Origin of the sequence: Chitinophaga sp. RAB17 (assembly GCF_052114225.1) — a bacterium.
Taxonomy (GTDB): domain Bacteria; phylum Bacteroidota; class Bacteroidia; order Chitinophagales; family Chitinophagaceae; genus Chitinophaga.
The window spans coordinates 1-57,671 of sequence record NZ_JBFREI010000017.1; the positions used below are offsets into that span (position 1 = coordinate 1).

Annotated in this window: 37 protein-coding genes (1 of these 37 running past the window's edge); 24 read left to right on the forward strand and 13 right to left on the reverse strand. The window is 46.5% G+C overall.

What is annotated here, in order from left to right; genetic code table 11:
- The 3 genes from AB4Z08_RS32815 to AB4Z08_RS32825 all read right to left on the reverse strand — a co-directional run.
- On the reverse strand, positions 1 to 6,608 hold a 6,608-nt coding region (locus AB4Z08_RS32815), incomplete at its 3' end, for an Ig-like domain-containing protein (RefSeq protein WP_441578019.1).
- A gap of 8 nt (positions 6,609 to 6,616) precedes the next feature.
- Positions 6,617 to 7,786, reverse strand: a complete 1,170-nt coding sequence (locus AB4Z08_RS32820; RefSeq protein ID WP_441578020.1) for an ABC transporter substrate-binding protein — start codon at positions 7,784 to 7,786, stop codon at positions 6,617 to 6,619.
- Positions 7,787 to 7,817: 31 nt separating this feature from the next.
- Positions 7,818 to 8,405: a phage tail protein gene (locus tag AB4Z08_RS32825; protein ID WP_441578021.1), complete on the reverse strand. Its 588-nt coding sequence runs from the start codon at positions 8,403 to 8,405 to the stop codon at positions 7,818 to 7,820.
- A gap of 351 nt (positions 8,406 to 8,756) precedes the next feature.
- On the opposite strand from AB4Z08_RS32825, the gene AB4Z08_RS32830 reads away from it, so the two are divergent.
- From AB4Z08_RS32830 to AB4Z08_RS32895, 14 genes are all read left to right on the forward strand, one after another.
- The gene (locus tag AB4Z08_RS32830; protein ID WP_441578022.1) at positions 8,757 to 10,019 is read left to right on the forward strand and encodes an amidohydrolase family protein; all 1,263 of its coding nucleotides are present in this window, start codon (positions 8,757 to 8,759) and stop codon (positions 10,017 to 10,019) included.
- Positions 10,020 to 10,175: 156 nt separating this feature from the next.
- Entirely contained in the window at positions 10,176 to 10,748 is a 573-nt protein-coding gene (locus AB4Z08_RS32835) for a hypothetical protein (protein ID WP_441578023.1), read from the forward strand.
- Positions 10,749 to 10,899: 151 nt separating this feature from the next.
- Positions 10,900 to 12,969 (forward strand): carboxy terminal-processing peptidase, encoded by a 2,070-nt coding sequence (locus tag AB4Z08_RS32840; protein WP_441578024.1) that lies wholly within the window; start codon positions 10,900 to 10,902, stop codon positions 12,967 to 12,969.
- Positions 12,970 to 13,012: 43 nt separating this feature from the next.
- A complete protein-coding gene (locus AB4Z08_RS32845; RefSeq protein WP_441578025.1) occupies positions 13,013 to 13,633 on the forward strand; it encodes an RNA polymerase sigma-70 factor in 621 nt (206 codons plus the stop codon).
- 11 nt (positions 13,634 to 13,644) lie between these two features.
- The gene (locus AB4Z08_RS32850; protein WP_441578026.1) at positions 13,645 to 14,766 is read left to right on the forward strand and encodes a FecR family protein; all 1,122 of its coding nucleotides are present in this window, start codon (positions 13,645 to 13,647) and stop codon (positions 14,764 to 14,766) included.
- 105 nt (positions 14,767 to 14,871) lie between these two features.
- Positions 14,872 to 18,435 (forward strand): SusC/RagA family TonB-linked outer membrane protein, encoded by a 3,564-nt coding sequence (locus AB4Z08_RS32855; RefSeq protein WP_441578027.1) that lies wholly within the window; start codon positions 14,872 to 14,874, stop codon positions 18,433 to 18,435.
- Between the two features lie 23 nt (positions 18,436 to 18,458).
- Positions 18,459 to 19,955 carry a RagB/SusD family nutrient uptake outer membrane protein gene (locus tag AB4Z08_RS32860; protein ID WP_441578028.1) on the forward strand — a complete coding sequence of 499 codons (1,497 nt, stop codon included), beginning with the start codon at positions 18,459 to 18,461 and terminating at the stop codon, positions 19,953 to 19,955.
- A 31-nt stretch (positions 19,956 to 19,986) separates the two neighbouring features.
- On the forward strand, positions 19,987 to 20,865 hold the full coding sequence (locus AB4Z08_RS32865; RefSeq protein WP_441578029.1) for a hypothetical protein: 879 nt from the start codon (positions 19,987 to 19,989) through the stop codon (positions 20,863 to 20,865).
- An 11-nt stretch (positions 20,866 to 20,876) separates the two neighbouring features.
- Positions 20,877 to 21,494 carry a TlpA family protein disulfide reductase gene (locus AB4Z08_RS32870; RefSeq protein ID WP_441578030.1) on the forward strand — a complete coding sequence of 206 codons (618 nt, stop codon included), beginning with the start codon at positions 20,877 to 20,879 and terminating at the stop codon, positions 21,492 to 21,494.
- A gap of 16 nt (positions 21,495 to 21,510) precedes the next feature.
- The gene (locus tag AB4Z08_RS32875) at positions 21,511 to 21,945 is read left to right on the forward strand and encodes a TlpA disulfide reductase family protein (protein WP_441578031.1); all 435 of its coding nucleotides are present in this window, start codon (positions 21,511 to 21,513) and stop codon (positions 21,943 to 21,945) included.
- Positions 21,946 to 22,013: 68 nt separating this feature from the next.
- Entirely contained in the window at positions 22,014 to 23,426 is a 1,413-nt protein-coding gene (locus AB4Z08_RS32880; RefSeq protein ID WP_441578032.1) for a peroxiredoxin family protein, read from the forward strand.
- 36 nt (positions 23,427 to 23,462) lie between these two features.
- Positions 23,463 to 26,024: a M1 family aminopeptidase gene (locus tag AB4Z08_RS32885; protein ID WP_441578033.1), complete on the forward strand. Its 2,562-nt coding sequence runs from the start codon at positions 23,463 to 23,465 to the stop codon at positions 26,022 to 26,024.
- Positions 26,025 to 26,049: 25 nt separating this feature from the next.
- The gene (locus AB4Z08_RS32890; RefSeq protein WP_441578034.1) at positions 26,050 to 27,156 is read left to right on the forward strand and encodes a redoxin domain-containing protein; all 1,107 of its coding nucleotides are present in this window, start codon (positions 26,050 to 26,052) and stop codon (positions 27,154 to 27,156) included.
- Positions 27,157 to 27,278: 122 nt separating this feature from the next.
- Complete coding sequence (locus AB4Z08_RS32895) at positions 27,279 to 28,115, forward strand: universal stress protein (protein WP_441578035.1); 837 nt, start codon at positions 27,279 to 27,281, stop codon at positions 28,113 to 28,115.
- Here the strand turns inward: AB4Z08_RS32895 and AB4Z08_RS32900 are convergent.
- Both AB4Z08_RS32900 and AB4Z08_RS32905 read right to left on the reverse strand, forming a co-directional pair.
- Positions 28,102 to 28,773, reverse strand: a complete 672-nt coding sequence (locus AB4Z08_RS32900; RefSeq protein ID WP_441578036.1) for a hypothetical protein — start codon at positions 28,771 to 28,773, stop codon at positions 28,102 to 28,104. The two genes, AB4Z08_RS32895 and AB4Z08_RS32900, sit on opposite strands and share 14 nt — an antisense overlap.
- 9 nt (positions 28,774 to 28,782) lie before the next feature.
- Entirely contained in the window at positions 28,783 to 30,249 is a 1,467-nt protein-coding gene (locus tag AB4Z08_RS32905; RefSeq protein WP_441578037.1) for a patatin-like phospholipase family protein, read from the reverse strand.
- Between the two features lie 135 nt (positions 30,250 to 30,384).
- Here AB4Z08_RS32905 and AB4Z08_RS32910 point away from each other — a divergent pair, with 135 nt between their 5' ends.
- The gene (locus AB4Z08_RS32910) at positions 30,385 to 31,401 is read left to right on the forward strand and encodes a DUF3500 domain-containing protein (protein WP_441578038.1); all 1,017 of its coding nucleotides are present in this window, start codon (positions 30,385 to 30,387) and stop codon (positions 31,399 to 31,401) included.
- An 86-nt stretch (positions 31,402 to 31,487) separates the two neighbouring features.
- On the opposite strand, the gene AB4Z08_RS32915 is transcribed toward AB4Z08_RS32910, so the two are convergent.
- The 5 genes from AB4Z08_RS32915 to AB4Z08_RS32935 form a co-directional block, all read right to left on the reverse strand.
- Positions 31,488 to 33,020: a sulfatase family protein gene (locus AB4Z08_RS32915; RefSeq protein WP_441578039.1), complete on the reverse strand. Its 1,533-nt coding sequence runs from the start codon at positions 33,018 to 33,020 to the stop codon at positions 31,488 to 31,490.
- Positions 33,021 to 33,056: 36 nt separating this feature from the next.
- A complete protein-coding gene (locus tag AB4Z08_RS32920; RefSeq protein WP_441578040.1) occupies positions 33,057 to 34,712 on the reverse strand; it encodes a RagB/SusD family nutrient uptake outer membrane protein in 1,656 nt (551 codons plus the stop codon).
- A 20-nt stretch (positions 34,713 to 34,732) separates the two neighbouring features.
- The gene (locus AB4Z08_RS32925; protein ID WP_441578041.1) at positions 34,733 to 38,128 is read right to left on the reverse strand and encodes a TonB-dependent receptor; all 3,396 of its coding nucleotides are present in this window, start codon (positions 38,126 to 38,128) and stop codon (positions 34,733 to 34,735) included.
- 113 nt (positions 38,129 to 38,241) lie between these two features.
- Positions 38,242 to 39,390, reverse strand: a complete 1,149-nt coding sequence (locus tag AB4Z08_RS32930) for a FecR family protein (RefSeq protein ID WP_441578042.1) — start codon at positions 39,388 to 39,390, stop codon at positions 38,242 to 38,244.
- Between the two features lie 72 nt (positions 39,391 to 39,462).
- Entirely contained in the window at positions 39,463 to 40,041 is a 579-nt protein-coding gene (locus tag AB4Z08_RS32935; RefSeq protein ID WP_441578043.1) for an RNA polymerase sigma factor, read from the reverse strand.
- Between the two features lie 323 nt (positions 40,042 to 40,364).
- On the opposite strand from AB4Z08_RS32935, the gene AB4Z08_RS32940 reads away from it, so the two are divergent.
- Complete coding sequence (locus AB4Z08_RS32940) at positions 40,365 to 42,683, forward strand: tail fiber domain-containing protein (RefSeq protein WP_441578044.1); 2,319 nt, start codon at positions 40,365 to 40,367, stop codon at positions 42,681 to 42,683.
- Positions 42,684 to 42,931: 248 nt separating this feature from the next.
- Entirely contained in the window at positions 42,932 to 45,064 is a 2,133-nt protein-coding gene (locus AB4Z08_RS32945) for a family 20 glycosylhydrolase (protein ID WP_441578045.1), read from the forward strand.
- Between the two features lie 44 nt (positions 45,065 to 45,108).
- On the opposite strand, the gene AB4Z08_RS32950 is transcribed toward AB4Z08_RS32945, so the two are convergent.
- On the reverse strand, positions 45,109 to 47,490 hold the full coding sequence (locus AB4Z08_RS32950) for an ABC transporter permease (protein ID WP_441578046.1): 2,382 nt from the start codon (positions 47,488 to 47,490) through the stop codon (positions 45,109 to 45,111).
- A 181-nt stretch (positions 47,491 to 47,671) separates the two neighbouring features.
- Positions 47,672 to 48,223: an AAA family ATPase gene (locus tag AB4Z08_RS32955; protein WP_441578047.1), complete on the reverse strand. Its 552-nt coding sequence runs from the start codon at positions 48,221 to 48,223 to the stop codon at positions 47,672 to 47,674.
- 89 nt (positions 48,224 to 48,312) lie between these two features.
- Here AB4Z08_RS32955 and AB4Z08_RS32960 point away from each other — a divergent pair, with 89 nt between their 5' ends.
- The 3 genes from AB4Z08_RS32960 to AB4Z08_RS32970 all read left to right on the forward strand — a co-directional run bounded on the left by AB4Z08_RS32960 (position 48,313) and on the right by AB4Z08_RS32970 (position 51,429).
- On the forward strand, positions 48,313 to 49,671 hold the full coding sequence (locus AB4Z08_RS32960; protein ID WP_441578048.1) for a sensor histidine kinase: 1,359 nt from the start codon (positions 48,313 to 48,315) through the stop codon (positions 49,669 to 49,671).
- A 253-nt stretch (positions 49,672 to 49,924) separates the two neighbouring features.
- Positions 49,925 to 50,917, forward strand: a complete 993-nt coding sequence (locus tag AB4Z08_RS32965; protein WP_441578049.1) for a hypothetical protein — start codon at positions 49,925 to 49,927, stop codon at positions 50,915 to 50,917.
- 59 nt (positions 50,918 to 50,976) lie between these two features.
- Positions 50,977 to 51,429, forward strand: coding sequence for a DUF7832 domain-containing protein (locus AB4Z08_RS32970; protein ID WP_441578050.1), 453 nt, complete (start codon positions 50,977 to 50,979; stop codon positions 51,427 to 51,429).
- Positions 51,430 to 51,443: 14 nt separating this feature from the next.
- On the opposite strand, the gene AB4Z08_RS32975 is transcribed toward AB4Z08_RS32970, so the two are convergent.
- Complete coding sequence (locus AB4Z08_RS32975; RefSeq protein WP_441578051.1) at positions 51,444 to 51,797, reverse strand: winged helix-turn-helix transcriptional regulator; 354 nt, start codon at positions 51,795 to 51,797, stop codon at positions 51,444 to 51,446.
- A 132-nt stretch (positions 51,798 to 51,929) separates the two neighbouring features.
- On the opposite strand from AB4Z08_RS32975, the gene AB4Z08_RS32980 reads away from it, so the two are divergent.
- The 4 genes from AB4Z08_RS32980 to mgtA form a co-directional block, all read left to right on the forward strand.
- Positions 51,930 to 52,814 (forward strand): NAD(P)-dependent oxidoreductase, encoded by an 885-nt coding sequence (locus tag AB4Z08_RS32980; protein WP_441578052.1) that lies wholly within the window; start codon positions 51,930 to 51,932, stop codon positions 52,812 to 52,814.
- Between the two features lie 40 nt (positions 52,815 to 52,854).
- Positions 52,855 to 53,538 carry a response regulator transcription factor gene (locus AB4Z08_RS32985; RefSeq protein ID WP_441578053.1) on the forward strand — a complete coding sequence of 228 codons (684 nt, stop codon included), beginning with the start codon at positions 52,855 to 52,857 and terminating at the stop codon, positions 53,536 to 53,538.
- Entirely contained in the window at positions 53,535 to 54,902 is a 1,368-nt protein-coding gene (locus AB4Z08_RS32990) for an ATP-binding protein (RefSeq protein WP_441578054.1), read from the forward strand. The genes AB4Z08_RS32985 and AB4Z08_RS32990 overlap by 4 nt, the downstream gene beginning before the upstream one ends.
- Before the next feature lie 212 nt (positions 54,903 to 55,114).
- On the forward strand, positions 55,115 to 57,671 hold the 5' portion of the coding sequence (mgtA, locus tag AB4Z08_RS32995; protein WP_441578055.1) for a magnesium-translocating P-type ATPase. It continues 194 nt past the right edge of the window; the window shows 2,557 of its 2,751 coding nt (coding positions 1-2,557); its start codon is at positions 55,115 to 55,117; its stop codon lies beyond the right edge, outside the window.

A 57,671-nucleotide genomic window follows, 5' to 3' on the forward strand; every position in this document is an offset into this window, starting at 1 on the left:
GTGCCGGTTACGTTAACTATCTCGCTAAAATGAACAGTGAAGGAGAGTACCTGCCCTTCGTTATACACGGCATTGGCTGGTACATCTACTGCTGTCACTACAGGTGCGGTACCATCGAAAACAAGGCTTAAAATATTAGAAGCGGTATTTGGGTTATTGCCCACGTTTACGGCTACACTGGCGGGTACCTGAATTGTTACGGTGCCATCCGCCGTTGGTGTGACGAGTACGGTATACGTAATGTTGTCTGCTGTCTGGAATGCACTTAGCGTAGCGTTGGCAGCGGTAATATCTCCGACTACAAATCCGGTCACTGCTTCTGTGAAAGTAATCGTAGCTGTGAATGGTTGATTCAAGGGAGAGGTAGCGCTGGCTGTCACCGCTACACCAGGTATGTTTGTATTTACGAGCACACCGGTGGTGTTTACCGCAGGAAGCGTAAGTACCGCATTGTTACCGGCGGCATCTTTAACGGTTCCCGTGAGTGCAGCGGCCAGCGTAATGCCGTCCATATCCAGATCTCCGGCCTGCACTACGTATAGGAAGCCCAATGTATCTGTACCGGTACCACCCTGGTAGGTGGCCTGACGGGTAGTGCCTCCAATAGTGATATCGAGTGTAGGCGTTCCCGTTATGGCTATTGACTCGCTGAAATGTGCTTTGAAACGGAGTCCTTCACCGAGGTGATAAATGCCATTGGCCGGTACATCTATGGATGTAATAGTAGGTGCCGTGCCATCATAAACGCGGCTTAAAATATTAGAGGCAGTATTATTATTGTTACCTACGTTCACGGCTACACTGGCTGGTACCTGGATGGTCACAGTACCATTAGCCGTAGGTGTGACGAGTACGGTATACGTCATGTTGTCTGCTGTCTGGAATGCACTTAACGTAGCGTTGGTAGTGGTAATATCTCCTACTACAAATCCGGCCACTGCTTCGGTGAAAGTAATCGTAGCTGTGAATGGTTGATTCAATGGAGAGGTGGCGCCGGTAGTCACCGCCACACCCGGTATGTTTGTATTTACAAGTACGCCGGTGGTGTTCACCGCAGGAAGTGTGAGTACTGCATTGTTACCCGCAGCATCCTTAACAGTACCGGTAAGTGCAGCGGCCAGGGTAATGCCATCCATGTCAACATCTCCGGCCTGCACTATGTATAGGAAGCCCAATGTATCTGTACCGTTACCACCCTGGTAGGTGGCTTGGCGGGTAGTGCCGCCAATAGTGATATCAAGTGTAGGCGTACCTGTTACTGTAATGGACTCACTGAAATGTGCTTTGAAACGGAGTCCTTCACCGAGGTGATAAATGCCATTGGCAGGTACATCTATGGATGTAATAGTAGGCGCTGTGCCATCATAAACACGGCTTAAAATATTGGAGGCAGTATTGTTGTTATTACCCACGTTCACGGCTACACTGGATGGTACCTGTATAGTCACAGTACCATCAGTCGTTGGTGTGACGAGTACGGTATACGTCATGTTGTCTGCTGTCTGGAATGCACTTAACGTAGCGTTGGTAGTGGTAATATCTCCTACTACAAATCCGGTCACTGCTTCGGTGAAAGTAATCGTAGCTGTGAATGGTTGATTCAATGGAGAGGTGGCGCCGGTAGTCACCGCCACACCAGGTATGTTTGTATTTACGAGCACACCGGTGGTGTTTACCGCAGGAAGTGTGAGTACGGCGTTGTTACCTGCAGCATCCTTAACAATACCGGTGAGCGCAGCGCCCAGGGTAATGCCGTCCATATCTACATCTCCGGCCTGTACTATATAGAGGAAGCCCAATGTATCTGTACCAGTACCACCCTGGTAGGTGGCCTGGCGGGTAGTGCCGCCAATGGTGATATCGAGTGTAGGCGTACCTGTTACTGTAATGGACTCACTGAAATGTGCTTTGAAGCGGAGTCCTTCACCGAGGTAATAAATGCCATTGGCTGGTACATCTATGGATGTAATAGTAGGTGCCGTGCCATCATAAACGCGGCTTAAAATATTGGAGGCAGTATTGTTATTATTACCCACGTTCACAGCTACACTGGCTGGTACCTGTATAGTCACAGTACCATCAGTCGTTGGTGTGACGAGTACGGTATACGTCATGTTGTCTGCTGTCTGGAATGCACTTAACGTAGCGTTGGTAGTGGTAATATCTCCTACTACAAATCCGGTCACAGCTTCGGTGAAAGTAATGGTAGCGGTGAATGGCTGATTCAGTGGAGAGGTAGCGCCGGTAGTCACGGCCACACCAGGTATGTTTGTATTGACGAGCACACCGGTGGTGTTCACCGCAGGCAGCGTAAGTACCGCATTGTTCCCGGCGGCATCTTTAACGGTCCCCGTGAGTGCAGCGGCCAACGTAATGCCGTCCATATCCAGATCTCCGGCCTGCACTATATAGAGGAAGCCCAATGTATCTGTGCCAGTACCACCCTGGTAGGTGGCTTGGTGGGTAGTGCCGCCAATGGTGATATCGAGTGTAGGCGTACCTGTTACTGTAATGGACTCACTGAAATGTGCTTTGAAACGGAGTCCTTCACCGAGGTGATAAATGCCATTGGCCGGTACATCTATGGATGTAATAGTAGGTGCCGTGCCATCATAAACGCGGCTTAAAATATTGGAGGCAGTATTGTTATTATTACCCACGTTCACAGCTACACTGGCTGGTACCTGTATAGTCACAGTACCATCCGCCGTAGGTGTGACGAGTACGGTGTACGTAATGTTGTCTGCCGTCTGGAATGCACTTAACATAGCGTTGGTAGCGGTAATATCTCCGACTACAAATCCGGTCACAGCTTCGGTGAAAGTAATCGTAGCTGTGAATGGTTGATTCAATGGAGAGGTGGCGCCGGTAGTCACCGCCACACCAGGTATGTTTGTATTCACAAGCACGCCAGTGGTGTTCACTGCAGGGAGCGTAAGTACTGCGGTGTTACCGGCTGCATCTTTAACAGTACCGGTGAGTGCGGCGGCCAGGGTAATGCCGTCCATGTCAACATCTCCGGCCTGTACTATATAGAGGAAGCCCAATGTATCTGTGCCTGTGCCGCCCTGGTAGGTGGCCTGGCGGGTAGTGCCGCCAATGGTGATATCGAGTGTAGGCGATCCCGTTATGGCTATTGACTCGCTGAAATGTGCTTTGAAACGGAGTCCTTCACCGAGGTGATAAATGCCATTGGCAGGTACATCTATGGATGTAATAGTAGGTGCCGTGCCATCATAAACGCGGCTTAAAATATTGGAGGCAGTATTGTTATTATTACCCACGTTCACAGCTACACTGGCTGGTACCTGGATAGTCACAGTACCATCAGCTGTTGGTGTGACGAGTACAGTATACGTAATGTTGTCTGCTGTCTGGAATGCACTTAACGTAGCGTTGGTAGTGGTAATATCTCCGACTACAAATCCGGTCACTGCTTCGGTGAAAGTAATCGTAGCTGTGAAAGGTTGATTCAATGGAGAGGTGGCGCCGGTAGTCACGGCCACACCTGGTATGTTTGTATTCACGAGCACACCGGTAGTGTTCACCGCAGGCAGCGTGAGTACTGCATTGTTACCGGCGGCATCTTTAACGGTCCCCGTGAGTGCAGCGGCCAACGTAATGCCGTCCATGTCAACATCTCCGGCCTGCACTACATAGAGGAAGCCCAATGTATCTGTACCGGAACCGCCCTGGTAGGTGGCCTGGCGGGTAGTACCGCCAATGGTGATATCGAGTGTAGGCGATCCCGTTAGGGCTATTGACTCGCTGAAATGTGCTTTGAAGCGGAGTCCTTCACTGAGGTGATAAATGCCATTGGCCGGTACATCTATGGATGTAATAGTAGGCGCCGTGCCATCATAAACGCGGCTTAAAATATTGGAGGCCGTATTGTTATTATTACCCACGTTCACGGCTACACTGGCTGGTACCTGGATAGTCACAGTACCATCCGCCGTAGGTGTGACGAGTACGGTATACGTAATGTTGTCTGCTGTCTGGAATGCACTTAATGTAGCATTCGTAACGGTAATATCTCCGACTACAAATCCGGTCACAGCTTCGGTGAAAGTAATGGTAGCTGTGAATGGCTGATTCAGTGGAGAGGTAGCGCCGGTAGTCACGGCCACACCAGGTATGTTTGTATTTACGAGCACACCGGTGGTGTTCACCGCAGGCAGCGTAAGTACCGCATTGTTACCCGCGGCATCTTTAACGGTCCCTGTGAGTGCAGCGGCCAACGTAATGCCATCCATATCCAGATCTCCGGCCTGCACTATATACAGAAAGCCTAATGTATCTGTACCAGTACCACCCTGGTAGGTGGCCTGACGGGTAGTGCCGCCAATGGTGATATCGAGTGTAGGCGATCCCGTTATGGCTATTGATTCGCTGAAATGTGCTTTGAAACGGAGTCCTTCACCGAGGTGATAAATGCCATTGGCAGGTACATCTATGGATGTAATTGTAGGTGCCGTGCCATCATAAACGCGGCTTAAAATATTAGAGGCCGTATTGTTGTTGTTACCTACGTTCACGGCTACACTGGCTGGTACCTGGATGGTCACAGTACCATTAGCCGTAGGTGTGACGAGTACGGTGTACGTAATGTTGTCTGCCGTCTGGAATGCACTTAACGTAGCGTTGGCAGCGGTAATATCTCCGACTACAAATCCGGTCACTGCTTCGGTGAAAGTAATGGTAGCTGTGAATGGCTGATTCAGTGGAGAGGTTGCACCGGTAGTCACGGCCACACCAGGTATGTTTGTATTCACGAGCACACCGGTGGTGTTCACCGCAGGCAGCGTGAGTACCGCATTGTTACCGGCGGCATCTTTAACAGTACCGGTGAGCGCAGCGGCCAGCGTAATGCCGTCCATGTCAACATCTCCGGCCTGCACTATGTATAGGAAGCCCAATGTATCTGTACCAGTACCGCCCTGGTAGGTGGCCTGGCGGGTAGTACCGCCAATGGTGATATCGAGTGTAGGTGTACCTGTTACAATGATAGACCCACTGAAATGTGCTTTGAAGCGGAGCCCTTCACCAAGATGATAAATGCCGTTGGCCGGTACATCTATGGATGTAATTGTAGGTGCGGTTTGGTCCAGGGTAATTTGTGCCTGGACAGTTTGCGTATTTCCTGCCGCATCGGTCAGCTGCATGAATACTGTTTTGAGTCCATCTCCTGCAGGAAGTGTAAATGCTTTTGTAGCGGCCACTGCTTCATAGGCGGAAAAACTTACATTGTCCGTCGAAAAGCGCATCTGTGTAGCACCAGTCGTTGTAATACCTAAGGTGACTGCGGTTGCATTGGTAAGGGTGGCGCCACTATTGATCGTAAGCGTTCCTGTAGGGGCGGTTTTGTCAATGGTATAAACCTCTCCGGTAGTAAAAGGAACATTACTTACGGTATTCCCCATGTCGGTGCCGGTTACATTCAGACGCAGCGTACCGTCTCCGGTGCCTGTATTGACAGTAACGGTATAGGTAGTACCACTGCCGGTAACCCCTGAAATAGATGCGCCGGTAACACTACCGCTGGTGGTTAATGAAAAAGCGGTAGTGGTGACGCCGGTAGCCGTTCCGCTGAAGGTCACCGTGTACTGTACACTGGTTGAGTTGGTAGGACTACTACCTACTTTAGTGACGCTGCTTACGGAAATAGAAGGAGGAGTTAGTTTTATTACCCGGCCACTTCCGGTAGAAGCCCCATCGTCTACAAAAACATCGCCATGACTGTTGACCGCTATTCCCCAGGGATAAAAAGAGAGACTGCCGATCGTCAACCCATTAAAAATTTCAGTACCTGCGGCTCCGGTGGCAACAGGAGCCGTATACTTCATAACATGAGCTGCAGTACCACTGGTACTTTCTGTTGTATAAAGATTATCCTGATCATCTATGGCAAGAGAGGAATAGCCTTTTCCGCTGCCCAAAGTGGTGGCGGCATAGCCGGGGTATGTTAATTTAATGAGCCGGCCATTAAAGCTATTGTTGGGAAAGTCAGTGATGTAAATATTATTCGAATGGTCGGTGACAATGCCCCAGGGATAGGTGCCAGAGCCTACGGCCAGTGGCAGTCCGTTGTAGATGGTGGTTCCTGCACCGGTTAAGTTGGCTGCAGCATATTTTACCACGCGATAGTTAGTCGTAGCCGCATCATATTCCAGCGTCAGCAGGTTATTGCTGTTATCAACGGTCAACCCGGTGAAGAAACGTCCTGTTTGTATGACAGAGGAGGTGTAAGTACCTGCTGCCAGTTTAATGATCCGCCAGTTACTGCCTGCATCGGGGTCCATAACAAATACATCGCCGGCACTGTTTACCGCAATGCTCCAGGGGTACTCAGAGGCGTAGGACAATCCCTGGTAAATAGCGGTAGGAGTGCCGGTACCATTGGTATACTTGAGCACCTGGTATTTGTCGGTCGCCGAATTATAGGCGGCTATGTAAATATTATCCAGATTGTCTTTCGCGATGGCAGTATAAAACTTACCTGTTTCCAGCACACTGCTGGTATACTGTGCGGTCGCTTTATCGGACACAATTATGCTACCCAATACCCATAAGAGTATCTGTAGAAACCTGATGTAAAATTTTTTCATAGCATCTGTTAAATGCAGAGGAAAGGATTTTGCCATCCCGACACGGTGCCTTCATGGATCACCTCAAATTCTTTCGCATCAAAGCGCATCCCTTTTCCCTGATCAAGAATAATTTTATGAATCTGATTATTGGAAGTGTTAATTTTTATAATGTTGGAGGAAGGCAGTGCAAAGCCAGATAAAGGATAGAAGTTCTTTTCTCCACGGGGGCCTTGTATCACTTCTGTACGTAGTTGCTGCTTTACTTTTTCCCAATCTTTTTTTCGGGCATGTGGTAACAATTCTTTCCATATCAATCCTGCTTCATAGCCCATCAGGGCGTAGATATTGGCTGGTTGCTTTGCCAGGTTTTCAAATTGTTTTACAAACAATTGATTGGTCCTGTTTTCATCTTCCCGCATCCAGGAGCGGGAGGTATACAGTTCAAGGTCTGCATGTTTTATATCTTCGAGAATATCGTCATACACCATGGCTTCGTGCACAAGTAATGGTATTTCTTTGTGCAAGCCACTCTGTATCCATTGTTCAAGGAATTTCAGGCCCAGGCTTCCGCAGAAAATAGCATGTACATAGGCGGGTCTTTCTTTTTTCCATTTATTAAAAATAGCGGTGGTATCCAGTTTATGAGGATGCTGTGGGTCAAATGGAAGTATATTTAACTGGAGGGAAGTGCCTCCTGCAGCTGCAGTGCCCTGCTGAAAAGTACTGTTCAGATGATAGCCGGCTTCATACACGGGCATGATCATATGCCCTCCGTCACCAAAGGTGCTCTGCGCCCAATGGCCCAATGCATATTGTGATTGCCAGAGTTGGTGGGAGGCGTAAAATATATCGGGGCTCAGATAGGGGAAGTGAGGAACATATTCTCCCATATCAAAAAAGAAGGCGGGCTTTTTTTCCATCTCTATCAGGGGAACCAGGTCTGGTATTGATTTATAACTGATAAGACCGGAAAGGATATCTACTCTGTTGAAAAAAAGCAGCTTACGGGCAGCTTCTTCACTGGCTTTTATTCCTCCCATGTGTGTAAATTCCGGTATGAACTGAACGGTACGTTGCCGCACGGGGTCCAGGCCCATACCGATTAACCATCCGGTAATCAGATGATGGGAGAAAAAAGGGTATATACCCGAATAGGGAGTCAGGAACCCTACAGTGAGGGGCGGGTTTTGAGACATGTTATTGCTCGTAAATATTTAATAGTGACCCTTAACTTCTTGAAGGGAAAATACCTTCGAGTGCAATCAGATAAGTCATTGCCAGATAAGGATTCAAAATGGAAATGGGCTGACTGCCACCGCTAATTCCAATGGTGATAGTGCCCGCAACTGCACCGGGTGCAAGTGTGGTGGTGTTGTCCTGAACTGCATAACCTTTAATCTGGGTGGCGGATGGACCACTTCCAATAGAAGGCAGCGTAGCTGGTACCAGCGTTGCGCCAGGTGTGGTGGTCGTACCGACAGCTGTACTGGCCGATGGGGCTGCCGTCAGGCTGAAGGTGGCCTGGTGATTGTGTGCCGGCATGTTGTTCAGGAGAATACTGGTATTTTCGTTACCCCCTGTTTGACCGATAACATAAGAAGAAAGACCAGGGCCTTGTCCCCAACCAATAGGGGCTCTGCCTCTCAGGTCCGGTAAAGCAAAAGTCGTCACACCATCACCACCGTAAGTGGTGCCGAGCAGGGAAAATAGTGCACTGTTTTGTGCGATAGATAATAGTTGTCCCCAGCAGAGGGCCCAGCCTCTGATGGCAAAGTTACTGCCGAATAAAATGACCATTGCGAGGTACGGTTCCATAACGAATAGTATAAAGGTTAGAGAATAATGACAGAGGAATTATTTTGAAGCTAACTATCACATTATTTCCCTGGGAGGAAATAGTCTGGCTCTCTTGAGGATTTCAATGACTAAGGATAAATTTTTATTAATTATTAATTGGACTAAAGTGTGTACTTGATAAAGATAGGACATTCCATTTAATAATATACCGGGAATTCTCCCGTGGTTAGGATTCCTGTACTGCGGTCCTATTTCAGTAGGATAGCCATTGTGCGGAAAGATAAATCCTTAAGGTTGCAATAGTAACACTATCTGTTTTTTATAAAATGTTTTTTATACATATATTTAAAATTGAACAAGGAGAAAAATATGAAATTTAACACACGGCTCATTCACCGGTTAACCTTTCTTACCTGCCTGCTACTTGCCGGCATAGTAAATGCCCAAACCGCCATCATCAAAGCAGGACATGTTTTTGATGCCCGAACCGGTAAAATGCTGCCCCCACAGATCATCGTGGTGAAGGATGGTAAAATTCAACAAATGGGTGCCCATATACCTTATACTGCAACAGATAAGATAATAGACCTGTCAGATTCATGGGTGCTTCCGGGGTTGATGGACTGCCATGTTCATATGACGGTAGCATTTCCTTATAAGAAAGTAGCTATTGAACATATGTATGTAACTGAGAGCACTGCCTTACGTGCACTGCGTGGTGCACATAATGCGGAGATACTGCTGTCGAACGGATTTACTACTATAAAAGAAATTGGTAATGATGGCAACTACGCTTCCGCAGATGTCATCAAGGCGATTAAGAAAGGATGGATACAGGGTCCTACCATTTTTTACGCAGGAAAAATCATTAGTCCTTATGGTGGACAAACTGCTACTGATATTGAACATGAACATTTATGGGAGTATGAATATTTAGATGCCAACAGCCCGGACGAAATCCGGAAAGCCGTCAGGAAAAATATCTACTACGGGGCAAATGTGATTAAGCTGGTGACAGATTCCTACGCTTATCATTATAGCCAGGCAGAAATTGAGGCCGCAGTCAGCGAAGCAAAAAGTGCAGGCATGAAGGTAACCGTTCATGTGCAGGGAGGAGAAGCCGCTAAAAATGTGATTCTTGGTGGAGCAGCAGCAATTGAACATGGTGTGGAACTGGATGATGAGTTGCTGCGTTTAATGAAATCCAAAGGCACCTTTTTAGTCGGAACAGATCTTTCCGTCAATAATAGTTTAACCTATGGCATAGATACGGTTACAGCGCTGAAATATTATCAGCTAAATATCGACCGGCTGAAACGTGCCTATAAAATCGGCACTCCGATGGCATTTGGATCCGATATTATTATTGATATTCCGGGAAAAGACAGGGCACAGACGATACTGGAAGTGCTGCAGACGTGGAAAGATGCACAAATTCCAAATGACTATATCCTGCAGTGTATGACCATTCATGCAGCAACATTGTTGGGCATAGAAAAAGAAAGAGGCATCATAGCACCCACATTTTTTGCCGATATAATTGCTGTGAAAACAAATCCCCTCGACACTATTGATGCAATAAAGCATACCAGTTTTGTGATGAAAGAAGGAAAAGTAATCCGTCGGGATTAACGGGAGAAGGACAGGATATTGATGGGAGCTGTTGCCGGAACAGCCGGTCGCTAGTACTATATTGCAGCAGAAATACCGTACTTTTAAGATGAATCTGTAGCAATCACCTTCGCTACGTATGTCTGGCACCATTATCTGTCAATAAAAAACAAGATCATGTACCTTATAAAAATAGGTTGCCTGCTGGCCGCTTTTTTTTCACTTCCTCCTTCCTTGTTTTCACAGGATACTACTGCGCTGATCCTGAGAGATATCCGGAATAAATGCCGGGAGATCAATGCCGGCAAACACACTTACAGGAAAGTAGGAGTCGACCCGTCAGGAGAAACTTCGGAAGGGGGAGAGGCAACAGGCTATTTTTATAAGGATGGTATCGTGCTGATAGAGGAGCGTATGTATTGGGAGAGCGGGAAGTCTCAGAGGTCTATTTATTATAATAACGGAGCACCTGTTTTTATCTTTCTAAAGGAAAGCACCTATAATGTTCCATTTTATGTCGCTACGTTTAATAGTAAACTTACTAAAGTAACGGAAGACAGATCCTATTTCTATAAAGGTAAAATGATCCGTTGGATAGATGCCGGAAAGAAAGTCTTTTCTGCCAGAGATAACATGTATACCGAGAAAGAAGCCCGCGCTTTAAGTCTTGCGAAAGAATTATATGATAAGGTACTGGCAGCAGACACCTCTAAAAAGGCGTCACCGCCGGACAAGCACCGGACTAAATAATTATTGCAGTCAAGATCTTCCTGTTATCTTGCTGGTCTATGCCAGTATAGTATAATTTTTTATTCCTCTTCACCCTTTTTTACACCTGCATTGCCTTAATAAGGGAACGTTACCAGCTGGGTAATATTTTACAAACCATAATTATTCTGATATGAGCATTGCCAAATATGGGCTTTTCCTGCTGCTGCCCGCAGTGGGCTTCACTTCTTTTGCCACCTCCCGAACAGACGGCGATGTGGAGGTTAACCGGAAGAACGTAATACGCCTGGTGATGAAGCGTATCAAAAACCAACACTATGCACCGAAGCCGGTAGATGATAATTTTTCAAGGACGATCTGGCAGAACTACCTCAAAGCATTGGATGGAAACAAAAATACGCTCTTGAAGAGTGATGTGGAAAGTCTGCGTAAATATGAAACGCTGATTGATGATGAACTGGAAACCCCTTCCCTGGAGTATTTCAATGCGATCTATACCGTGTCTATGCAACGTTTGAATGAATTGACGGTGATATACAGGGACCTGCTTTCAAAGCCGATGGATTTCAGCAAAAAGGAAACCATACAACCTGATCGCAGCAAGGCGGACTTTCCCGCTGATGAAGCGGCTCGCCGGGAAGTATGGCGTAAGAGCCTGAAATATTCCGTGCTGAAAAAAATGCTGGAGCTACAGCAGGCTGATAAAACGAAAAGCGATGTGGTGGCGGAAAAAGAAGCCAGGGCCGCAGTGCTGTTATCAACGGATGGGTTATTTAAAAACCTCCTCGGCAGCAGTGCACCTGACGACCGTTTCAGCGCCTATATGAATACGGTCACGCTGGAAATGGATCCGCATACCTCTTATTTAGCCCCTGTGGATGCAGGGATCCGCGATGCACAGATGGCGCACCGCTACTATGGCCTTGGCCTGGAGCTCATCTCCAAAGACGGTACTATCCTGATAAAAAGAGTGTTGTCTGGTGGAACGGCGGATGCCAGTGGTCTATTGCAAGCGGAAGATTGTATTCTTCGGTTGAGCGATGCTGCCGGCAAAATGGTAGACATCAGCGGCATGAGCGTCCTCGATGTATCCAGGATGATCCGTGGTGAAAAGGGTACTACCCTGAAACTGTTGGTGCGCAAGTCTTCCGGCAGTGAAAAAGAAATGACCCTCACCCGTGGCGAAATTGTAGAAACAGAAAACGCCGCTAAAAGTGCGGTGATAGAAAAGAATGGTCAAAAGATCGGCTACCTGTTGCTGCGTGAGTTTTACCGGGATTTCAAAAGGGCGGATGGTGCGCAATGTGCGGTGGATATGGCCAAAGAAATCATGAAATTAAAAGCGGAAAAAGTCGATGGCATTGTGGTGGATCTCCGCGGCAACCCTGGCGGGTCGCTGGATGAAGTAGTAAAAATCACCGGTTTTTTTGTAAAAACAGGCCCAGTGGTATTAGGCAGGGATAAAGACCATATACAAAGCTATGCTATCGAAAATGGAGATCAAACGCTTTATGATGGCCCTCTCGCAGTGATGGTAGATGAAAGCAGCGCATCTGCATCTGAAATATTTGCGGCCGCTATCCAGGATTACAAACGCGGCATCGTAGTGGGAAGTCCTTCTTCCTATGGTAAAGGCACGATGCAGGAAAGTTTGCCGATGGGTAAACTGGGAGATGCCGCTAAAGGCATTCCTGACATCAGCTACGGTACGCTGGCCCTGACCATCAAAAAATTTTATCGTATCAATGGTACCACCACGCAGCTGAACGGTGTTATACCTGATGTGATTTTCCCCAGCAGAAGAATCTATCAGAAGATCCGGGAAAGGGATAATGCCAGCGCATTGGTATGTGATACCATTGAAAGTGCCTGGTTTATAAAATCGCCTGTAGCAGCTGTTTTGCCGGGTGTAATTGAAAAGGCCAATCTGCAGATCAGCCACGATAGCACGTTAAATGAAGTAAAGCGGGAAGTGGAGTGGCTCAAAATAAATGAAGCGCCGGTATTCAGTTTGCAGAAAAATGCCTTTAAAAAACAACTGAGCGATATCCAGGCACATAATAATGCGATCGATTCGGCTTTGAAATTAACCGCCGGCAAACAATTAAAAATGAGTGCCACGCCAATAGATAAGCCATCACCGGATAAAATTGCCCGCAACCAGGAGTGGCTCAATACCTGCAGTACAGATGTATATCTCAGTAGAACAGTAGATATCCTGACTGATTTTTCAGGTAAATAGCGGGATGAAATGAATAAATGCAGATTTTAGTCTATTTTGTGCGTTGATTAATTATGGGGGGCGCCAACGGGCTATGTATCAACCAAATTCAATAGAGCCGGCTTCATTTGAAGAGTTATTCCGACTACATTATTCTTTTTTATGCGCAACAGCTTATTATGTAGTAGAGGATGAAGATGCTGCGAAGGACATTGTGCAGGACTTTTTCCTTTATTGTTGGGATAAGCGGTTTATGATTCAGATTACGCAAAATTTTAAAAGTTATGCCACCCGCGCCGTACGCAATGCATGTTTAAACTATCTGAAAAAGAACGGTAAAATTGTTTTTGGTGATCCGCTTACATTAGCGGAAGAAACACCTCAATTGCCGGAAGACGATAAAGAACAGGAAGAGATTCGAAATGCCGCCCTATGGGCGGCTATCGGTCGTTTACCAATACAGCGGCAGCGCATTTTTTTACTCAGCAACCGTGATGGACTGAAGTACAAGGAAATAGGGGAGCAGTTGGATATCTCGGTAAATACCGTTAAAACACAAATCAAATTAGCTTATCAATATCTCCGGAAAGAGTGTGAATGGATGGTCATTTATATGGCAGTTTTATTTTTTTTAAAACAAATAATGATTTGCCTTCACCCTTTTTTTAAATACGGTTGCCTTTAATACAGATCGTTATGGATACACCAGATAAGGACATCAATTGGGATAAACTGCTATCGGCATTGGAGGATGGCAATACAACGCCTTTGAATGAAGAAGAGGCGGCTATGTTGCGTGCTGCCAAAGAAATGAAGGACAGGGTAAAGGTAGCTGCTAAATTCCCGGCAGAAGAAGGATGGCAGCATTTTGTAATAGCAAAGGATGCGCGGAAGATGAAAATGATCTGGCGCAGGAGAATAGCTGTAGCAGCAGCTGCTGCTGCACTGCTGATCACCGCCGGCGTGTGGAGCTGGCAGCAACGTACACCAAAGCCGCAGATAGCTGCTATCAGCAAAGCTGATCAGCCGGCTGTAACTCAGGTACAATTAGTCATGTCTAACGGTAAAACCATTACACTGGGGAATAACGTGCCCGTTACGCAGGATAATAATGGTACACAGGTACAGGTAGATAGTACGGGTATCGTATATCAGGCAGGCCGCAATAAGCATGCGGTGAACGTGATGGATACCTTGCATGTACCGAGGGGAAACCAGATCCGCATAGAGCTGTCTGATGAAACCGGGGTGTGGGTAAATGCAGATTCCAAACTGGTTTATCCGGCTACTTTTAACGGGGATACGCGGGAGGTATGGGTACAGGGAGAAGCTTACTTTGACGTGGCCCCCAATGCACAGCAACCTTTTGTGGTGCATGCCGGAAGTACAAGCGTACAGGTGCTTGGTACATCGTTTAATATCAGCACTTATGTGACAATACAAACTACGCTGACCAGTGGCAAAGTGAGTGTCAGCGCAGGTACGGGGAAAGCTGTACTGTCGCCGGGACAGCAGTCTTCTTACAATGTAGCTACCGGCAAATTACAACTGCAATCTGTTGAAACCAGGGTCTTCACCGCCTGGAAAGACGGAGATATTTATTTCGAAGAAACCAATTTATCAGACATACTGAACGGCCTTGGCCGTAGCTTTGACTACGATTTTAAGTTCGAGGATACTACCTTGGAAAAGTTGAATATTACTTTGGATATGCATAAACCAGCAACATTACAACCGGTACTGGATCATATCAGGCTAACTATTGGGAATATAAAATTTCGCGTACAGGGTAGAACGGTATTTGTGAGCCGGCCCTGAGTATAGCGAAACAGGAACATGAAAGAAGTATGTAGAAACACTGCATTACGCCACACTTATGCGTAGCTGCGGGCAGGCAGTTTAAATCTTTAATATCAAACCAAAATGAAAAAAATGTTGGGCTTACCTTCATTCAGGAAGGGTATGCAGGGCCATGCCATGTGCTTATTGCTGCTGTCCTTTTTGCTGGTTATTTCGAATATAGCAAAAGGACAGAATTCCGGCATCCTGAACAAACCGGTCGTGTATCATGCCAGTAAACAACCGTTGTCGAAGGTATTAAAGGAAATACGTACACTCACGAATGTACGTTTCACCTACAACAATGATGCGATCCGAAAGCAAGGGCTGGTAACAGTGGACCAGAAAACAGGTACGCTGGAACAGCTATTGAAACAGATCCTCCTGAATACAGGACTGGACTTTGCAGAGGATCTGGGAGGAATCGTTATTTATCCGCAGAATCCTATAGAATCTGTGAGTATAAGCGTTTCTTTCCTGGTCACCGGGCAGGTCACCAATTCGAACAATGAACCCTTGCAAGGCGCCACCGTACAGGCGCTGGGTTCAAAGGACGGAACGGTGACCACCCGCGACGGCGTTTTTTCTATGATGGTGACGGACAAGGAGCAATTACGTGTGTCCTTACTGGGTATGAAGCCAGTCGTATATACGTCTAAGGCAAATGCCGGGTTTGTGAAAATTGTCCTGGATACCGCCGCTCAGGCAATCCAGGAAGTGGTGGTAAATGGTTATCAGAAAATAGATGCCCGCATGTCTACCGCCTCGGTATTTAAGCTGACAGCGGCGGAATTGATACAGCCGGGACAGCCCAGCATCGATAAAATGTTGCAGGGCAAAGTGCCCGGACTAATGCTCATCAACAATTCAGGTGGCGTAAACGCCCGGCCCACTATCCGTGTGCGGGGTACCTCCACCTTTGTGGGTAACGCCAGCCCTTTATGGGTAATAGATGATGTGATAAGACCTGATCCGGTAGATATATCAGCAACCCAGTTAAATAACGTGGTCTCAGATGCGCAGGGAGGCAACTTTTCACTGATAGGAAATGCTATCAGCGGATTAAATCCTTACGATGTGGAAAGCATCACCTTTCTGAAAGATGCTGCCGCAACTGCTATTTATGGGGTCCGTGCTGCTAATGGCGTGATTGTGGTTACCACAAAAAGAGGTAAGGCAGGACCTATGCAGGTGAGCTATAATAATAGTTTTTCTTTTCAGCAACGTCCTTCTTACAACAATTTACAGCTGATGAATTCCAAACAAAGAGTAGCGCTTTCACAGCAATTGCTGGACGACGGAATTTTGTTTAATAGTGCTGCAAACGGATTCAGGGAAGATGTTAGTTATGAAGGATTGTTGCAGGCCTTCTTTGCCCATAAACTTACGAATGCGGAATTTAAAAAGGCGGTGAACAACCTGGAAACCAGGAATACAGACTGGTTCAAAGTATTATTCCGGAATTCATTCAACATGACACACGCCATTAATATGAGTGGTGGAAATGGAAAAACAACCTATTATGCTTCGTTAAATTATACGGATAGTAAAGGTGCGGCTCAACTGGATACCCGGAAGATGTATACAGCGAACATAGCACTTCATACTGAAATGGGTAAACGGCTGGCGGTGGACTTCAGGTTAACCGGCGGTTACAATAAATCCGGAGGCTATTTTAATGGCATCAATCCATTAACCTATGCGTTGCAAACTAATCGCGCTACCAGTGAAAATGATGTGTATCCGTTACTCGCTGGTACCTACACAACACAGCCGTTTCCCGGGCCCATTACTTTTAATATGCTGAGGGAAATCTCCCAGACGGAAAATAACGCCAGTACCCGGTCTTTGATAGCCAATCTGGGATTGGGCTATAAAATTGCGGATGGGTTGTTTCTCAGAAATACGACCAGCGCTACATTGGATGCATCAGAATCCATGACGGCTGCTTATGAAGGGAGCAGCTATGTAGGCGCAAAACGTGGCTGGGATTGGGATTTCAAACCTACGGATTTACAGTTGGCTGGTTCCTATCTGCCTTACGGTGGCCTCGCCAGCCTGGCCAATCAAAATTCAATGACGGTGTCTGTACGCAATATACTGGAGTATAACCGATCCTTTTTTAAAGAACGTGATCAGTTTATTGTCACACTGGGAAATGAGATTACTTCTACGCAAGCGAAAGGCGTGGCTTCCACAGAACCCGGATATTTTCCGGATCGGGGTCAGAGCTTTTTTGCTACTGATTTAAGCAGGCGGCAATTGAGCAGGTATAGTATTACCAATGGCGTCACCAATACGCTGTCTATGTTTAGTACAGCAGTTTACAGTATTAACAACAAATATGTAGTAAGCGGCATCCTCAGAACAGATGGGTCTAACAGATTTGGTCAATACTCCAACGCCAAATTTTTACCCAACTTCGGGCTCTCCGCCAGATGGAATGTAACAAATGAGCATTGGCTTCAAACCAGCAGATTGATCAGTGGCCTGGATCTGCGGGCATCTTTCGGTACACAGGGCAATGTGGTAAGTTCAGTGGGACCGGAGTTAATCGCTATGTATCCTACGACCGGACAGGTTGATCCGCTTACCGGCATCCCTTTTCTGGGCATCAAAAGTTTACCCTACCCCGATTTGCGCTGGGAAAAAACATATCAATGGAATTTCGGAGCAGATCTTTCTTTGTTTAATAGCCGCGTAAATCTTACAGTGGATTATTATGCCAAGAAAAGTAAAGACCTCCTCGTGAAAAAGGACATTGCTGAGGAGTATGGGATGGAAAGTATGTACAAAAACGGAGGCACGCTCTTAAACCAGGGGATCGAGATGCAGGTACGGGTGGAGGTGATCCGCCGGAAATTTACCAACCTCTCCTTCAATTTTGTGAACAGCCGGAACATTAATACCATACAGGAGCATGATTTCACCAATAGCTATGTCGCTTACCTGGATGGAACTGCTTTTGTCCCCGGCAGGCCGGTGAGTGCCTTTTATTCCTATGCTTATAAAGGATTGAGTCCAACAACCGGGTTACCATTATTTAATCAACAGGATCTTAAAGACCGGGTAGATTCGTTAGCTTCTTACCTGGTTTATTCCGGTCAGTTACACCCCGTATTTAGTGGAAGTTTTTCGACAGCGTTCAGGTATAAAAGTTTTTCTGTAAATGCCGATTTCTATTATGCCCTGGGGAGTAAAAAAAGGCTGGACCCTTTGTTTATGGAAGACCGGACAGGAGATGGTGTACCAACTCCTTTTACGAATGTAAAGGAAGAACTTTCTCAACGCTGGCGCAAACCAGGGGATGAGAAATATACAAATGTACCGGCCATCAGGGATGTTTCTGCTGGTTTAACTACCAGTGGACTTGGAATGAATGTATATCAGGCATATAACCGTTCAGACTTACGCGTAGTGAATAATAGTTTTCTCCGTTGCCGGGGTATTCAGTTTAACTATATGGTGCCAGCCGCTTTTTACAAACGGGCGGGCATAAAAGGGCTTACTACGGGGCTTTTTGTCAGTAATCTGTTTACCATCGCCAGCAAAAAGCTGAATGGACAGGACCCCGAAATTGATGGTGTGGGATCCACTGCGTTGCCCGTTACGAGGCAATACGGGTTTAACATGAACCTGAATTTTTAGTACTGACATTTAAAAAAAGAAGTATGAAGAAAATTATAGTGATCACTTTATTGGCACTGAGCACCATTTCATGCAAGAAGTTTCTGGAAGAGCGCTCACAAACGGATGTGATTCCAAAAACAACGAAAAATTTCGGAGAGATCTTATATACAAATGGTTATCCTACCACATCCACTTACCTGCAGCCCTATATAAACCTGATGGATGATGATATCCAGTGCTATAACGGACCTATGCTGGCCGATGCACAGGGGACCATTATTGGGAATGCAGGCGCTTTTCAATGGCAGCCGGACTTTATTGATGTATGTACGGCCGCCGGAAGTCCGGATGCTAAAATTTTCAATTCATGGAAATCATATTATCAGCTGCTTTTGGGAGTTAATGTGGCATTGCAATACATGGATAATTCCGTTGGCAATGCTACAGAAAAAGCCATGTATAAAGGAGAAGCTTTTGCACTCAGGGCTTTCTATCATTTTATGCTGGTGAACCTGTATGCGAAACCATATAACGACTCTACCACTACTCCGGACAAAAGCCCCGGTATTCCATTGCGATTATCAGCAAATCTGTCGGAAGATTTACCTGCCAGGAGCTCTGTAAAAGAGGTATATGCGCAGGTGACAGCAGACCTGGACAGTGCCATTAATTTGCTGGAACAGGGAAGGGTAGATCAGCCATTATATCGTATCAATCACGTGGCGGCACACCTGCTGGCAAGCCGTGTGTATTTATACATGGAGAATTGGGAGAAGGCGATTGCTCATGCGGATTATGTACTGGCGTATCATCCGCAGTTAGTAGACCTGAATAATTGGGGAGCCGTGATCGATCCAAACGAAAAACCGGTGTTGGGGCTACAGAGTCCGGAAAGCATCTGGTGCTATGGACAGCAGCGGGAAACATTTCCGGACGGAACGGAAACAGCATATGATATTTCCACTGATCTGGCCAGTTGCTTTGAGGCCAATGACCTCAGAGGTAGTATCTATTACGTACCTACGTCAGACTTTTTAAAGGATTATGTGGCGTCTTCATTTATATATTTCAAGAGCTATCCAAGCCCGGTAGTGTATGCAAATCTGGGTTCTTCGTGGCGCAGCTCAGAAGCTTATCTGAATCGCGCAGAGGCCTATATCCAGGTCTATAAAACCAAAGGAGACGCTGCTGCCGCCGCAGAAGCGCTGAAAAGTCTGAATACACTCCGGGCAAAAAGGATCGATAAAAACAGTTTTACCAACTGGACCCAGCAACCGGCGGATGTGCTATTGACAAAGTGCCGTACAGAGCGCAGACGTGAATTATTCAGGGAATGTGGTCATCGTTGGTTTGACCTGAGAAGATACGGGATGCCGGCTATAAAACACATTTTTACGCCCGGTATTTACACTACTGCCGAATACGAGTTGGGTAGACGGGATCCACAATATGTGCTTCCCATTCCCAATGAAACACTATTGAAAAATATGTCGCTCAAACAAAATCCGCAATTAGGTAGCCACCGGTTGCCGCGCTGATTTTTTTCTGCCAAATCATAAATTATATTTTATGTATACTGCCTTTTCGCGTAATGTCATTGTCGCCTGTCTGCCGCTGCTATTATGCATATTTATATCCTGTCATAAAGAAGCGCCACTGGTGGCCGGTGAACCCACCGATTTTTATAAGTTGCCTCAGGGGAATCAACCCTACGACGATTCCATTGTGGCGTTCTATCAAAAATATGGTTCCTATATATTGTACCGGTTTACCGAAAAAGATCTAACCTATGATTATTCCCGCTACCTGACAGTAAGAGGAACGGAAGCGAATCCTGCTTACATCAAAAATACGCTCGACTATTTTAAGTCCCAATGCCTGGATTTTTACCCGGAAAGTTTTCTAAAGAAGACAATTCCGTTTAAGGTTATACTGGCGGCTGCCATTGATACTTTCAGCCTGGTGGATGATACAAGGCCTACCCCTCTTATCAGATCTTTAACAGGCTTTTGTGCCTCCGGGAACATGCTGGCCATTGGATGGGCAGACAGTACATTGCTGCAGCAATCTCCCGCGCGACTGAAGGAGCTCCGTGGGTTTATGCATAGGTCTTATATGGAGCAGGCCATACAAAGTGGTGCTATGGATGTTCCCGCAGCATTTATGAAATATATGCCGCCGACATATAATGAGGTCGTTGGCAGGGAACGTGCAAATGGCATTATAGAAAGTGTAGGCGACCTGGCTCCGTCAAGAAGGAATGTAAAGTGGGATTTTACCTGTTATGTTTGTGCGATTACCGGCCATACCAAAGCCGAACTTGATGCTACTATTTTAAGTCCCGCATACGATGTGAAGGGGTTGATAAAGCTTAAATATGATGTGGTCATCCGTTTCTTCCAAAATACCTATGGCGTAGACTTACAGGCAATCGGTAATCATCCTTAAAAATCAGATGTATGAATTATTTCAATAAACAACTCCTCACCGTCATCACATTTTTAGGGTGTACGCTGATAGCTGCGGAATCGGCTGTAGCGCAAACATCGAAGGCTGATTTTATTCCCAGCTCACCGCTGTTGCAGTTGGCAGAAGAACCGGATGAGCTGGCGTTCGGCAGCACTGCACCCACTTTTACGCTCCATGATGTAAATGGAAAGAAAGTAACACTGGAAGATTTCAAAGGGAAAATGGTGGTAATACACTGCTGGAATGGCGGCAATGAGAAAAGTGTAGCCCAGCTTCATGAGTTATACAAAGCCGCAGGTGACAACCAACAGGATGCCAGTATCGTTTTTTTAGTGATCTCCGGCAGCAGAGAGCCGAAAGTAAAACAACCTTCAATGCCAAACTGCGTGGAAATAACATTGCCCTCCAACACAACAGATGCCGCAGGTGCAGCCTTTCTGAAAGACTATAAAATTACCAGTCTTCCCCGTACAGTGATCATAGGCAGAAAGGGAGATGTTTTATCTTCCTCTATTCCTGACACCGCTTTTGCCAGCTTTTTTAACATGTGGCGACTGCAACAGGGAACGCATAGACGTAGCCAGCCACGAACCATACTGGGATTATAAAGTAAGGGAAGGTGACTTGCTGCCTGCTGATGTGACGCTGTCTGTAATAGATGGAAAGAAAGTGACTACCGGTGAGCTTCGGGGAAAAGTAACCCTGCTGGAATTCACTGCCACCTGGTGTTCCTATTGTCGCAAACTCATGCCGCACCTGGAAAATGATATCTGGAAAGTATATCAGCCACAAGGTATGCAGGTATTTGGTATCGATTTCGATGAGCCGGCAGCTACGGTGCGTAAGTTTGCAAAAGACATGAATATTACCTACCCACTGGTATTGGACCCTGGTGGAAAAATATTTAAACGTTTTGTAAAAGAGAATGGCAGTTTAACGAAAGTGATGCTGATAGACCGCAACGGCCGTATTGTCCATCTAAGCCAGACATTGGATGCTGCCGAACTGGAGGTTATCAAAAATAAAATAGCCACTCTGCTGCAAACAAATAAGTCATAAAAAAATAACACAGGGCTTCACCCTTTCTGTCTTTCCAGTTGCCTTTATTTAAACTATCATACTTGACCATGAGATCATTCCCACTTTTAACAGCGATGCTGTTCGGCAGCATCGGCGTATTTGCCGGCAACCCGGTTGCCACTACTTCCCTGAATGTAAAGGTGGGGATTACCCCGGAGTATCTGGGCCTGATGCAATTCAACCGTTTAGGAAATAAGGGACTGACAGCATATAAGACAGAAACTTTTTTTGTAGCGAAAGATAAACCGGTAGCAGCTTTTACCCGGTCGGTAGAAGCAGGCAAGCAAATTGTTTATGTCGGTAATTACCCTATACTGGTAAATACCGGTGACAATGTACAAATGGCTTTATCGCCTAAATATAAAGATGGTAAAGCCCTGCCAAATCAGTTTTCCGCTTCCTGGACCGGAAAAGATGCTGCCAGACAAGGACTGCCGTACCTGATAGATAGTTTGTATACTATAGGTGCTGACATCAATACCGTAGAACAGGTAGATGCTTTTATTACAGCCCGCTCACAACAGGTAAAAGAAGGAATCTCCCGTGCTAAAATAGCCGATAATGAAAACATTGCACTTATTAACGCATACGAGCAAACGAAGTTATTACTCCTGAAGTTTACCTTCCAGTATTCCCATAAAAATTTATTGCCACTAAAAGCTTATGGTGACTGGTGCTTGCAGGGTTTTGATATTGCCACACCGGCATTTTCCGGATTTGGTGATAACGGACTTGCACAACAGGCGGTAAACCTCTGGTGGTTTGCCAGGAAAATGCAGGACTCCACACTCACGGACGACTTTAAACTACCGGAAGTGATGATGCGGGCAAAAAGTGAACTGGTAAAAGGATCATTGGCCACCATATTGATCCTCGGAGAAGCCAGAACAAATTGCTTCACGCAAAAGTTGAAAAGTTTATTCAACGCAGCCAGTGGACTGAGTAAAGATGCGCCCGCCAAACACACCATAGATTCGCTGTACAAAGCTTATCACCAGCTGGAAGTGGGTGAACCCGCTTTTAACTTTGCATTGAAAAATGATCAGGGAGATATTGTACGCCTGTCTGATTTTAAAGGTAAAGTAGTGATCATCGACATCTGGGCTACCTGGTGCAGCGGCTGTGTAGCTTCACTGCCTACCTACAATAAGATCAAAGATTCCTATAAAGATAAAAACGACATCGTGTTCTTAACCATTGGCTGGGAAAGCCCCGATGCAGTGGACTATTGGAAGGAGTTCTCCGTAACGAAACAAATCGCGGGAGAACATAACTTATTCCTTTCCAGCGACAGAACAGAGGAACAATGCAAACAATTTGTAGAACGCTACTGCCTCACAGGAGTTACCCGCTGGATTGCCATTGATGAAAATGGAAAAATAAGAAACGGTAACCTCGGGTATCCAACAGATCCCGCATTTCCACAAAGGATTGCGAATTGTTATAAAATGAAAAACTAAGGTTTCTTCTTTTTCTATTCTAATAAATTAATACGCTTGTTCAGTAAAATTTCAACGCTGTTGATAGTGGGATGCTGTTGCTTTTATAACGGTATTGCACAAACGAAAAATGAAGGGGTAAACATAGACGAAGTCTTTGCGCCATTGGTCCGTCCGTCCGGCAATAACAGCCGCACGGCGGATGGGAAACCAGGTACGCAATACTGGCAGAATCGCGCTGACTACAACGTAACGGCTTCTTTCGATACCCTTACACGGAAAATAGAAGGAAAAGCCACGATTACTTATACGAACAACAGCCCGGTTACGCTAACCTACGTATGGCTGACGGTGACACAAAACCGCTTCCGTAAAGATTCGCGTACCGCGCTTTTAACGCCTCCTGCCGGCAGTCGTTTCGGCGTGCAGGAATATACAGACGGATGCCGTATCCATCAGCTACAGGCAGGAGTAGCAGGACAGCCATTGAAAAAAGCAGTCTATGATATTACAGACACTTATGTAAAAGTAGTGCTGCCGGCGCCATTAAAGCCCGGTGATAAAGCCGTAGTGGAAGTAGCCTATGATTTTACATTGCCTTTCAACGGATCGGATTACTTCGGTATCCTGGATGCTGCACACGGAAAAGTATTTCAGTTTGCAGGGTTGTTTCCAAGAGTGGCGGTGTATGATGATATACAAGGCTGGAATGTATTTGTTGGCGGCTATTATGTAGAACCGGGTACCCTGGATATAAACATCACCCTGCCAGCGGGATTAACGGTACAAGGCACCGGTCAACTGATGAATCCGGAAGCGGTACTGCCGCCAACGGTATTAAAGCGGTATCAGCAGGCATGGAAAAGTGATACGGTAGTACATATCATCACTGAAGCAGAAGCGAAGAAAGTGACAGCATTGCCCGGACAAAAAACATGGCGTTTTCATATCGACAATGCCGGAGACGGTATGTGGGCAGCATCTGCGGCCTTTGCATGGGATGCAGTGAAAGTAAACCTGCCTGCAGGAAAACAAATGCTGGCGATGGCACTATACCCACCGGAAAGCAATCCCGAATGGAAGCCCATCGTGGGTCAAATGAAACGCATGGTGGAAACGTATTCCGGCTTATGGGCGCCTTATCCTTACAACACCTGGGTTAATATTGGCGGTTCCGTTACAGGTATTGCCTCCCCGGCAGTATCCATATTACATTACAAAAACACTGGCTTCGGTAACAATGTGTGGACTAAATCCAATCATGAGCTCGGCCACACCTGGTTTAACATGTTGATTGCTGCTGATAGCCGGCATGGCTGGATGTGTGAAGGGTTGAACACTTTCATCAATCTCATTAACTGTGATTCTCTGAAAGGAGAGGCAGCCTTTCAAATGGAGAGTGCTATTGAATGGCTGTCGGCCAAAAAAAGTATACAACCGTTGAATACGCCTGCGGCATCTGTAACAACGCAGAGTATGGCCATGGTCATGTATGTGAAGCCTTCAGTAGCGCTGTCGCTGTTACGTAATGACGTAATAGGTCCCGCACGTTTTGATCCTGCTTTCCGCGCATTCATAAAGGACTGGTCTTTTAAACATCCTACTCCTGATGATTTTTTCCGTGCCATAGAAAACGGCACAGGAGAGGATCTCAGCTGGTTCTGGCGCAGCTGGTTCCTGACGGACTGGAAATCAGATCAGGCGGTAAAGCAAGTGATATATGTAAACAATGATCCGTCAAAGGGCGTGGATATTACAGTAGAGAATAAAGGAGATATGGTGATGCCGGTAAACGTACTGATTCGCGAGTTTAACGGTACCGCACATACGCTGCACTTTCCTGCACAGATCTGGCAATTGGGTCGTACACATACTTTTCATTATGCATCGGTTTCTCCTGTCACTGCGGTGATCATTGATCCGCTAAAAGTGATTCCGGATACTGACCGCAGTAATAATGAATGGAAAGGTAGTGGTGCAAAATTATCTATCGGAAAGGACATAAATGCTTCAAATGTCATTGCCCGTTATTTGCTGGCTATTGGTGGTGAAGAGCGCCTGCGGCAGATGAATATTGCCGCGTTGACGTACGCATCACCGGTTGGTGGTCAGTATGTATTTGCAAAGAATAATACTGCCGCTGGTCAGAATCTTATGACGATTACCCTGAGTAATCTGAACCTGCAGCTACGCGGCGTGGTGGTGACGGACAGCAGCATTAGCAGCGAGCGGCTGGGAGCCGCTGCAGGACTGAATGCACAGCAGGAAGAGGAGTTACGTATGTCCGTTGCTGTTATTCCTGAGCTGCATTTTTTTGAAAAAAGATATCATACGGTATTAAGCGACTCGACCATTCACATCAATGGCATGAACGCCTATGTAGTGAGCGTTACTGCACCTGCAGGGGCAAAGTGGAACTACTATTACGATGTGGTGACTGGTTATAAAATACAGGAAGAATGTGGCAATAAGCCAGCGGAAACTCCTTTCTGCACAAAGCTGGAGTTTTCCGGTTATCAGCCACAGGAGGGGATGACTTTACCCCGTCAGCTGATCATCAAATTTTATGAAGAAGCAGAAGAAAGCCTGGTGCTGAATAAATTGGAATTACGTCATTAACCATAAATCATTTAAAACAAGCTATATGAAAAAAATAATGTTAGGGCTTAGCCTGTGTGTAGCTTTTGGGGCCAATGCCCAAAAGCGCCTGGATCTTAACGTAAAAATTCCGGGATTGCCAAATGGCGATACGGTAGTTTTATGGGGTCCGTTGACCAATACGGTGGATAAAGCAGTAGTCGCCAACGGAGCTTTCCATTTTGACGTAGATATGAAAGATGGTGGCTCTACCTACATTATGCAGGTAGGTAATGATGGGAATGACCAACATGGTACTGTACTTTACCTGGAAGCAGGTAAAATGAACATCACAGGTAAAGGGCCTTATTTTAAGGATGCAGTATTGACCGGCAGCCCCTTTGTAGCAGATTGGGTAGATATCTCTAAAAATATCCTCGATGGCGATACGTTGGGTGCACAGAAGGATGCCCTTGCTAATAAAATGGCCGCTGCGAGCCAGATTGGAGATGCTGAAGCCGCACAGGAAGCAAATGTAGCGCTGATGGCCTTGAACCAAAGAGAAGTAGATGCCAGCCTGAAATGGATCAACAGTCATCCTAACTCCGGTGTATGTTCCTACCTGGTAAACTCTTACCTGTCTGCTCTTCCAAAGAGAGATGTAATGAATATCATTGATAAATTAGGGCCGGATGCTAAAAATACGTTTACGATCAGGAAAATGATGGCCGACTTTACCGGCGGAATTATAAATTTAAAAGGCAAAGATGCACCTGCTTTTACGATGCCGGATGCCGGTGGCAAAGCCGTATCGCTGGCTGATTTTAAAGGTAAATATGTATTGCTCGATTTCTGGGCCAGCTGGTGCAAACCATGCAGAGCGGCTACACCAGGATTAGCTGCTGTCTACGAAAAATATAAGAACAAAAATTTTACAGTTGTTTCCGTATCCCTGGACAAAGACAAAACGAAATGGTTGCAGGCTGTTGCAGAAGATAAAATGGTGTGGCCACAGATCAGCGACTTACAGGCAGAAGATAGCCCGGTGACAAAAGCCTATGGTGTGAAGGCCATCCCCGCTGCTGTGTTGATTGATCCCAGTGGTAAAGTGATCAGGGTAGGTGTTGCGGCAGGTGATGAACTGGACCAGTTACTGACCGATTTGTTGAAGTAGCAATATATCCTCCAATTGATATCCTGTTATAAAAGAGACCGTTGTAAAACGGTCTCTTTTGATGTGTAATCCTCCTGAAAATGATATATTTGTTTGTAGGATCACGACTAAAAAAAACAGTTATGAAAACATTACTCGTACCGGTTGATTTTAGCACTACTTCAGAGGAAACCATCCACTTCGCTGCGGCCTGGAGTCAGCGCTATGAGTATAAGCGGGTGATTCTGCTCAAAACTTTCTACCAAAATGTTTTCAGTGATATTGTGATGGCGGCGGAATATGGTGCGGTGAGCCATGATTTTATGGAAAGTCATCGGGAAGAAGCCATGGATCACCTGGGAGCGCTGTCGCGAAAAATAAAGGATGCAGCAGATGTTAGGGTAGAAATAGCGATCAGTGAACTGCCTTTATTAAGGGCGGTAATAGAAATCATCCATGAAGAAACACCGGATATGGTGATGCTGGGCAGTGATCGTGGCAATGCAGACAGCCTTATTTCCCGCAATATTATCCCGATCGCTAAAGCCAGTCCCATCAGGGTGATGGTGGTCCCTGCAGGATTTACCTATCAACCGGTAAAAAATGCGTTGGTGCCTGCAGATTTCAATGCCCTGCATACCCTTGACAAACTGAATGAATTAAAGGCTTCCCCGGTGTGGGCAGCTACCCGTTTAATGGTGCTGAATGTAGACCCGGAGGAACATTATATTCGTCCGGATGACCAGTTCAGGGAAGATGAGCTTCACCTGCACGAATACCTGAAAAATTTTAAACACGAATTGTACTACCGGAACGATAAGGATATTCTCAGCAGCATCATCAATTTCACCGCTACCAATGATGTGCAGCTCATTATCGCCTTACCGGGTAAACGCAGTTTTCTGTATTCCCTCACACATAAAAGTATTTCTGACGCCATTTGCCGCGCCGCGAAAGTGCCGGTCATCATCCTGAAATAGGGGAGGGCGCCTTAACCGGTTTGGCCACAAACAGTAATCCAATGAACACGCCAGCTTCGGCAGCCATTATCAGCAGGTAATGTAGAGAGGCGGGGTCAAAATCTCCGGTTACCCAGAAAAACAACAAGGCGGATAATCCGCATACCATGCCAATCGATGAAATTCCCCACTTTGTTATTTCCAGCCACTGATAAGCTTTATGTACTATTTCCGTTGAGGCGGGAACGTTAGGGCCCGTTTTGCGGAGCAGGTAAATATTTTCTATGATGTCGCATAGCCAGGGCAACAACTGCAGCCATGCCAGCCATTCGAACAGGGTGGTCCCGGCAGGATTCATTTTCTCTGCTACTTTTATACATACCAGGAATATACTGCCATATGCGGCGGGCATAAACAGGAAATCTGTCCATAATTGCCCGCGTAAAGCTGATAAGGTTTTAGATCGTTGCTCTACCGGCAACGCGTATACGCCTTTGACAAGCGCCGGTATTTCATATCGCGAACCGGGGAACTCCAGGTCGAGGATACTAAATCTGCGGATCACCACATCCATGGTATAAAACTCCCGGCTCTGCTGCATCATGACAAAAGTAGTGAGCAGCAACAGTCCCATTGAAATGCATAACCAGCACCAGGCATCGTTGATGAGTGTTTCCATGTTTGGTTGTTATTTGGTGAGTTGCTTTTGTAATGCTTCCCGTTTGTCTTTGTAAGTACTCCAGTCAAATTTTTGGAGGAAGTCGCAGGCGGCATGAGCGCCCATGGCAAACATGTCTATTTTATCCTGGTCAGACAGGAAAAAGTTGAGCCAGTTGTATTTATCATCCGAGAGATCCACTTTACCGACCCCTTTCTGATATACCTCATTTTTCAAGAGGAAGTCTTTATCGTAATAATTGCGGATGGTATTGAACATGCGCCCGAGGTAGCCGGTAAGCGACCAGTTGAAGGCGTTTTCTCCTTTATCTCCCGGCTTACTGTCGTCCAGGTCTATACCGAAAGAAGGGAGGCGGGGAACGGGGATATTGGCATTATAAAAAATGCTGATCGGGAAATTGGACAGAATACCGCCGTCTACAAATCTTGCATTGGCAGGAGGGCAGCTATTATGAAAAAAGCTTTGCCAGGCCGCTTTGATCCGGTCATCGTTGTACGGGATGTTATTGATCATGTATGACTCAAAAAAGACAGGGATGGACATTGATGCGCGGATAAATCCTGCTGGCTGCATCGTATCTATATCTGTAGCAAAAAGGCTGCACATGGCAGGGAACTGGATCTTGTTCTGCGTCACGAGTTCAGAGGTGATGAAGGTCACGTCGCCTTTTAAATCATCAACGCCACTCTCGTTATATACTCTCAGAGATAGCTTGGGGCAGATAGCCGCTTTTTGATTCAGATCGCTGACCGTAACCACACCGTTCTGGAATAGCAGTTTTTTGATCCAGTCGTAAAAAACATCGCCGGGATTAACCCCAAATCCGGAATTCTTCAGTCGCTTGAACAGGTTGATGATATAGGATCCACCAATAGCGATCAGCAGCGACCAGAAGCCGCTCAGGATAAAGATGGCACCCGCCCAGGCAGAGAGAACCGGGAATTTGCTGCGTAGCCCTATCAGCACCACATCTGCTATTATCAGCAATCCGAAAAATCCCAGTACGAATAGCAGCCAGTTTTTGGCTTTACCAACAAAATCTTTTTTGGTAATAAATTTTCGGATCAGCCAGCGGGCAGCAGGGTGCCCGTCTACCAGCGAAAAGAAATCGAGTTCACAGATGGCCTGCAGCACTTCTTTTGACTTTTTATCCTGCTTGTTTTTAATGACAGTAAGCAGAGCTGTGTTGATAGCGCCTGCACTGGTACCGGCCAGCCGCAGAAAACGGATCCCCATTTCTTCCAGTATGTAAGTGTATCCTACGAGGGCAATCCCGAATACACCACCACCTTTTTGTACCAGGTTTACATACTGATTCCCGGCTGCATCTACTACATCCGATACCACAAAGGGCCTGCCGCCACTGGCGGGGTCAAAGCTTTTCTTTAAATTTTCCAGGTCCGCTTTTACCCTGTTGTCATTGATAAAATCATCAGTAGTAAGTTTGGCTTTGGCGCCGGCATTTTTAGGGGACATAAGATGATGTTAAGGGGTAGACTTCTAAATTAGTCATTTTTTTAATTCCCGGGTAGGGTGGTGGTTGCATATTCCCGGTTTAACGAGTATATTGAGGGATATTCCGTATTTCCACGTTATCCAAACCGTCCGCATATGTACCGGTCTTTCCTGTTAGTTGCCATTGGCCTGCTTTTCCTGACGCCCATTCACGCGCAGGAGATGGTTAGTAAAGCCAATGCGTTCATTCATCTGCTCAGCAAGGAGCAACAGGCACAAACGCTTTATCCTTTTGATACAGGAGAACGATATCATTTCAGCTATGTACCACGGGACGATCGTAAAGGTATTTCTGTAAATGAATTGAATGCGGCCCAGCGTAAGGCCCTCTTTGCGTTATTGAGCACTACGCTGAGCGGGGAAACGGTGAAAAAAGTAAACGATATTATGCAGCTGGACCTGGTGCTGAAAGAGCTGGAGCACCGGCAGGAAAGTGATCATTACCGGGATCCGGGCAAATATTTCCTTACCATTTTTGGTGTGCCGGCTGCCCATACTGTGTGGGGTTGGCGATTTGAAGGCCATCATGTTGCTTTTAATTTTTCTGCAGATAAAAATGAACTGGTAGCCGGAACACCCGGTTTTCTTGGCGCCAATCCCGCCATTGTGCTGGAAGGACCTCAGAAAGATAAGCAGGTATTGAAAGCAGAAACGGAGCAGGGGTTTGCCTTGCTGCGGTCCTTATCTCCCGAAGAAATACAAAAAACGGTGATAGCCACTACCGCACCGGCGGAAATTATTACTGGCGCCAGCAGACAAGCTATGATTGCACATCCTAACGGTATCCGCTATGGGGAGTTAAGCCCGGCCCATCAGCAGTTGTTGCTGGGTTTGATCAGCCTTTACGTACACCGGTTCACGAAGTTGTTTGCAGATAATATGCTGAAAGATATTCAGCAGGCCGGCCTGGACAGTTTATATTTTACGTGGGCGGGCAGCCAGGAACATGCGTTGGGCAAACCTTACTACTACCGGATTCAGGGACCTACACTGATTATTGAATATGATAACACACAGAATAATGCCAATCATATTCATACAGTGGTACGGGATCTTAAAAATGATTTTGGAGGCGATCTGTTGCTGGAACATTATAAAGCGGCGCATGAGTGAGGCAGAAGGCGGAAAGCGGAAAGCAAAAAGCTATTGTGGCGAGTGATTATTCGCGACAATAGCTTTTTGCTTTCCGCTTCGATTTATCAGCGACGCTGTGGTTTACTTTTTATTTCTTCCAGTTGAGCCGCCAGTGCTTTTACTTTGTCGGGATACTGCTCCGCCACGTTTTTTTGTTCATGAACATCTGCACTCAAGTGATAGAGTTGTGGTGCGGGATCATTACCTAATTCAATATTTACGGCGCGGTCTAACTTTGCTCCTTTAGAAGGGGCCATGTATTTCCAGTCTCCGGAAATAAGTGATAAGGTGCCGGCATGTGTTACCAGGTAAGGGCGGTTGTTGCGTGACTTACCCAGCAGTTGATCCAGCATATCAAAACTATCGGGTGCCTCATCAGGTTGCAGTGATTGTCCGGTTAAGCGGGCAAAAGAGGCAAACAGGTCCAGTTGACTGATGAGCGTATTGGAAGTGTTGTTTCCTTTCACACCTTCGGGCCATTTTACAATAAAGGGTACCCTGGCACCCGCTTCAAAAGCGCTGTATTTACCACCACGCAAAGGGCCTGCAGGTTGATGTGTACCCACCAGTTCCACTGCCTGATCTATATAGCCATCGTTGAGTACGGGGCCATTATCACTGGAAAAGATGATCATGGTGTTTTTGGTGAGCCCCAGGCTGTCCAGTGCTTTTACGATTTGTCCTACCGTCCAATCCAGCTGCAGAATAGCATCGCCGCGGAGGCCCATACCGCTTTTACCACGGAACTGGCTATGCGGATAACGGGGCACATGGATATCGCCGCTGGCGAAATACAGGAAGAAAGGTGTTTGTTTATTCTTGCTGATGAAGCCAATGGCTTTCTGCGTAATGGTGCCGGCAATGTCGGCATCTTTCCAGCGGGCGCTGTTGCCGCCACTCATCCAGCCGATGCGGCTGATGCTGTCGACGATTGTTTGGTTATGTCCCTGATGAGGATCCGGATGCATGCGCAGCTTTTCCGGATTTTCCAGACCGGTAGGATCTGTACCTATTTTATGCTGATAGTTAACGGTAATAGGATCGTTCGGATCAGCATTCACTACATTGTGATTTTCTACAAATACACAGGGCACCCGATCCAGGGTGGCCGGCATAATAAAAGAATAGGTAAAGCCTACTTCCAGTGGACCCGGCTGAATGGATTTGTTCCAGTCGATCCCTTCCCGGGTGCCCAGTCCCAGGTGCCATTTACCTATGGCAGCGGTCTGGTAGCCGGCATCTTTCAGCATGCCTGGCAATGTCCGGTGATCGGTAGGAATGATGAGAGAAGCATCTCCCGGTGCTATACCGGTATTTTTTTGCCGCCATGGATATTTACCGGTCAGGATACCAAAACGGGAAGGCGTACACGTAGCCGAAGTAGCATATGCATTGCTGAAACGTACACCCTGTTTGGCCAGTTTGTCGATGTTAGGAGTCTTAATTTTTTTCATCCCATAACAGCTTACATCACCATAGCCCAGATCATCTGCGTAGATGATAATAATATTGGGCTTTTGCTGTGCGGCAGCAGTTAATGTCAATAGCCCGCATAAAAGGCCACTGCTGATTTTTTTAATGAAGGAAGAATATATCATCAGTTAATGTTTACGGAATTATTTGAACGTCACAAGTTACTTCAGATTTGGATTGATATTGGTTTCTCTTTGTGGGATCGGCCATTTTTCATCGGTGACTGCCCTGAAAGCTTTAGTGGTTACATACCAGCGACTGTAAGGATCAACAGTAGTGCCATTTTTGCGCAGGTTCACCGCACCAGGAAATGGTGCGCCATAAAAGTCGCCTTTTAATACCTGTGCCGCCACGCCCCATCTGAGCAGATCCCAGTAGCGGATGCCTTCCAGTGCCAGCTCATTTCTTCTTTCGCGGCGCAATATGGTACGCAGGGTAGTGATATCGGTAACGGTGATGGCCGGCATGTTTACACCAGGCCGGGTTCTTATTTTATTAATGGTAGCATCCAGCAAACCCTGATCAATACCATCGCCGGCTTCCAGTTTGGCTTCAAGGTAACTGAGCAATACTTCTGCATAGCGGATAATGGGCAGGTCGATGCCGGAATTTTGAAGATCGCCGCCGGCGAAACCTTCGTAGCTAAATTTACCCATGCCAAAACCTGTGCGGGTGGCCTGTTTGGTGGTAGACAGCTGATCCGGTGACCTGGTACTATCCGGATGAGTCACATAACGGATATTTTTGAAAGGCTGGTTATTATACAACACGGTAAACTTCAGTCTCGGGTCGCGGTTGGCGGTTACATCTGCCGGATTGTATTTCGGATCGGTAAAAGAAAAAGGCGTACCATCTTTAAACTCATACGATTCCACGAGGCTGCCGAGTGGGCAATACAGATGCCATCCACCGGCAGTAGCCGGGTAAATATGTTGCAGCATCGCATTAGGTGAAAGATCCTGCAGGTACTGCGTAGCGAAAATAATTTCTTTGCTGTTTTCGTTGGTGCCGTTAAAGAGACTCTGAAAATTAGCATCGATGCTGTTATCGTTGAAGTCGATGATTTTTTTATAGGTAGCGGCAGCAGCTGCATATTTCTTTTCAGATAACTGGAGTCTGCCAAGAAAAGCCAGGGCCGCCTGTTTGCTGGCACGGCCCCGTTCTGATGCCGGTATATCTTTGTACTGTGGCAAATCAGTGATGGCAGCGTTGAGTTCATTGATTACGAATTCCACTACCTGTGCTTTGGTGGCTTTGCTGACCGTATTGGCTTCCTGTAATGAAAGGGTTTTGGTCACCAGGGGCACATCTTTCCAGTATTGCGACATATAAAAATAAGTACACGCGCGCAGGAACCTGGCTTCTGCTGTCATCCGTTTTAATTTGTCCTGGCTCACAGGTGTTTTGCCTACATTTTCCATGAAATAATTACAGCGGCCAATACGAATATAGCTGGCATTCCAGTATTCGCCTAGTATGACCAGATCCGCTGTCATGGTGCCATTTCCAAGGCGATTGATCACTGAGTTGTCGCCACGCCGGTCATATGCATTGTCGGTAGCTAATTCTATAAACAGCAAGCCATAGTACGACCACCAGTCGGTGGCACTGAATTCAGCGGCTTTTTGCATCTGTATATTACCACGATACACGCCTGTCAGCGCCAGCGTCGCATTTTGTTCGCTGGTCCAGAAGGCATCATTGGAATAATTATTCAGTGGTGATTTATTCAGTTCTTTTTTACAGGATATGCTGCCGACGCCGGATAGCAATACCAGGAAAAGATATTTATATAGAGCAGAAGATTGTTTCGTCATTTTTTCAGATGTTGCAAGCATTAAAAATTAAGATTCAGTCCCAGGGTGTAATTCGCCAGGATAGGGTAGTAGGCGCCACCGGTATTTACTTCGGGATCCCAGCCAGCGCGGTAGTTGCTCCATGTGTAGATGTTTTCTGCACCGAGACTTAAACGCAAGCCTTCTATATTAGCCCTGCGCAACAGGTCCTTTGGAAAACTATAACCTATCTGTATGTTTTTTAACCGGAGATAGGAACCATTCAGTACCCAGTAAGAAGAGGTGAGGGTATTAGCGGTACCCTGGTTGGAGATGAGTTCCAGGCGGGGATATTTGGCCTGTGGATTAGGATTATCTGCCGTCCATCTTTCGTCCATCTGCCAGCGCTGCACATTACCATTCTGATAAAAGGCCCATCCGGCATAATTATTCAGGTAGCCGTTTACACCGGAAACACCCTGCAACAGTACATTCAGATCGAAGCCTTTATAGCTGCCACCTAAAGTAATGCCGTAGGTATATTTAGGAATAGTGGAGCCCAGTACTTTGCGGTCGTAGTCGGCGGTCACTTTGCCGTCTGGTTTTCCATCGGGTCCGCTGATATCTTTGTAGCGGATATCGCCAGGTTTGGGATTAGGACTGATAGCCGTCATATCGTTGTTGGCTTTCCAGGCGGCAACATCGGCGGCATCTGTAAACAGACCATCTGTTTCGTAGCCGTAGTAGAGGCTCATCGGGTAACCCACAAACAGCGTGCTGCCGTTGCCAGTCAGCCCATTGGCCTGATGGATATTACCTACGCCCAGGTCCAGCACTTTATTATTAATTATGCTGAAGTTGGCGCCTACATTATAATTGAATTTTCCAATGCTGTTGCGATGGGTAGCGGTAAATTCCCATCCGGTATTTTTTAGTTTACCGGAATTTTGTTGTCCTACAGAAGCGCCTAATACCCCTGAAACGCTGGTAGTAGGACTGACCAGGATATCATAGGTATACCGGTCGAAATAAGAAATGCTGATGGCCAGTTTTTGCTGGAAGAAAGCAGCTTCCAACCCGAGATCTTTGGTACGGGTAGATTCCCAGTGGATGGTAGAATCATTGATGGTGGTTCTAACTGCGCCGGGAGCGACCACATTACCGATAGGGTAGTTAAAACCGGTTACCAATATATTCTGATAGGGATAGTTGCTTCCCAGGTTTTGGTTACCGAGTGTACCATAAGAGGCTTTCAACTTCAGTTCATTTAACCAATGAAAACGGTCTTTGATGAAATTCTCTTCGGATATACGCCAGCCGGCAGCCATCGATGGGAAAAAGGCATATTTATCATTTTTCGGAAAACGGGAAGAGCCATCATAACGCATATTTGCTTCAAAGAGGTATTTCCGGTTATAGTTATACTGGAACCTGCCAAAGAAGGATTTGAGTGCATATTCGGTGGCGGAGCTATTGTTGGTCTGGGTGCCGGGATCTCCCAGGCCCAGTACTGTCAGGTCATTGCTGGGCAGATTATTTCTTGCGGCAGTCAGGTCTTCGTAGTGCGTGCTTTCAAAAGAATAGCCTCCTAACACCGCGATTTCATGTCTGGCGATTTGTTTATGGTAGTCGGCCGTTGCCTGAATAGTTTTATAACTGGAAAAACCGGAGCCCTGTGAAAGGTTGGAAGGGCCCAGGAAAATATTGTCATTGATACGTTGTGTAGCCAGGAATGTTTTATCCTGTGTCTGTGACTGGGTGTATCCGCCGATGAGCGACAACTTCAGATCAGTTATCACAAACCAGTCCAGCCGGAGATTACCATTTAAATCAGTACTGCGGTTATTATAAAAAGCACCACTGTTCAGCCAGGCAACCGGGTTGCCTTTGTTTACATTACCCACTCCCCAGTCGCCATTACTCATACGGATAGGGTAATTGGGAGTATATCTGATTACATTGGAAATGATATCCTGCATGCCGGTGGCGTCCAGTGTAGCCGGGGTATTTGGTTCCTGCCGGTTGGACTGTATCATCGAAAAACGGGTATTGAGTTTGAGCCGGTCGTTGATTTTAGTTTCCAGATTCAGCCGCGCATTGTATCTTTTATAATTATTGCCTTTTACCACACCATCCTGGTCGAGGAAACCGGCAGAAATGAGGTACTGCGTTTTGTCGTTCCCGTTAGAGAGAGAAAGGTTATGACCTGTTTGCAGGAAATTCTTTTTTAATGAAGCGTCAAAATAGTTTACGTTGGGATAATTATCCGGATCGCTGCCGTCTTTGAATTTCTGAATTTGTTCCCCCGTATAAGATCCGGGCTGGGCTTCATTCATGAGGGTTGCATATTCCCAGGAATTGACAAATTTAGGAGTAGATGTAATTTTTTGCTGACCTACGTAACTATTCAAACTGATGCGGAGCTTTTTGGCGTTGCCTGTTTTGGTGGTGATCAGGATTACGCCATTGGCTGCTCTGGCGCCATAGATAGCGGCGGAAGATGCATCTTTCAGTACAGAGATACTTTCCACATCGTTGGGATCAATGTCATTATACGATGCGGTGGGAATACCATCTACCAGTATGAGGGCATCCGAAGAGGCGCCGAAGGAGCCCACTCCCCTGATTTGTATGTTATTGCCGGTGCCAGGTTGCCCGGAGCGTTGTATGACTGTCACACCTGGCATTTGTCCGGTGAGTGCCTGGGAAAGTTGTGTTACAGGTCTGTTATTTATTTCCTTGCTGCTGATCTGCGACACAGATCCGATCAGTTGTGATTTCTTTTGTGTCCCGTAGCCCACCACCACAATTTCATCTCCCTTAATTTCCCTGCGCTTCAGGATAATGGTAATGGAAGATTGGCCATTCACGGGTACCTCCTGCGTTTCGTATCCTACAAACGATACTTCCAGCGTAGCGTTATTGTCCGGAAGGCTCAGGGTGAATTGTCCTTCTGCATTGGTAGAAGTACCCCTGGCAGTTCCTTTCAGCCGGATGCTGGCGCCGGGCAGTGGAACGCCCTGCTCATCTTTGATGATACCTTTTAGTTCTGATAAGGGTGCTGATAATGCTGTACCTGCTGCCGGAGCGGCTACCGGGGCTTCCCGGATTACCACTATTTTGTCCACGATATCATACGTGAGTCCTTTAGGTTTCAGGCACTGGTTCAATACATCCCTGATATCGGCATTGGTAAAATGTGCGTCTACTGTTCCGGCCAGTTTTAATACTTTCTCTTTAAAGAAAAACTGGTATCCGCTCTGTACCTCAATTTCATGCAGCACCGTTTTTAAGGGGGCATGGGAGGTGGAGATAGAAATTTTCTGTGAATACGTTTTGGCGCTGATTTGTAAACAGAGTGCCAGTTGTAAAACGACTGCAAGCCTCATGGCCAGTATGATTTTGGTGATTCCCGGCCTTTTCAGGAAGGGGGGAGTGAACTTAGCTCCTAAAAGCATAAATTTGTTTGGTTTAGGTGAGATAATAAGTAGTTAAGCGACTAGTTTGAACTTACCTGAATACGGCCGGTAGTGCGGGAACACTGCCGGCTTTCTTTTTGGCGGATGGTTGTTTATGGCATAACGGTAATTTGTCTTCCTGTTATTTTAAAATGTACTCCATTCAATTCTAAAATCTGTAGTACCCTTGATAGTGGTACGTCTCTGGATATTTTTCCGGAGAAGCCGTCTTCTGTGATGTTTCCTTCAAAGCGTACTTCCACATCATACCACCGGGCAATTTGTTTCATCAACGCATAGATATTGGTATCATTGAACCAGAAGTAGCCTTCTTTCCAGGCCATTATCTGGGCGAGGTCTACCTGTTTACGAACACTGATGCCGGCCAGCTCACTGATTACTGCCTGTTGTCCGGGGCTCAGCAATTGTTGCTGACTGCCTTTCCGGATGCTGACGGCGCCTTCCAGCAGGGTGGTGGTGATGTCTGCTTCATCTTCATATGCGTGCACATTAAAGTGAGTGCCCAATACCGTGATGGTTCCTTTATGGGGCATTTGTACCTGGAATGGATGGTGGGCATCGGGGGCCACTTCAAAGTATACTTCTCCCGTAACTGCTACCAGTCGTTCACTGCCCGAAAAAGCTACCGGGAAACGCAGGGAGGATGCGGAGTTGAGCCATACTTTAGTGCCATCCGACAGCACCATGCTATAGTGATTTCCTCTGCCGGTGGTAATGGTATTATAGGTAACAGCGGTGTTAGCAGTGTTGCCGGAGTAAATCAGTTTTCCATTGACGAGTTGAACAGCGGTATTGCCCTGTTGAGAGAGCAATCCGTTGGAGGCAGTATCCAATCCTATCACCGTGGCATCGCCGAGGGTCAATGTGGCGTTTTCTTTACCAGGCGCAATGTCTGCAACGGGTGTTTTTACCACCGGTGCAGGATGTTTGCCGGACATGAGCCAGGAGATACCCACGAGCAGCAAAATGGCGGCAGCGGCGGCGCCGGCGTAATGCCATGCGGAGAACCTGCGCAGCGGACGGCGGTCTTGCTGCAATATATTTTGCAGGATATTCCGGGCTACATTGGGAGGAATCACCGGGTCTGCCACGGATAATTTTGCTCCCTGTTCCCGGATGAGTTCCGCAAGTTTTTCCTCCGGGGTCTGATCGATCAATGCCATGAGGGCGGCGGTTTCCTCCGGCGTGGCCGTTTGGTTATAGTATCGTTCAAAAAGTTCCTGCAGCTGCTGCTGGTCCATGGTAAAATGTCTTTCTCCATACTATGGACAAATTACCGGGACAAAAAGGGGGAGGGTATCTGAAAAAAAATTTCAGAGCAGTAAATGAATAGCCGTCATCGTAACTGCCAGTTGCAGCTTTACATGCCTGGAAATAGCGCTGGTAGCCGACTCCAGGTGTGTTTTAACGGTTTCTCTGCCGATGTTCAGGTGCGTTGCAATTTGCTGATAGGTCATTCGTTGATGACGGTGCAGCAGGTAAATTTCTTTCTGCCGCGGAGATAATTTGTCGATGGCCTCATCAATCAGCGTATAAAAAGTGCTAGTGGGATCGGTGCTTTCCGCTTCGGTGGCATTGTCTTTTACCCATTGTTCCCAATGTTTAAATTCCCTTGCTTTTTGTTGCAGGGCATTGAGTGCATGGTTGCGGGAAATGACCAGCAGGTAGGTCCAGAAATTGCGGATGTCACCCAGTGTTTCGCGGTTGTTCCAGATCTTAAGGAATACATCCTGCACGATTTCTTCCGTGAGTGTTTGTGATTGTGTGACCCGGAAGATATGTGTAGCCAGCAAAGGATGCCATTGCTCAAACAGTTGCTTAAAAGCCCGCTCATCTCCGGAAGCTATTCTGGAGATGAGCATTTTTTCATCACGCGTAGCTGAATTTTCCACTGTCAAATATTAATAGTTCTTACTGCCGGTGGACTGATGTCCGGCTTTTCTGTATTAACATAAACCTGGTGGGGGTTTGTTGGTGTTAGTTGTTTGTTCACTTTTACTCCTGTCAGGGAGTGACAATCACAAAGATGCAGTAAAAATAGTTTTTTCTTGATAAATATTTTTCTGTGGATATTATCTAATTTTGGCACGCCAGCATACCCGGTAGGACATTTGCACCGGGAACTGAAGTCCTTTTTTATGAAATGTATTGAAAAGTGATACCTCTCCGTGAAAGAGATGCCCTTATTTTCATTTAATAACCTATGTCATACCTGATGAAATTTTTACCCATCCTGCTTATGCTGATTGGCGTAAGTTATGTTTCCCAAGCCCAGCAAGTATACCAGATCCGCGCCGACAGTGTGCGTATTTACAGCAATTGTGATACGGCGGAACTGATTATTGAAAACCGGACTAAAGCGGTGCCGGGATTTTTGTTTAATAAAGGGAACGGTCGTACGGAGTTTAGAAAAATTAATTTAAAAAAGATAGATAATACGCGTATTGCTATCCCCGGACAGGATACCCTGGACCTGACAACCATGTCTGGTATGGGCGTAGACACCATTTATCGCAATGGAGATTACATTACCTATTTAAAAAATAGTACTGCGTATAATGTAAGCGCGCCTTTGTCTTCCGAAACATTGCAAAGTGTCACTGCCAGAGGGTTTGTTACCAACAATAATATCCAGTTTAATAAATCTCCTGCGAATCCGTCCAATGGGCTAGTATGGGTATATAATACGGATAGTTGGAAGATTTTTGTCGAATCACTACAGGATACACCACCTGGTAATATGGTATTTGAATCAGCTGATAACGATAATGAAGGCTGGATCTTCAGAAATATTGGTAATGGCAGTAGTAATGGAATTGTAGATGTGGCATCACTGGGCCGGGACCGGTTTCTTTATAAAGGAGATACGGTATGGCACAGAGGGAATCATCCTGCAGGTACAGCATTAGCGCCGGTATTAACCGGTGCTAATGTATTGGCAGGCTTAACCACCAATGGGGCTGGTCATGTTACCAGTGCTACCGTTCGCGCACTTACACCAGCCAATATTGGTGCCGCGCCTCAAAGTGGGTCCGCCTGGTACATACAAACGCAACAGGCAGCGCCACAAACAGCTAATTTCTATGTAGCTGGCACCGGTGCGATTTCCAAATTGAAGACCTATGGTGTTACTGGCGCAGGTCAGTTGGAAATATACGGAGGTACACTCGATCCGAATGATATAAAAAACAGGAGATGGTCTTTCACCCGTAATAACGCAGAATCGGGTTTACAAACCGGCAGCGATTTAGGCATCAACCGGCACGACTCCAATGGAATATTGATAGACACTCCCCTGAGAATAACGCGCAGCAGAGGTATCGTAGAAATGGCCAACGGGTTTATTGCCGCCAGTTCTTCCAGGATACGCGGATTAGCCACAGGAAATGCCAATACTTCTTACCTCGCATTTATGGAAAAAAATGATACCGTAAGAGCAGGATATGTAGGGAAAGTATCGTCTGTAAACGGAGATGTGAGCTTATTAAGTGACAATGGGAATATTTCGCTGGGTGCTTTTGGTGGCGGACAGTTTACGTTGTCACGAGCATTTTTAATGGTGTCAACGGGTAATATACTCCTGACGGATACAATTTCCAATATGATCAATTACGGTACCGCAGGAGTGGCGTTGCCTACACTCAGGGCCGCCAGTGCAGGTACCAAGTTGTTATTGTATTCCCGTGCTACTGATACCAGTACGAATTTTGCCATAGGCGTTGAATCCGGCGCCACCTGGTTTTCCGTGCCCCGGTCTTCGCTCGACTACAGCTGGAAATACTATGCGGGCACTACCCTGGTCAGCAGACTTACTGGTCAGGGTGGGCAGGAATGGAATGGACAGGGGCGATTTAAAGGGTGGTATACCAGTGGTGCGGACCCGGCAAACAGTCCTGCCGCTGAAATAGGGTTTACAAATGGATGTGCGACACTCATAGGCTGCAATAGGAGCACCAATGCGTATACCCCTTTGAGATTAATGGGAGGATCTACTTTGACTGATTTTAAAGTTTTTGACATAGATGCCACTGGCTATAGATTTCAACAACTTCCTAATGCCGCGGTTTTAAGTACTGATGCAAACGGGTACCTTACAAAAACACTGACTACTTCCACTGCTGCCACCGCCAATACATTAGCCTTACGAGATGCCAGCGGGAATCTTAACGCCACCGGATTTTTTCAAAGTTCCCGTGCCAGCCTGAAAAAGAATATCCGCAGTTTTAATGAAGATGCACTCGCTTTACTCATGCAGGTACAGGTGAAACAGTTTATATATAAAGATGATAAACAGGAAAATGTACGTGTAGGCATCATCGCAGATAGCACCGACTGGCATTTCTCTACTGCAGCGCATGACCGGTTTGATACCAACAGCTCCCTGGCCATCACTATGAAAGCTGTACAGGAACTCAACCAACTCCTTAAAAAAGAGAATGATGCTATGAAAGCGGAGAATAAGATATTGACCGAAAAATTAGAAGAGGTGCTCAAAAGAGTGAGTGCCATAGAGCAGTCCGTGAAGAAGAATTAATAGAAGAGGTCTTGCTGCCGGAATATTCAGACTGGCTCCGTGCATTGCACGGAGCCAGTCTGTTTTTATAAACCAGCTCTGAATAAAATGTAAAAGCTTATTTTGACTCCTGCCGCTTTTGATTACATTTACGATTAAATAGCAGGATTCCACCGTTGTTGATTTACACGATATATCACGAAGCCACTACTATTCCTGCCAGGGAAATACAAACAAATAAACAGTGAACTAAAATGAAGGCTGGTCATATGAAATCATCATTTTTAAGCGGTCTGTTTTGCCTGACATTATTGTCCGGCAAAGCACAAAGAAAAACGGATGTTTGGATACCTCCGCATACTTTACAGGCGCTGAAAGCGGCGCCGGTGGCATTGATCCCGTTTCCGCAACAGGTCACCTGGCAACATGATAACTGGCGGCCGGCAGCATCGTCACAGCTGGTGTATTACGCCAAAGACGCCGCGATGGTTAAAAATGCAGTGCAGTCTTTACAGGCATTGCTATCTGCCGAAGGCTTAAAAATTACTACCCGTGAAATGCCGGATGGTAGCCCTTTGCCGGCCCATGCCATCAGTATAAAAATAGCGCCCGCACTGCCGATAAAAGCCGAAGGTTATCAGTTGACGGTGAATAGTAAAGGTGTGACGATTAGCGGCAAAGATGCAGCAGGGGCCTTTTATGCGGTGCAAACTTTCCGGCAGCTACTCATTTCACACGCAGGGCAGTTGAGCGCATTCGGTTGTACCATCACTGATGCACCTGCCTTTGCATTACGCGGCTTTATGCATGATACTGGTCGTAATTTCCGGGAAATAGCATCACTGAAAAAACAACTCGACCTGCTGGCGGCGTATAAATTCAACACCTTCCACTGGCATCTTACGGATAATCCCGCCTGGCGGCCGCAGAGCAGGATTTTTCCACAGCTGAACGATCCTAAAAACAAACGGTCGGGCAGAGACCCGGACAGCAGCTATAGCTTTGACGAGATCCGTTCGCTTATTTCGTATGCGCGTGAACGTTGTATAACGATCATCCCTGAACTGGATATGCCCGGACACAGCGCTTATTTTGAACCTACTTTCGGTTTTAAGATGGGAACACCGCAAGGGATGGAGGTATTGGAGAAGCTGATAGATGAATTTTGTGCAGAAATACCGGCATCAGATTGCCCCATTATCCATCTCGGCTCTGATGAAGTACATATCCCGGATCCGAAAGTATTTATGCAACGTATGTCTGCCCGTGTAAAAGCAAACGGCCGTAGCATAATGGTCTGGAACCCAGGGCTGACCGGGGAAGCGGGTACTATTGAGCAGCTGTGGTACGACATAGATCCTTCCACGTTACATGCATCCAACGGGCATCCATATGTAGATTCCTATGCGGGCTACCTCAATTCAGGTAATGCGCTGAATCTCCTGCAACGGTATTTTTTTCAGCAGGTATGTAACCGTCCACAGGGTGACGCTGTTGCTTTGGGAGGTATACTTTGCTGCTGGCCGGATACCCGGGTAGTGGATAAAGAAAAGATCTCCTTACACAACCCTGTGTGGCCGGGGGCCTTGACCTACAGCGAAGCGGTATGGTGTGGTCGCCCGGGTTTTGTAAAAGCGTATATGTCGGTGTTGCCGGAAAAAAACACCCTGGCCTGGCAGCATTTTAATGAGTTTGAAAAAAGACTGGCTGTGCATAGGGATCGTTTCTTTAAAACAACGCCTTTCCCTTTTGCCGCTTTCAGCAACGTCACGATGTCGTTGATCGGGCCGTTTATCAGAACGCCGGATCAGGCGCCGGATGCAGCTTTTGCGCCGGAGTATACCGGTAACGGGTCAACGAAAATACCGGCACATACCGGTAATGTGCCTGCGAAAACAATTCCACTGACCGGAGGTGTCCAAATGATGGATGAACTGATTACCCGCTATCACCTACCGGACAGCACGGACGAAACATTTTATATCAGCACAGAACTATACAGTGAGTCGGCGAAAGAAATACACGCCTGGATTGGATTTGAAACAGCCGCCCGCTCCACGCGTTTGAGTGCAGGTATTCCGGCTGCAGGTAAATGGGACGCCAATGGTGGGAATGTATGGGTGAATCATCAGCCACTACCGGCGCCGCAATGGCTGCAACCCGGCGCCAATCGTTACCTGACGCATACCTGGGAAAGACCCGGTAATGAAATACCTTTTACGGATGAAGAATTTTTCTGGTCCCGGCCACCGGCCACCATTCCTTTGCAAAAAGGCTGGAACAAAATACTGATCCGGGTACCACGTAGTTATAAAGAACAAAACTGGCAATGTGCTTTTGTACCCGTGAAAGCAGGACCCAATGGTAGATGGGTGGAAGATATGTCACTCCGCTTTCGTTAAAATATACGCGGGCCGCAGTTATCACTAGCTGCGGCCCTTTTTTGTTAACCCGCGCTGATGTTTTTTGTGGGATTAGCAGCTACCGCCCGCATTACCTGCAAGGCCACCGTGGTGAGTGTAAGTAAGACGGCAAAGCTGCCGGCGGCTATAAATATCCAGCTGCTGATGTTTACCCGGTAGGCAAACCCCTGCAGCCAGTTATGCATCACTGCCCAGGCCACCGGCGAAGCCAGCAGGAATGCTATCAGCACCAGCTTCATAAAATCTCCGGAAAACAATACAACTATATCAGACATACCCGCGCCTAATATTTTGCGAATACCAATTTCCCGTATCCGTTGCTGTGTAGCAATATGCGCCAGGCCAAACAATCCGGAGCAGCATATAGCGATAGACAACAGCGCCGCGATATAAATGATTTTTTTCCAACGTTGTTCCTGTACATATTCGCGGGCATTTAATTCATCCAGGAACTGAAAGGTAAATGCTGTTTCGGGTAATGCTTTTTTATAGGCTGCCGCAAGCGCTGCGAGGGCAGCGGGTTGACGCTGCTTATCCAGTTTTAGCCAAACCGCGCCACCATAGGTGGGATGCTGTATCATCACCAGCGGTGTAATGCGTTCCCGCAGGGATCCGGTATGAAAATCTTTTACCACCCCGGTGATCATCCGGGTTTCTTTATCAAAATATTCATCAGTATGTATGCGGGTACCTATCGGATGTTTGATGCCCGCAGCTTTTAAAAAAGCTTCATTTACGATGGCGCCGTTAGAAAGCGCAGCGGTAAAATTTTCGCCTTCTTTCAGGGAAATCCCCATGGCTGCAAGGTAGTTGTTGTCAATCACCCGGTGTACCGCGGCGATCTGTTTACCCGGCAGCTGCACGGCAGATGTGCCACCCCGTTCGCCGCCAAAGGATACCACGCTGATGCCCGGTTCTTTCGATAACTCACTTTTCAGCAATTCCTGTACAGGATGCAGGTCCCTGTCGCCGCTGATATGGGTAACCACTACCTGCTGCGGCCGGTAGCCCAGGTCCTTGGTCCGCACATAATCCATTTGCCTGTAAAATAGCAGGGTGATGATCATAAAGAATACCGCCAGTGAAAACTGTGTAACAATCAGTATCCTGCCAAGCAACTGACGGCCAAACAGGTGCCGCTTGCCTGAAAATGCCTGCAGGGCACTGAAATCGGCTAATACATAGGCAGGATAGGCACCTGTTAATAACACGATAACGGACAGTAACGCCGCACAATACAAGAGTAGTTCGCCATTAAAAATAGCAGACAAGGTAATGGCTTTACCAGCCAGGGTATTGAATAGTGGCAATACTGCTGCTGCCAGCAGGAATGCCAGGGTGAATGCCAGTCCGCAGAGCAGTCCTGATTCTACCAGGAATTGGACAATGATTTGCCGGCTGCTGCTACCGTTAATTTTCCGCACGCCTACTTCTTTGATACGCTTTAATGAGCCAGCCAATGTAATATTGATAAAGTTGATACCGGCCATCAGGAGTATAAATACCGCGATACCCAGGAAGATATAAGAGAATACCGGGTTGCTGCCATTGATAACGCCGCCTTCCCGGCTGCCCTCCGCGTTATATAATGGGTGGAGGTGTATATCCGTAATCGGCTGTAGCCCAAATGCCATGGCGGGTTTACCGACAACTGCATAGGTGCTTTGAACACGATTCAGTTTGCTGGTCACGGCAGATAATGTGGCATCGGGGCGCAGCACCACAAAAGTGCTGAGATAAGTATTGAACCAGTCGGTATCATTAAATGATAGTTGCAGAAAACGGAAAGGCAGCAATACATCAAACTGCACAGAGGAATGCAGGGGTGGGTCTTTAACTACGCCGCTAATGACCAGTGGCTTTCCCAGCATACGTGCAGAAGGATCTGCATCCATACGGAGCAATTGTCCAACTACATCTGTGCGATTAAAATATTTCAATGCGGTACTTTCTGTAATCACTGCCGAACCTATATCATGCAGGGCTGTAGCCGGATCGCCTTTTATCAGCGGAAAGGTAAACACTTTGAAAAAACTTTCATCTGCAAAGAGCAGCTGTTGTTTCAGTACTTTATTATCACCAATGATATCACCGTAAATATCTCCTCCCATTACCCGGCTGTAATCAACAATTTCAGGTACCTGTGTTTTGAAAGCCGGGCCCTGTAACTGCCCCGTGTTGCCTGTTAGTTGCGGGATATTATCTGCGGGTGTAACGGTAGTGGTTACACGATAAAGACGAGGGTTGTTTTCATGGAAAGCATCGAAGCTGTGTTCATCTTTCATATATAATACCGCCAGCAATATAGCCGTAATACCCAGTGCCAGCCCGCAGACATTGATCAGCATATAAAGTTTGTGCTGCCTGTGATGACGGAAGGCTATTTTGAAATAGTTGATGAACATAGTTTTCGGTGCTTTAGCGGGGACCCTGCGTCAGAAAAGATGCCACGTTTTACCGCATATGACAATCAGGAAGTTAATACTTTTAAGAGAAACCGGATTGTTCATTATAGTACTCCGGTGTTCAAATGTGAACAAGGAAAGTAGTTGGTAGAGAAGATTACCGGCCGGGGAATGAGGAGCATTATGCCCCGATCTGTTTTATAGCCCCCAGCATCAATTGTACTCTTTCTGCAACAGTTGCTTCCGGTAAAATGATCAGATCATAATTCAGCTGCTGATAAGTCTTTACCATCTGATCATAAGTACGTACTGCCTCTTCAAAGGATTGTTTCCGCTCGTTATCCTGCTCATAGATAGCCGGCCATGGGGGGGTAATAAATACGCTTGTGTTAAAACGGTATAAGATAGCCACCTCGCGCATGGCAGCCGGTACCGGTAAGGCACAAAGTTCCAGGTAGCCGATGGTGTCTGCAATACCACGATCAAAAAATACCGGTGACTGTTGGTCGGCGAGGGCCTTAAAATCGAGCAGCGAGCGTTTAAACATCAGCCGGGCAAAAGCACTCCGGTTGGCCCAGGGGAGCGCATTACCACCAGTCGCCACCTGTTGCCGGATAATATCCCTTCCCGTTTCCGGTACACAGGTATATCCCAGCTCGCTCAATGCCGTAATAACGGCGGTTTTACCCATGCCGGGTCCGCCGGTGATAATAAAAAAATTGTCTTTTTTCATGATGAAATATTTGAAAAAAAATAAATATAAGGGAGGGGAGTGGGTGAGAAGAAGCTGCAATGTAGTAAAAAAAAGACGCGCTGCAAACTGTGGATTTTCAGACTATCTTTGGGGTATCTATGCGGCAGGGACTGAAGCAACTAATATATCAATCCGCTACACACTACTGGAATCACATCGTTAATTTAGGTGTGCATCCTGCCATGCCCTACATTGAATCGAGGCGTACGATGTTGCTCAACTTAATGGCGCTGCCCTGTATTCCTTTCATGTTTTTCTATTGTATTTTAAATGCCTTTCAGGGCAGGTACCTGTTATCGGCATTAAATGCAACTACCACGTTAGCCGCCGTCATTGTATTGCTGCTACATAAATACCGCATGTATCTCTCTGCGCGGGTGGTCCTGATATTCTTCAGCTCAGTGCTATATACTTTTACCGGCTTGTACTTTCATAATGGCGCCGAATATTTTTTATTGAATATCCTGGTAGTAACGATATTGGTATATGATAACAAATGGATTGTTGGATGCCTGAGTATATTAATTACGACCGCGTTTCTCCTGATCATATTTATGCCACAGTCCTGGTACCTCGCGCCACCAGTGCCTGCGCAGCGGGTATGGAGTAATGTCGCTATATCGCTGGTATTCCTGATTGCAGCACTTAGTTTTTTTAAATATATCCAGTCCGGCTACCAGGAGGAAATCGAAAAACAGCGACAGGCACTATTGGCCATGAACAAAGATAAAGAGAAGCTCTTCTCTATTGTTGCGCATGATATCCGTAGTCCGCTGGCCACGCTGGAGAGTTTACTGGACATGTTCCAGAAAGGAGAATATCCCCGGGATGACATGGAGGAGGCGGCCGCCGTACTTCATAAGAAAGTGGCGCAGCTGGGAGGCACACTGGATAATGTGTTGCGCTGGAGTACCCGGAGTATGAAGGGAATTCAGACCAGGCCCCGTCATTTTTTATTGGCGCCGGTGATGAGTGAAGTCCTGCTTTTTTTTGAACTGATTATACAGCAGAAAAATATGATAGTAGATGTACAGGTGCCCGTCAATACTACCTTGTATGCCGATAGGGATCAGGTGTCTGTTATTCTCCGTAACCTGTTCAGCAATGCGCTTAAATTTAGTTATGCCGGAGGAAGGATCACGGTAATTGCCGGGCAAACGGATCAACAGGTGGCTATCAGCATTACCGACTATGGTGTTGGGATGGGGCCGCAGCAGCTGAATACGCTTTTCACCTCGCAGCAGCAGCCGGCATATGGCACCGGCGGCGAAAGAGGTACCGGCATTGGCCTGATGCTTTGCCGGGAATTTGCAGAACAGAACAACGGGTTCATTGATGTGGAAAGCGCTCCGGAAGGCGGCACCACCTTTATTGTATTGCTCAGCAAGGGAGATGTCCCCGTCAATGAACCAGCTGTTTCTAATTAACTATTGGAACTTCAACGCCAAGCTGGCACTAAATCTTCTCGGCATCATCCGGCTGATATAACTCCCCCGGTACACTTCAACGGTTAAATTATCCGTCTTCAGCGTAATACATATCCTGCGCGCCCTCGTTTTTCTGGTTGGAAAAAAAACCTTGTGCAATAAGAAAAACTTTTCAGCCACCCCGATTAACGCTGAAGAATTACATATTTATTCTATATTTGCAGGGACTATGTCAGATCCCTATTCTTTATTCATGCAACGTATCATGTTCCGTCATCCCATACTTTCTCTTTCCCTTTTGCTGTCTCTTTTATTTGCGGGTTGTGCCAAGGAGAAGTCGTATGAGCTGCCAACAGATCCAGGTACAGGGATACCGGTGCCCGGCGGTGGCGATGCTGCATTTGCCTTTGTAGCCGCGGCTGGCAACTGCTCTGATGCCAAAGCTGCCGGCATTTTTCTGACAGGAAAAATACTGGATGCAGATGCTAACGTGACGGTAACGGTGAACGTTACACGAAAAGGTAACTGGGTATTAACCAGCAATGTAGTGAACGGTATGCTGGTCATGGGAACAGGTACTTTCACCCAAACCGGACCTCAGGTGATTACACTCCGGGTAACCGGGCTGCCGCAAACTGCGGGCGTCAGCAATATTTTGCTGGGCACCGGCACAGTGGGCTGCGGTGTAGCCATTACTGTTAGCGGAGATGACACTACCGGCGAAAATGACTACTATTATAAAATCACTGTGAGTGGACAAGTGTACGAACAGCACGCCACGGAAGACAATCATTACATACCCGGCTCCGGACTCGATGGGGTGGATGATGTGAACTTCTCCGCCGGCATCAATTATTCAGACATATCTGGTGGAGTACCACCGGCAGGAACCACCGGCTTTGGGGTTAAAATAGGGATGATGCATAACTACATGAGCGCTTCCGATAAAGCGTTTACTGATTTCTTTGCCCTGGGTAATTATTCCTATGTTAAAGATTTTAATACTGCCAAAGGAGTGAGCATTTACTGGTTAGATCCCCAGGGAGAAGAATGGAGTACCCAGGCGGGTACCGCTGATCAGACCGGCAGCACCTTTACCATCATCAGCACGGCTGATGCAAAGGCATTTAACGGACTTTATCTCAAAACAAAAATGCAGTTTAAATGCAAACTGTATAATGTGAACACGGGTGCCATGAAGGAAGTAACGAACGGAGAAATGGTAGGCACATTTGGTAAAATATAAAAGTAACGTTGCCGCATATACGTATCACCAACTGAGTACATAAACTAAAGCTACTACCTATGGCCAAATATGATGACGCTTCCTGGCATTACGGAGGCGACTATCCGAAAGACTTACCCAATGCAAATGCAGCCACGCATATCGGCATGTTTTTAAACTGGTGTATTGATAACGATCTGTTGTCGGAAGAACAAACCGATGATTTCGAAGAAGATATTGAGAAAGTAAAGAACAGAACCCTTACAGGTGCAGAGTTCCTGATCAGCGTTTGTGATGAGAAATTTACAACAGACGACCTGGGCCAGCTAGGGAATGACTTTGCCAAAGCCTACTATGCCCGCAAGGAAAAAACGGCTTCCGCCAAATACGCCAGTTATTTCGAGGACTATGAGAAAGTATTCAGTAGTGGCACTGCATTCGACTTATACAGGGTGGCTAATACCTGGGAAAATTATGATCTCATCAAACCATTAATCGACCAACGATTTAAAGAGTGGAAAGGCTTCCAGTAATCGGGAGCCTTTATTTACTGCAATGCTTCCTGTGCCCGCATGACATGGTCTCTGTTGGCATTGCCCCATTTGTCAATAGCGTCAATCACGGGTAAGATACTTTCTCCCACCTCTGTAAGATAATATTCTACCCGCAGCGGTACTTCTGCATACACCTTTTTCCAGACCATCCCATATTCTTCCAGCTCCCGCAGCTGCATATTAATCACCCGGGGAGCAGCCGTATTAATGGCCGCATGCAGCTCGCTGGGCCTTCTGATACCTTTGTTAATACCGTCCAGTATACAGGGTTTCCACTTGCCGCTCAGGACTTTCATGCTAATATTGATGCCACATTCCAGGTCTTCAGGAATTTTTCTTTCGTACATATACAGGTAATTAAAGCACAATTTTAATTAAATAATGTGGCATAGGGAATAATTATTCCGTGCCGGAATCTTTCTTCCCTTATTTTTTAGCTGCGTGATCCGGCGGAAGTTTGTGTCATGAAAACGAATAATATGACAGCAAACAAAGGGGCCGTAACGGTCATTGGTCTGGGTGCCATGGGCATCACATTAGCTGAACTCCTGTTAAAGGATGGATATAAAGTAACTGTCTGGAACCGCAGTCCGGAAAAAGCTGCTGCCCTGGTAGCAGCAGGCGCCATACTCGCCGCCGATGCCGCCGCAGCAGTGGCGGCCAGTCCGGTAACGATTATCTGCGTGTACAATCACGAAGCGACTTTCCATATCCTGGATACCGCCGCTGTGAGAAACGTATTACAGGGACGTACTTTATTGCAGCTCACCACTATCAGTCCTGTAGAATCCCGCTTATCTGCCACCTGGGCAGCCGGTAACGGTGCCGCCTATATGAATGGCGCCATACAGGCCGCGCCGGCACAAATGGGTAACGCTGATACGCCTATCCTGGTATCCGGTCCGCAAGCAGTATACAACACGGTTACACCATTTTTGCAGGTATTCGGGGGAAATATCACTTATCTCGGCGATGCCGTGGCGGCAGCCCCTACGATGGATCTGGCGACTTTATCCTACATCTATGGCTCGGCAATAGGTTTCTTTCATGGCGTGAGGATCAGTGAAGCAGAAGGCTTCGGGGCAGATACATATGCAGCGATTGTAGGCGGCATTACGCCTTCCTACGGAGAATTCCTGAAGCATGAAGGCAATATGATTTATGCGGGTAATTATAGTGTAACACAAAGCCCGATGAGGATTTCTGTAGAAGCGACTGCCCGCCTGGAACAAACGGCTGTGGAGTCAGGTATCAACAGCGCTTTCCCGGCTTTTGCAGCAGCATTGTTTAAAAAGGCAGTGGCAGCTGGTTACGAAGATGAAGAAGTTGCGGCGTTGATCAAAGTCCTGCGTAATCCTGCCTGAATGTGATTTTGTTTTACATTTGCCTTTTAAACAAGGCTTTATGCAGATCCTGGTAATTGAAGATGAACAACGGGTAGCAGAAATGATCAAAAAGGGACTGGAAGAACAGGGCTTCCGGATATCGCTTGCCTATGATGGGGAGATGGGAAAGAAACTGGCCCTGTCCCAGACTTTCGATCTCATCATCATGGACCTCATTCTGCCTAAGATCAATGGACTGGATCTGTGTAAACAAATACGCAGCGTGCTGCCCGATTGTCCCATCATTATGCTTACCGCCCTTGGCACCACCGATGATAAAGTAGAAGGTTTTGATGCCGGCGCCAATGACTATCTCGTTAAGCCTTTCGATTTCCGGGAACTGCATGCCCGCATCCGCGCACTGATCAAAAGAAACCAGGCAGGTACCAATACGTACAGCCAGGGTTTCCTGCTGCGTTTCGCAGACATGGAAATGAACCTGCAAACAAAAATTGTAAAACGTGATGAGGTGGTCATTGACCTGACACCAAAAGAATTCCGGCTCCTCGAATACATGATGAAAAACCCGGAAAGGGTATTGTCACGCACCGAAATAGCAGAGAAAGTATGGGATACCTTCGATTCCGGTACTAACTTTATCGATGTATATATTAATTACCTGAGAAAGAAAATAGATAAAAATTTTCCTACAAAATTAATCCATACCCGATCAGGAATGGGTTTTATATTTAAAGCAGAGTGAAAATAAGAATCCGGCTCATATTATTGTTCCTGGTGCTTTTCGGAGTGCTCTTACTCGCTTTTGCGGTATTCGTTTATCTCTCTTCTGCAAGTACCCGGAAAGAAGATTACTACGAACACCTCAAAAGGGAAGCCATCACCAAGGCCAATATGCTGCTGGATGCCAAAGTGCCCCCCAATGTATTACAGCTGATGTATAAAAATGCGGATAATGCTTTGTTCGGGGAAGAAGTGGCGATCTATGACACCGCTTTTAACTTATTGTATCATGATGCGGTGCAGATCGACAAAGTAAAAGAAACCCGGGCCATGATCAACCAGATCCTGGCAGAACAGGTCATCATGTTTGAGCAGGGATCCTTACAGGTGGTAGGACTCCTCTATGAACATAACGGTAGCCGTTACGTCATTACCGCCGCCGCTACCGATAAATACGGCCTGCAACGCCTGCAGCGGCTGCAATACAGCCTCATTTTTTCATTTATTGGTATTATTGGTCTTACGATTATTGCCGGCTATTTTTTTGTTGGTAAAGCCCTCAAACCGGTAGAGGAAATGATTGATAAGGTAGAAGAGATTACTGCTACCAACCTGGATTTGCGGGTACCCGTGCAAAATGAAAAAGATGAGATAGGAGAGCTGGCCACCACCTTTAATAAAATGCTCGACCGCCTTGAACATTCGTTTGATGCACAGAAACATTTTGTCAGCAATATTTCCCATGAGCTGCGCACGCCGTTGGCCACCATTGTAGGAGAGCTGCAGATTGTGCTGACAAAAGACAGGACTACCACCGAATATAAAGAAGTGATCAGCCTTGCACTCACCGATGCCAGGCGACTGGTAAGACTTTCCAACGGATTACTGGATATGGCCAAAGCTAATTATGACCATACAGAAATAGGTCGTAAGGAGTTACGGGTAGATGAGCTACTTATGGATGCCCGCAATACCGTGATCAAATCAGCCGAGGATTATAAAGTAGATATTCTGTTTGAACAGGAAATTGAAGATGATGATTTCATTTCTGTTAACGGCAACGAATACCTGCTGAAAGTAGCCTTTATTAACCTCATGGAAAATGCCTGTAAGTTTTCTCCGGACCATCAGTGTACTGTTTCTATCAATTATTTTGAAAGCGACCTGGTGCTGCGATTTATGGATAAAGGCATTGGCATCAGTGATACCGATCTGCCCAATATCTTTTCCGCCTTTTACAGAGGCGCCAATATGGATTTTACCCGGGGCAATGGTATTGGCCTTTCTTTAACTCAGAAGATCATCGGCATGCACCAGGGCACTATCAGCGTGACTTCCAGGATACAGGAAGGCAGTACCTTTACTGTAGAAATACCGCACTTATAAACCTTCGTCTCCCCAGGCATAGCGCTCTAATAAATTTCTAATAAAATTCTGTTCCACCTCTAACGGCCTATACCGCAGTGCCGGCGTACATTTGCAACGCATTAAAAAACAAAAAAGATCATGGACGCTGGTCCCGAACGTTACTTTATTTCTTCATCTCCTGCCTGATAACATAGCCCTGCTGTGCCTATCAGCAGGGAAAACATAGCGCTGTGTTATACTTATCAAATGCTGTAAATAAGCACCCACATTTTGTGCGCAACTACGCCTTCAGAAGGAAGTCCGGCATGCCTGAAATCAGGAGAATAATGCCAGGAGGCAATGAAGAAAGCGCCACCACCAAACTGCAACAGGTAGCGGCTGCGGATCAGCCGGAATATCTGTCCCTGCTGGATAGCCACCTTGATGGATTATCTGTTGCACAGGCGAGGAAACGTTTAACGTTAACAGGGCCGAATGAAGTACACCACGAAAAAGCGCCTTCCTGGTACAAACAACTGTTTACGGCATTCGTTAATCCTTTTATCGCTATCCTGCTGGCCATTGCGTTGATTTCATTTATCACCGATGTATGGATGGCGGCTCCCGGCGAAGGAGAATACAAAACCGTGATCATGGTAGGCATCATGGTGATGGTAAGCTCCCTGCTTCGTTTTTTCCAGGAATACCGCAGCAACCGCGCCGCGGAGCAACTGAAAAGTATGGTGAAGACTACGGCCACGGTACTACGTAAATCCAAAGAGAAAATAGAAACAGATATCAAACAACTGGTACCAGGTGATATTATTTTTTTATCTGCCGGAGATATGATCCCCGCCGATTGCCGCCTGGTACAGTCGAAAGACCTGTTCGTAAGTCAGGCCATGTTGACTGGTGAATCATTACCTGTAGAAAAGCATAGTCTCCCGCTGGCGAACGCTTATCATAAAACGGTGCTGGAGTTGGATAATATCTGCTTCATGGGTACTAACGTAGTAAGCGGCGCCGCTACAGCTATTATTGTCAATACCGGTAACCAAACCTACTTTGGCTCCCTCAGCAAATCTATTACAGGCAAACGTGCCGAAACCAGTTTTGATAAAGGCGTAAATAAAGTAAGCTATCTGCTCATCCGTTTTATGCTGGTGATGGTACCACTGATTTTCCTCATCAACGGATTGGTGAAAGGCAGTTGGTGGGATGCCCTGCTCTTCGCCATTGCAGTGGCAGTAGGCCTTACCCCTGAAATGCTGCCCATGATCGTTACTGCCAACCTGGCGAAAGGAGCGGTGAACATGAGTAAACGTAAAGTGATCATCAAACGCCTGAACGCCATCCAGAATATTGGTGCGATGGATGTATTGTGCACCGATAAAACAGGTACGCTGACCATGGACAAAATTGTACTGGAAAGACACCTGAACATTTTTGGAGAAGAAGATGAAGAAGTCCTGAAATGGGCGTATCTCAACAGCTTTCATCAAACCGGCCTTAAAAACCTGCTGGATGTGGCCGTGCTGGAACATGTGGAACTGCACGATTACCTGAAAGTAGAAGAACACTACCTTAAAGCAGATGAAATTCCTTTCGACTTTCAACGCCGCCGCATGTCTGTTATCCTGAAACAGCGCAACGGCAAACAACTGTTGATCTGTAAAGGAGCTGTAGAAGAAATGCTGCTATTATGCACGCATGCCTTTGATCCGGGCGAAGACAAGGAGCTGCATATCGAGACTGACAAAGTGATTGCTATCGATGAAAGCGTAAGAGAAAATATTCTACGTATCTCCGGTAAACTCAACGAAGAAGGACTGAGAGTATTGCTGGTAGCTATCCGCGAGTTTGATGACCGTGCATTGACGTACACGGTGGAAGATGAAAAAGACATGGTACTTACCGGCTTTATCGGCTTTCTCGATCCGGCAAAACCCTCTGCCCGTTTAGCGATAGACGCATTACAAAAGTTAGGAGTACGGGTGAAAGTACTCACCGGCGACAATGAAATCGTGACCAGGAAAATATGCAGGGAAGTAGGAATTTCTTTCAACGAAATATTATTGGGTAATGACATAGAGCAGATGAGTGATGAAGCCCTGGGTGAAAAAATAGATGAAGTAGCTATTCTCGCAAAACTCAGCCCGGTGCAGAAATCAAGAGTGGTAAAGCTGTTGCAGTCGAGAGGCCATACGGTGGGCTTTATGGGAGATGGTATTAATGATGCCGCCGCCCTCCGTGATGCAGACGTAGGCATCAGTGTAGATACGGCGGTAGATATCGCCAAAGAAAGCGCGGATATTATCCTGTTGGAAAAAGATTTAATGGTATTACGCAAAGGTGTTATTTATGGCAGAAGAACTTTCGGCAATATCATTAAGTACATCAAGATGACGGCCAGCAGCAACTTTGGTAATATGTTCAGCATGATAGGCGCGAGCGCATTATTGCCTTTCCTGCCTATGCTGCCTGTTCAGATCTTAGTACAAAACCTGCTGTATGATATTTCACAGGTATCTATTCCCTGGGATGAAATGGACCAGGACTTTATAGACCAGCCGAAGAAATGGGATGCATCAGATATCTCCAGGTTCATGTTGTTCATTGGCCCGGTGAGTTCCATTTTTGACTACGCCACTTTTGCGCTCATGTTTTATGTGTTTAAAGCGGCCAGTCCCGAACACCAGGGCCTGTTTCAGACCGGCTGGTTTGTAGAGGGATTATTATCACAAACGCTGATCGTACATATGATCCGCACCCGTAAAATACCCTTTATTCAAAGCTGGGCAACTGCAC

What these genes read in the sequence shown, in the direction of transcription:
- AB4Z08_RS32955 (WP_441578047.1), bottom strand. Translation starts at nt 48,223, where the DNA reads ATGAAAAAAGACAATTTTTTTATTATCACCGGCGGACCCGGCATGGGT.
- AB4Z08_RS32850 (WP_441578026.1), top strand. Translation starts at nt 13,645, where the DNA reads ATGGATACACCAGATAAGGACATCAATTGGGATAAACTGCTATCGGCA.
- AB4Z08_RS32925 (WP_441578041.1), bottom strand. Translation starts at nt 38,128, where the DNA reads ATGCTTTTAGGAGCTAAGTTCACTCCCCCCTTCCTGAAAAGGCCGGGA.
- AB4Z08_RS32950 (WP_441578046.1), bottom strand. Translation starts at nt 47,490, where the DNA reads ATGTTCATCAACTATTTCAAAATAGCCTTCCGTCATCACAGGCAGCAC.
- AB4Z08_RS32895 (WP_441578035.1), top strand. Translation starts at nt 27,279, where the DNA reads ATGAAAACATTACTCGTACCGGTTGATTTTAGCACTACTTCAGAGGAA.
- AB4Z08_RS32940 (WP_441578044.1), top strand. Translation starts at nt 40,365, where the DNA reads ATGAAATTTTTACCCATCCTGCTTATGCTGATTGGCGTAAGTTATGTT.
- AB4Z08_RS32860 (WP_441578028.1), top strand. Translation starts at nt 18,459, where the DNA reads ATGAAGAAAATTATAGTGATCACTTTATTGGCACTGAGCACCATTTCA.
- AB4Z08_RS32820 (WP_441578020.1), bottom strand. Translation starts at nt 7,786, where the DNA reads ATGTCTCAAAACCCGCCCCTCACTGTAGGGTTCCTGACTCCCTATTCG.
- AB4Z08_RS32840 (WP_441578024.1), top strand. Translation starts at nt 10,900, where the DNA reads ATGAGCATTGCCAAATATGGGCTTTTCCTGCTGCTGCCCGCAGTGGGC.
- AB4Z08_RS32980 (WP_441578052.1), top strand. Translation starts at nt 51,930, where the DNA reads ATGACAGCAAACAAAGGGGCCGTAACGGTCATTGGTCTGGGTGCCATG.
- AB4Z08_RS32870 (WP_441578030.1), top strand. Translation starts at nt 20,877, where the DNA reads ATGAATTATTTCAATAAACAACTCCTCACCGTCATCACATTTTTAGGG.
- AB4Z08_RS32825 (WP_441578021.1), bottom strand. Translation starts at nt 8,405, where the DNA reads ATGGAACCGTACCTCGCAATGGTCATTTTATTCGGCAGTAACTTTGCC.
- AB4Z08_RS32975 (WP_441578051.1), bottom strand. Translation starts at nt 51,797, where the DNA reads ATGTACGAAAGAAAAATTCCTGAAGACCTGGAATGTGGCATCAATATT.
- AB4Z08_RS32920 (WP_441578040.1), bottom strand. Translation starts at nt 34,712, where the DNA reads ATGACGAAACAATCTTCTGCTCTATATAAATATCTTTTCCTGGTATTG.
- AB4Z08_RS32985 (WP_441578053.1), top strand. Translation starts at nt 52,855, where the DNA reads ATGCAGATCCTGGTAATTGAAGATGAACAACGGGTAGCAGAAATGATC.
- AB4Z08_RS32835 (WP_441578023.1), top strand. Translation starts at nt 10,176, where the DNA reads ATGTACCTTATAAAAATAGGTTGCCTGCTGGCCGCTTTTTTTTCACTT.
- AB4Z08_RS32915 (WP_441578039.1), bottom strand. Translation starts at nt 33,020, where the DNA reads ATGATATATTCTTCCTTCATTAAAAAAATCAGCAGTGGCCTTTTATGC.
- AB4Z08_RS32945 (WP_441578045.1), top strand. Translation starts at nt 42,932, where the DNA reads ATGAAATCATCATTTTTAAGCGGTCTGTTTTGCCTGACATTATTGTCC.
- AB4Z08_RS32830 (WP_441578022.1), top strand. Translation starts at nt 8,757, where the DNA reads ATGAAATTTAACACACGGCTCATTCACCGGTTAACCTTTCTTACCTGC.
- AB4Z08_RS32880 (WP_441578032.1), top strand. Translation starts at nt 22,014, where the DNA reads ATGAGATCATTCCCACTTTTAACAGCGATGCTGTTCGGCAGCATCGGC.
- AB4Z08_RS32890 (WP_441578034.1), top strand. Translation starts at nt 26,050, where the DNA reads ATGAAAAAAATAATGTTAGGGCTTAGCCTGTGTGTAGCTTTTGGGGCC.
- AB4Z08_RS32910 (WP_441578038.1), top strand. Translation starts at nt 30,385, where the DNA reads ATGTACCGGTCTTTCCTGTTAGTTGCCATTGGCCTGCTTTTCCTGACG.
- AB4Z08_RS32855 (WP_441578027.1), top strand. Translation starts at nt 14,872, where the DNA reads ATGAAAAAAATGTTGGGCTTACCTTCATTCAGGAAGGGTATGCAGGGC.
- AB4Z08_RS32930 (WP_441578042.1), bottom strand. Translation starts at nt 39,390, where the DNA reads ATGGACCAGCAGCAGCTGCAGGAACTTTTTGAACGATACTATAACCAA.
- AB4Z08_RS32900 (WP_441578036.1), bottom strand. Translation starts at nt 28,773, where the DNA reads ATGGAAACACTCATCAACGATGCCTGGTGCTGGTTATGCATTTCAATG.
- AB4Z08_RS32905 (WP_441578037.1), bottom strand. Translation starts at nt 30,249, where the DNA reads ATGTCCCCTAAAAATGCCGGCGCCAAAGCCAAACTTACTACTGATGAT.
- AB4Z08_RS32965 (WP_441578049.1), top strand. Translation starts at nt 49,925, where the DNA reads ATGCAACGTATCATGTTCCGTCATCCCATACTTTCTCTTTCCCTTTTG.
- AB4Z08_RS32970 (WP_441578050.1), top strand. Translation starts at nt 50,977, where the DNA reads ATGGCCAAATATGATGACGCTTCCTGGCATTACGGAGGCGACTATCCG.
- AB4Z08_RS32865 (WP_441578029.1), top strand. Translation starts at nt 19,987, where the DNA reads ATGTATACTGCCTTTTCGCGTAATGTCATTGTCGCCTGTCTGCCGCTG.